General features: G+C 72.3%; 37 protein-coding genes. 15 read left to right on the top strand and 22 right to left on the bottom strand.

From position 1 onward, the window contains the following. Positions 1-84: 84 nt before the first annotated feature. The 3 genes from V1260_RS07535 to V1260_RS07525 are packed head-to-tail and all read right to left on the bottom strand — an operon-like array spanning position 85 to position 3,391. Positions 85-951, bottom strand: a complete 867-nt coding sequence (locus tag V1260_RS07535) for a sugar phosphate isomerase/epimerase family protein (RefSeq protein WP_329746199.1) — start codon at positions 949-951, stop codon at positions 85-87. After that, positions 948-2,222 carry a DUF993 family protein gene (locus tag V1260_RS07530; protein WP_442878139.1) on the bottom strand — a complete coding sequence of 425 codons (1,275 nt, stop codon included), beginning with the start codon at positions 2,220-2,222 and terminating at the stop codon, positions 948-950. The genes V1260_RS07535 and V1260_RS07530 overlap by 4 nt, the downstream gene beginning before the upstream one ends. A gap of 5 nt (positions 2,223-2,227) precedes the next feature. Next, positions 2,228-3,391 carry a Gfo/Idh/MocA family protein gene (locus V1260_RS07525; protein ID WP_329746198.1) on the bottom strand — a complete coding sequence of 388 codons (1,164 nt, stop codon included), beginning with the start codon at positions 3,389-3,391 and terminating at the stop codon, positions 2,228-2,230. Positions 3,392-3,733: 342 nt separating this feature from the next. Between V1260_RS07525 and V1260_RS07520 the strand changes: the two genes are divergently transcribed. Further along, positions 3,734-5,971, top strand: a complete 2,238-nt coding sequence (locus V1260_RS07520; protein WP_329746197.1) for a glycosyl hydrolase family 95 catalytic domain-containing protein — start codon at positions 3,734-3,736, stop codon at positions 5,969-5,971. A 20-nt stretch (positions 5,972-5,991) separates the two neighbouring features. On the opposite strand, the gene V1260_RS07515 is transcribed toward V1260_RS07520, so the two are convergent. Further along, the gene (locus tag V1260_RS07515) at positions 5,992-7,014 is read right to left on the bottom strand and encodes a dienelactone hydrolase family protein (protein WP_329746196.1); all 1,023 of its coding nucleotides are present in this window, start codon (positions 7,012-7,014) and stop codon (positions 5,992-5,994) included. A gap of 240 nt (positions 7,015-7,254) precedes the next feature. Between V1260_RS07515 and V1260_RS07510 the strand changes: the two genes are divergently transcribed. Continuing rightward, the gene (locus tag V1260_RS07510) at positions 7,255-7,560 is read left to right on the top strand and encodes a helix-turn-helix domain-containing protein (protein ID WP_329746195.1); all 306 of its coding nucleotides are present in this window, start codon (positions 7,255-7,257) and stop codon (positions 7,558-7,560) included. Between the two features lie 24 nt (positions 7,561-7,584). Here V1260_RS07510 and V1260_RS07505 read toward each other — a convergent pair whose 3' ends face one another. Both V1260_RS07505 and V1260_RS07500 read right to left on the bottom strand, forming a co-directional pair. Continuing rightward, a complete protein-coding gene (locus tag V1260_RS07505; protein ID WP_329746194.1) occupies positions 7,585-8,442 on the bottom strand; it encodes a sugar phosphate isomerase/epimerase family protein in 858 nt (285 codons plus the stop codon). Between the two features lie 261 nt (positions 8,443-8,703). Beyond that, positions 8,704-10,389 (bottom strand): ribonuclease J, encoded by a 1,686-nt coding sequence (locus tag V1260_RS07500; protein ID WP_329746193.1) that lies wholly within the window; start codon positions 10,387-10,389, stop codon positions 8,704-8,706. Positions 10,390-10,622: 233 nt separating this feature from the next. Between V1260_RS07500 and V1260_RS07495 the strand changes: the two genes are divergently transcribed. After that, positions 10,623-12,287 (top strand): hypothetical protein, encoded by a 1,665-nt coding sequence (locus V1260_RS07495; RefSeq protein WP_329746192.1) that lies wholly within the window; start codon positions 10,623-10,625, stop codon positions 12,285-12,287. 65 nt (positions 12,288-12,352) lie between these two features. Here the strand turns inward: V1260_RS07495 and V1260_RS07490 are convergent, their stop codons facing one another. The 4 genes from V1260_RS07490 to arfA form a co-directional block, all read right to left on the bottom strand. Beyond that, on the bottom strand, positions 12,353-12,856 hold the full coding sequence (locus V1260_RS07490; protein ID WP_329746191.1) for an SRPBCC family protein: 504 nt from the start codon (positions 12,854-12,856) through the stop codon (positions 12,353-12,355). Beyond that, entirely contained in the window at positions 12,853-13,200 is a 348-nt protein-coding gene (locus V1260_RS07485; RefSeq protein WP_329746190.1) for an ArsR/SmtB family transcription factor, read from the bottom strand. The genes V1260_RS07490 and V1260_RS07485 overlap by 4 nt, the downstream gene beginning before the upstream one ends. Positions 13,201-13,436: 236 nt before the next feature. Further along, complete coding sequence (locus V1260_RS07480; RefSeq protein WP_329746189.1) at positions 13,437-15,059, bottom strand: alpha-N-arabinofuranosidase; 1,623 nt, start codon at positions 15,057-15,059, stop codon at positions 13,437-13,439. Between the two features lie 32 nt (positions 15,060-15,091). Further along, positions 15,092-16,606, bottom strand: a complete 1,515-nt coding sequence (gene arfA / locus V1260_RS07475) for an arabinosylfuranosidase ArfA (RefSeq protein WP_329746188.1) — start codon at positions 16,604-16,606, stop codon at positions 15,092-15,094. A gap of 326 nt (positions 16,607-16,932) precedes the next feature. On the opposite strand from arfA, the gene V1260_RS07470 reads away from it, so the two are divergent. Genes V1260_RS07470 through V1260_RS07460 form a run of 3 tightly spaced genes read left to right on the top strand, consistent with a single transcriptional unit; the run spans position 16,933 to position 19,513 of the window. Continuing rightward, the gene (locus tag V1260_RS07470) at positions 16,933-18,114 is read left to right on the top strand and encodes a LacI family DNA-binding transcriptional regulator (protein WP_329746187.1); all 1,182 of its coding nucleotides are present in this window, start codon (positions 16,933-16,935) and stop codon (positions 18,112-18,114) included. Continuing rightward, positions 18,111-18,917 carry a thymidylate synthase gene (locus tag V1260_RS07465; RefSeq protein ID WP_329746186.1) on the top strand — a complete coding sequence of 269 codons (807 nt, stop codon included), beginning with the start codon at positions 18,111-18,113 and terminating at the stop codon, positions 18,915-18,917. Before V1260_RS07470 ends, V1260_RS07465 begins: the two co-directional genes overlap by 4 nt. Further along, a complete protein-coding gene (locus tag V1260_RS07460; RefSeq protein ID WP_442878138.1) occupies positions 18,914-19,513 on the top strand; it encodes a dihydrofolate reductase in 600 nt (199 codons plus the stop codon). The genes V1260_RS07465 and V1260_RS07460 overlap by 4 nt, the downstream gene beginning before the upstream one ends. 172 nt (positions 19,514-19,685) lie before the next feature. Here V1260_RS07460 and V1260_RS07455 read toward each other — a convergent pair whose 3' ends face one another. The 7 genes from V1260_RS07455 to chvE all read right to left on the bottom strand — a co-directional run bounded on the left by V1260_RS07455 (position 19,686) and on the right by chvE (position 28,377). Then, positions 19,686-20,627, bottom strand: coding sequence for a carbohydrate ABC transporter permease (locus V1260_RS07455; RefSeq protein ID WP_329746185.1), 942 nt, complete (start codon positions 20,625-20,627; stop codon positions 19,686-19,688). Beyond that, a complete protein-coding gene (locus V1260_RS07450; RefSeq protein ID WP_329746184.1) occupies positions 20,624-21,616 on the bottom strand; it encodes a carbohydrate ABC transporter permease in 993 nt (330 codons plus the stop codon). The genes V1260_RS07455 and V1260_RS07450 overlap by 4 nt, the downstream gene beginning before the upstream one ends. A 25-nt stretch (positions 21,617-21,641) precedes the next feature. Then, positions 21,642-23,051 carry an extracellular solute-binding protein gene (locus V1260_RS07445; protein ID WP_329746183.1) on the bottom strand — a complete coding sequence of 470 codons (1,410 nt, stop codon included), beginning with the start codon at positions 23,049-23,051 and terminating at the stop codon, positions 21,642-21,644. A gap of 192 nt (positions 23,052-23,243) precedes the next feature. Then, positions 23,244-23,540 carry a hypothetical protein gene (locus V1260_RS07440; RefSeq protein WP_329746182.1) on the bottom strand — a complete coding sequence of 99 codons (297 nt, stop codon included), beginning with the start codon at positions 23,538-23,540 and terminating at the stop codon, positions 23,244-23,246. 836 nt (positions 23,541-24,376) lie between these two features. Next, the gene (mmsB, locus tag V1260_RS07435) at positions 24,377-25,558 is read right to left on the bottom strand and encodes a multiple monosaccharide ABC transporter permease (protein ID WP_329746181.1); all 1,182 of its coding nucleotides are present in this window, start codon (positions 25,556-25,558) and stop codon (positions 24,377-24,379) included. A 9-nt stretch (positions 25,559-25,567) separates the two neighbouring features. Next, positions 25,568-27,109, bottom strand: coding sequence for a multiple monosaccharide ABC transporter ATP-binding protein (mmsA, locus tag V1260_RS07430; RefSeq protein WP_329746180.1), 1,542 nt, complete (start codon positions 27,107-27,109; stop codon positions 25,568-25,570). Positions 27,110-27,207: 98 nt separating this feature from the next. Next, complete coding sequence (gene chvE / locus V1260_RS07425) at positions 27,208-28,377, bottom strand: multiple monosaccharide ABC transporter substrate-binding protein (protein ID WP_329746179.1); 1,170 nt, start codon at positions 28,375-28,377, stop codon at positions 27,208-27,210. A 404-nt stretch (positions 28,378-28,781) separates the two neighbouring features. On the opposite strand from chvE, the gene V1260_RS07420 reads away from it, so the two are divergent. The 6 genes from V1260_RS07420 to V1260_RS07395 all read left to right on the top strand — a co-directional run bounded on the left by V1260_RS07420 (position 28,782) and on the right by V1260_RS07395 (position 36,672). Beyond that, positions 28,782-29,864, top strand: coding sequence for a LacI family DNA-binding transcriptional regulator (locus V1260_RS07420; protein WP_329746178.1), 1,083 nt, complete (start codon positions 28,782-28,784; stop codon positions 29,862-29,864). A gap of 108 nt (positions 29,865-29,972) precedes the next feature. After that, positions 29,973-31,730 (top strand): xylulokinase, encoded by a 1,758-nt coding sequence (locus V1260_RS07415; protein ID WP_329746177.1) that lies wholly within the window; start codon positions 29,973-29,975, stop codon positions 31,728-31,730. A gap of 48 nt (positions 31,731-31,778) precedes the next feature. Next, the gene (locus tag V1260_RS07410; protein WP_329746176.1) at positions 31,779-32,534 is read left to right on the top strand and encodes an L-ribulose-5-phosphate 4-epimerase; all 756 of its coding nucleotides are present in this window, start codon (positions 31,779-31,781) and stop codon (positions 32,532-32,534) included. A 5-nt stretch (positions 32,535-32,539) separates the two neighbouring features. After that, positions 32,540-34,048 carry an L-arabinose isomerase gene (gene araA, locus V1260_RS07405; RefSeq protein WP_329746175.1) on the top strand — a complete coding sequence of 503 codons (1,509 nt, stop codon included), beginning with the start codon at positions 32,540-32,542 and terminating at the stop codon, positions 34,046-34,048. 1 nt (position 34,049) lies between these two features. Next, the gene (locus tag V1260_RS07400; RefSeq protein ID WP_329746174.1) at positions 34,050-35,315 is read left to right on the top strand and encodes a D-arabinono-1,4-lactone oxidase; all 1,266 of its coding nucleotides are present in this window, start codon (positions 34,050-34,052) and stop codon (positions 35,313-35,315) included. Between the two features lies 1 nt (position 35,316). Then, positions 35,317-36,672, top strand: coding sequence for an alpha-galactosidase (locus V1260_RS07395; protein ID WP_329746173.1), 1,356 nt, complete (start codon positions 35,317-35,319; stop codon positions 36,670-36,672). A gap of 142 nt (positions 36,673-36,814) precedes the next feature. Here V1260_RS07395 and V1260_RS07390 read toward each other — a convergent pair whose 3' ends face one another. Continuing rightward, positions 36,815-39,133, bottom strand: a complete 2,319-nt coding sequence (locus V1260_RS07390; protein WP_329746172.1) for a glycoside hydrolase — start codon at positions 39,131-39,133, stop codon at positions 36,815-36,817. Positions 39,134-39,378: 245 nt separating this feature from the next. On the opposite strand from V1260_RS07390, the gene V1260_RS07385 reads away from it, so the two are divergent. Next, on the top strand, positions 39,379-41,319 hold the full coding sequence (locus tag V1260_RS07385) for a family 43 glycosylhydrolase (protein ID WP_329746171.1): 1,941 nt from the start codon (positions 39,379-39,381) through the stop codon (positions 41,317-41,319). A 377-nt stretch (positions 41,320-41,696) separates the two neighbouring features. Here V1260_RS07385 and V1260_RS07380 read toward each other — a convergent pair whose 3' ends face one another. Beyond that, a complete protein-coding gene (locus V1260_RS07380; protein ID WP_329746170.1) occupies positions 41,697-43,019 on the bottom strand; it encodes an ABC transporter substrate-binding protein in 1,323 nt (440 codons plus the stop codon). Between the two features lie 190 nt (positions 43,020-43,209). Here V1260_RS07380 and V1260_RS07375 point away from each other — a divergent pair, with 190 nt between their 5' ends. Together V1260_RS07375 and V1260_RS07370 are read left to right on the top strand one after the other, a co-directional pair. Beyond that, the gene (locus V1260_RS07375; protein ID WP_329746169.1) at positions 43,210-44,361 is read left to right on the top strand and encodes a substrate-binding domain-containing protein; all 1,152 of its coding nucleotides are present in this window, start codon (positions 43,210-43,212) and stop codon (positions 44,359-44,361) included. Positions 44,362-44,526: 165 nt separating this feature from the next. Next, positions 44,527-45,843, top strand: coding sequence for an ABC transporter substrate-binding protein (locus V1260_RS07370; RefSeq protein ID WP_329746168.1), 1,317 nt, complete (start codon positions 44,527-44,529; stop codon positions 45,841-45,843). Between the two features lie 116 nt (positions 45,844-45,959). Here the strand turns inward: V1260_RS07370 and V1260_RS07365 are convergent, their stop codons facing one another. The 3 genes from V1260_RS07365 to V1260_RS07355 form a co-directional block, all read right to left on the bottom strand. Beyond that, positions 45,960-47,222, bottom strand: a complete 1,263-nt coding sequence (locus V1260_RS07365; RefSeq protein WP_329746167.1) for an ROK family transcriptional regulator — start codon at positions 47,220-47,222, stop codon at positions 45,960-45,962. Positions 47,223-47,281: 59 nt separating this feature from the next. After that, the gene (locus tag V1260_RS07360; protein ID WP_329746166.1) at positions 47,282-49,957 is read right to left on the bottom strand and encodes a beta-galactosidase; all 2,676 of its coding nucleotides are present in this window, start codon (positions 49,955-49,957) and stop codon (positions 47,282-47,284) included. Positions 49,958-50,054: 97 nt separating this feature from the next. Beyond that, positions 50,055-50,693: a DUF624 domain-containing protein gene (locus V1260_RS07355; RefSeq protein ID WP_329746165.1), complete on the bottom strand. Its 639-nt coding sequence runs from the start codon at positions 50,691-50,693 to the stop codon at positions 50,055-50,057. Between the last annotated feature and the right edge of the window lie 132 nt (positions 50,694-50,825).

Genomic DNA, 50,825 nt, shown 5'->3' with positions numbered 1-50,825 from the left:
TGTATTGGGTTGGGTGCGGATGGTGGGGGCGGGGCGTAGATATCCCCCCCCCCCCCCCCCCCCCCCCCCCCCCGCTGCCCCGGCTCACGCGTGCGGCAGGACCAGCTGTTCGAAGCGCTCGGCGATGATCCGCAGCGCGTCGTCGACGGGGGTGGCCCAGACGTCCTCGTGGAAGATCTCCACCTCGATGTCGCCCGTGTACCCGGCGCCGCGGATCATCGAGGTGATCGACGGGAAGTCGATATAGCCGTCGCCCATGTAGCCGCGGGAGTTCAGCGGCTCGGCGGCGAGCGGCAGGTTCCAGTCGCACACCTGGTAGCTGAACAGTCGGTCCGCCTCGGCGGCGCGCTGGATCGCCCGCGGCAGATACGGGTCCCACCACACGTGATAGGTGTCCACGACGACCCCGGCGGCGGGGCTGCCGGAGGCCTCGGCCATGTCGAGGGCCTGGTCGATCGTGGAGAGCACGGCTCGGTCGGCGGCGAACATCGGGTGCAGCGGCTCGAGCGACAGCGTCACGCCGCGCTCCTCCGCGTACGGCGCGAGCTCGGCGATCGCCTCGGTGACGCGGGCGCGGGCGCCGACGATGTCCTTGTCGGCCCGGTCCACCCCGCCGACGACGAGCACCAGCGTGGGGGCGCCGAGCCCGGTGGCCTCGTCGATCGCCCGACGGTTGTCCTCGAGCGCCGCGGCGCGGTCCGCGTCCGCGGAGGCGGTGAGGAAGCCGCCGCGGCACAGGGTGCTCACCCGCAGGCCGGCGTCGTCGACCCGTCGGCGGAGCGCGTCGAGACCCACCTCGGCGACGTCCTGTCGCCACAGGCCCACGGCGTCGATCCCGTGGGAGGCGGTGGCCTCGAGGAACTCCTGCACCCCGGTGGTGCGGCAGGTCCAACGGTTGATCGACAGGCGCGGGGTGCCGTGGCCGATCTTCTCGGAGGGCGGGACGTTCATCGGGTGCCTCCCTGCACGTCGTAGCCGTTCAGGCGGAGCATCCCGTGCCAGCGCTCGGCGGCGAGCGCCGGGTCCTCGAGGTCGCCGGTCGCGGCGGCGAGCTCGATGGTGCGGGACAGGTGCGGCAGGCTGCGCGCTGAATGCAGGCCGCCGATCATGGTGAAGGCCCGCTGGTGGCCGTTGAGCCAGGCCATGAACGCGACGCCGGTCTTGTAGTGGTAGGTCGGGGCGGAGAAGACGTGGCGGGCCAGCTCCTCGGAGGCGTCGAGGATGCGGCGGGCCTCGTCGGCATCGCCCGCGTCGAGCGCCTGCACCGCGGCGGACGCCGCCGGAGCGGTGACCGCGAAGGCGCCGAGCAGCGCGTCGGAGTATGCGCCGTGCACCCTCGCCCCGTCGGCCGGTGTGCCGGTGCCGTCGCCGACGATGAGGTGCGAGAAGTGGAAGTCGTCGCCGGTGAACATGGTGACGCCCTCGGGTAGCCGCTCGCGGACCGCGACCTCGGCGGCGTCGTCGAGCAGGCTCATCTTCACGCCGCGGATCCGGGAGGGGTACTCGCCGATGATGCGCAGCAGGGTCTCGGAGGCCTCGGCGGTGTCGACCGAGCCGAAGTAGCCCTCGAGGTTCGGGTCGAAGGCGGTGCCGAGCCAGTGCAGGACCACGGGCTCGCTCGCGGTCTCGAGCACGCGGCGGTAGACGTCCTCGTAGTCCGCGGCGGAGCGGGCCGCGCGGGCGAGGTGGCGGGAGGCCATGAGCACCGCCCCGGCACCGGTCGCCTCGGTCGCGGCGAGCTGCTCGGTGTAGGCGTCGACGATCTGATCGAGGCTCAGCTCCGTCTCGGCCCGCTGATCGGTGGAGACGCCGGCCACGACGAGGTCTCGCACCTGCGCGCCCGCGGGGAAGACGGCCGCGATCTCGGGATCGGCGAGCGCGGCGCGGGCGGCGTCGGCGCTGCGGGCGATCAGCTCGCGGGTCGCGGCGGCATCGAGGCCCATGTTGCGCTGGGCGGTGTCCATGGCGTCGGCGACCCCGAGACCCCGACGCCACATGGTGCGGCGGAAGGCGAGGGTCGTATCCCAGTCGATGTCCGCCGGGGCGCCGGGGGTGTTGTCCCCGTGGACCTGCGGGGTCACGTGCACCGCGGCGAACACGGTGCGGGAGCGCAGCGGCGCCGACGGGGGCGGGAAGGAGGCGGCGCCGCCGAGGTCGACCTCGCGCAGGGAGCCGTCCTCGTCGAGGAGCGTGAGTCGGAGCTGATCCGGCATCGCGGTCATCGGGCTCAGGCCTCGGTGAGCGGGTCGAGGGAGATGCGGCGGCCCTCGGCGGCGGAGCGCAGCCCCGTCTCGGCCAGCCGCACGCCGCGCGCACCGGCGAGCAGGTCGAAGGGGTAGGGGCGGCCCTCGACGTAGTGGCGCAGGAAGTCCTCCCACTGCACCTTGAAGCCGTTGTCGTAGCCGTCGGGGCCCTGGTTGTCGGGGACCTCGATCCAGTCGGCGCGGTAGTCGTGGGGGTCGCGGACGTCCGGGTTCCAGACCGGCTTGGGCGTCGCCTCGCGCGGCTGGATGCGGGCGCCGTGCAGGCCGACGACGGCGGAGCCCTTCGTGCCGTCGACCTGGAACTCGACCAGCTCGTCGCGGTGCACGCGCACGTCCCAGCTGGAGTTCATCTGCACGACCGTGCCGCCCTCGAGGCGGAAGACGCCGTAGGCGGCGTCGTCGGCGGTGGCGGTGTAGGCCTCGCCCTTCTCGTCCCAGCGGGTGCCGATGTGGGTCGCGGTCTGGGCGTAGACGTCCTCGATGCGACCGAAGAGGTCCTCGATGACGTAGTTCCAGTGGGGGAACATGTCGGCGACGATGCCGCCGCCGTCCTCGCTGCGGTAGTTCCAGGAGGGGCGCTGGGCGGTCTGCCAGTCGCCCTCGTAGACCCAGTAGCCGAACTCGCCGCGCACGGAGAGGATCTCGCCGAAGAAGCCGGAGTCGATGAGGCGGCGAAGCTTGAGCAGGCCGGGGAGGTAGAGCTTGTCGTGGACGACGCCGGAGACGGTGCCCGCGGCCTTCGCGAGGCGGGCCAGCTCGAGGGCCTCCTCGAAGGTCTCGGCGGTGGGCTTCTCGGTGTAGATCGCCTTGCCGGCGGCGATCGCCTTCTTGAGGTTCTCCACGCGCAGGTTCGTGACCAGGGCGTCGAAGTAGACCTCGTAGTCCGCGTCGTCGAGCGCCGCGTCGACGTCGGTGGTCCAGTTGTCCAGGCCGTGCTTCTCCGCGACGCCGCGCAGCTTCTCCTCGTTGCGGCCGACGAGCAGCAGCTCGGGCAGGAGACGGTCGCCGTCGGCGAGCAGGACCCCGCCCTGCTCGCGGATCGCGAGGAGCGAGCGGACGAGATGCTGGCGATAGCCCATCCGCCCGGTGGCGCCGTTGACGATGATGCCGATGCTGCGAGTGGCCATGGAGAACTCCTGGGGGTCGGGGTCGCGCGGTCGTGGTCGTGATGCCGGGGCGGGCCCGGGCCGGGGGGCGAAGGGGATCGCGGAGAGGACGGTCCTCGGTGATCGTCCGTCACCCCAAAGGGCAACCGCTTTCCTGGGTATCAGTCAATCACGTCCCGGCCGACGGGGCAAGCACTTTCCCTCGGTCGACCCCTCGACGCCGACGGGCCTCACACATAGGATGAATCTCGTGAGATCGGCGCGACCGCCACTCTCGTCGCACCGCCTGCCGCGCCACCCGGTCTGCCCGTCGGCGCCACAGCACTACCCCTCCTTTCCTCTACCCTCCTCGGGAGATACTCCATGGCATCTTGCACGGACATCCGTCGCCCCCGTCCCGCAGATCGCTGGCTCGAGGCCCTCCCCCTCGGCAATGGTCGGATCGGTGCGATGGTCTGGGGTGATCCGACGGCGCCCCGCTTCAGCCTCAACGAGTCGACGCTGTGGTCGGGATCTCCCACCACCACCGAGCGGTGGCACACCAGCGCCGAGGACGCGGAGGCGGCGCGCCGGCGAGCCTGGGACCTGTTCCGCCGGGGCGAGGTGCGCGCGGCACAGGAGGCCCTCGAGGAGCTCGGGGCCGCCTGGTCGCAGGCGTACCAGCCCGTCGGCGAGCTCGTCGTGCGCCTCGACGGTCCCGAGGCTTCCGCACCGGCCGACTACGAGCGCGTGCTCGACCTCGCGCGCGCCGAGCACCGGGTGCACGCGAGCGGCGAGGAGCACGTCACCCTGGTGGGCCTCGCCGACGAGGTGCTGGTCCACGCCATGCCCTGCCCGACGGGCACCGCGGTGGCGCTCGCGCTCACCTCCCCGCTCGTCGAGGAGCGTCGGATCGCCGACGAGCACGGACTCGCGGTGGTGCTGCGCGCCCCGTCGGACGGCGTCCCCACCCGCCACGCGGACCTGGCGGAGCTCGCCTGGGACGAGGAGGGCGCGAGCCGCGCCGTCGTGGTGGTGCGCACCCGCCGAGAGGGCGGGCGCCTGCTGGTCACCTGCGCGATCGGGACCACCTGGCAGGGGCTCGGGCAGCAGCCCGACCGCGACCTCGAGGAGCTGCTCGCCGCGACGACCGCGCAGGCGGAGCAGGCCCTCGAGCGGGGCGAGGACGAGCTGCGACGCCGCCACCGCGAGACCCCGCTGCCCGGCATCGACGAGGTCGCGCTCGAGCTCGACGGCTCGGAGTCCGCGCAGCTGCTCGCCACCATGGTCGCCTACGGCCGGCACCTGCTCGCCTCGTCCTCGCGGGCCGGGCTGCCGCCCGCGAACCTGCAGGGGATCTGGAACGACAAGGTGCTCGCGCCGTGGAACTCGAACTACACGGTGAACATCAACCTCGAGATGAACCACTGGGCGGCGGGCGTGGCCCACGTGCCCGGAGCGGCCGAGGCGCTCGAGGGCTACACGGCGATGCTGCGCCGGGCGGGACAGGAGACGGCGCGCCGGCTGTACGGAGCGCGCGGCTGGACCGTGCACCACAACTCCGATCCCTGGGGGTACACCGATCCGGTGTCCGGGGACCCGAAGTGGGCGACCTGGCCGATGGGCGGGCTGTGGCTCGAGCGCGAGCTGGACTCGATCGCCTCCTTCAGCGGCGAGGACCCCGCGGCGATCGCCGAGCGCCGCTTCCCCGCCCTGCGGGAGGCGGCGGCGTTCGCGCTCGACCTGCTGCACGAGGCGGAGGACGGCACGCTGGTCACCTTCCCCTCCACCTCCCCCGAGAACGAGTGGCTCACCGCGGGCGGCGAGGCGGTCGCGCTCACCGCGGGCGGCGGGATGGACCGCTGGCTGCTGCACGACGTGCTCGGATCGTTGCTGGCCTCGGCGGAGCTGCTGGGCCGGAGCGAAGACGAGGTGGTGCGGGAGGCAGCCGCGGCGCTCCCGAGGATCCCCGGCCCCCGCCTCGGCGCCGACGGCCGCGTCCTCGAATGGCACCTCGACGGGGTCGGCGAGGTGGAGCCGACCCACCGGCACGTCTCCCACCTGGGCTTCGAGTACCCCGGCGCGACCCCGCAGCCGCCGGAGGTGTCGGCCGCGGTGGTCGCCTCGATGGAGGCGCGCGGCGACGAGGCGACCGGTTGGTCGCTGGCCTGGAAGACGGCTCTGTGGGCTCGGTTGCGCCGGGCGGACAAGGTCCAGGATCTGCTCGAGTTGTTCCTGCGCCCCGCCGAGCTGCCTGACGGCTCCGAGCGCAGCGGGCTATACCCGAACCTGTTCTCCGCACATCCGCCGTTCCAGATCGACGGCAACATCGGCATCGTCGCCGCGATCGCGGAGTGCCTCGTGCAGAGCCACCGCGGCGAGATCGAGCTGCTCCCCGCCGCGGCCCCGATTCTGGCCTCCGGATCCATGCGCGGACTGCGCGCCCGCCCCGGCGTGGCCGTGGACATGACCTGGCAGGACGGCGCCGTCACCGGGCTCTCGTTGCGCGCCGTCGGCCCGGGGGCGCTGGGGCTCCACCGAGTGCGCCACGGGGAGCTGCGGGCCACCGTCGAGCTGCGGGACGAGGCGCCCGTGACGGTGACACTGCAGCCGTCGGTCTGAGCCGGGCCGGCCGCCGCAGGTCAGCCGAGCAGCGCGAGCAGCCGCTCCACGGACTCCTCCCCGCGGAAGGCGTGGCCGCCGGGGGTGACCACGAGCGTCGGGGGCTCGGCGCCCTGCGCACTCCAGGCGGGCGCGAGGCCGGCGTGGGCCGCGCGGGTCGCGGCGATCGGGAAGATCGGGTCCTCCTCCCCCGCCTCGAGGACCAGCGGTCGCGGCGCGATCAGCGCGGCGATGTCGGCCATCTCGAGCTCCGGGAGGAGCCCCGGGATGATGTTGCAGGGGCAGTGGCGGATCGCGGCGATGCTCGCGGCGAAGGACGAGAAGTAGTTCGCGACCAGCGCTCCTGCCAACTCGGGCACCGCGGCGGCGAGAAGCAGCGCGACCGCTCCCCCACCGGAACCGCCCGCGACGGCGACCCGCTCCGCGTCCACGCCGGGCAGGGCGCGCAGCGCGTCGGCCGCGGCGGCGGCATCGGCGACCCGCTGCCCCATCACCGGCCGGCCGTGGAGGAGGAAGCGGGCCGCGTCGATGCCGCACGAGCTGTCGCCCGGGCCGGCCGGCTCGAGGTCCGGGCGGGCGGACTCCGTGCGGCGCCGCCCGAAGGAGAGCATCTCCGGGGCCAGCACCGTCACGCCACGGGCGACGAGCTTGTGCGCAAGCCGGTCGTGGTACTCATCGGCCGGATCCTCCGCGACGAGCCCGTCGATGCCCGGGCCGTGGCCCGCGACGAGCACCACCGCCGCGCCCGTCGCCCGCTCCGGGGCAGGGCGCAGCAGGAAAGCGGGGAGCTCGACGCCCGAACCGGTGCGCACCGTGACCAGCTGCGGGCCGTCGTCCTCGCGCTCGGGCGGGTCGACGAGACGACCCGTGGTGGACGGGTCGGGGAGGGCGGAAGCGGCAGTGCCGGCATCGGGATCGGCGACAGGGCCCGCGGCCGTAGGGGCGGGGCCGTCGAGGCCGAGAAGGGTGCGGAGACGGGCGCGCTGGCCGGAGGCCGCCGGGAGGCCCTCCCCGGTGGACAGAGCGTCATGGATCGGAGTCATGGGCGACATCATCCCTTCACTGCATCGCGTCTGGTCAGGTGGTCCGAAGGCTGCGTGAACACCGCCCCGATCGCCCGTCCCACCCCAGGAGCCCTGGACTCTCGGGCATAACCGGCGCGCGCCACGCGTCTCGCCGTCGGCCGACCGGAGCTGTTCGCCCTGAACGGTCTCGAGGCGGCGCTGCTCTGGTACGACTCGCAGAATCCGCGACGCCACCGGCTCGACGAGCGAGTGCTGTGGGTGCTCGAGCACATCGACGCCCACCTCGACGAGGAGCTCGACGTGCCCCGACTGGCGCGTCTCGCGCACCTCTCCCCCTCGCGGCTCGCGCACCTGTTCGCCGCGCAGGTGGTGACCTCGGTGCGCGGCTACGTCGAGGCGCAGCGCCTCGAGCTGGCGGCCCGCCTGCTGGAGATGACCCCGGATCCGGTCGCCGAGAACGCGCGACGCGTCGGCTACCCGGACCCCCTGTACTTCTCGCGCCGCTTCAGGGCCGCGCACGGGCGGAGCCCCTCCGCGCACCGGGCCCGCCACCGCGTGGGGTGAGGGCACCGGCGCGCCTCCGGGACCTCAGCGCGGGGCGACCGCGCGGTCCAGGCGCTGCGAGATGTCCGCGAGGACCTCGTCGACGGGCTGCTCGGCGAGGCTCTTCATGAACGGCTCGACCTTCACCGGCCCGGTGTACCCGGCGGCGTGCACGGCGCCGAGGAAACCGTCGAGGTCGATGACTCCGGTGTCGAAGGGCAGGCGGCGGTCGAGGTCCATCTGCTCGTCCCGCTCGCGGTCGGCGCGGGCGTCGTTGATGTCGACAGAGACGATGTCCGCGTCGGTGAGGCCCTCGAGGTCCGCCGCCGACTCCCCCGCGGTGTACCAGTGGTAGCTGTCGAGGATGAGGCCGATGTTGCTCGCCCCGGTCTCGGCGATCAGCTCGCGCGCCTCGCGGATGCCGTGGATGAAGGGGAAGCGCTCGGTGGACCAGAAGGTCTTCGGGCCGATGTACTCCAGGCCCAGGCGCAGGCCGTGGTCGGCGAGGATCTCGGAGACGAGGGCGAGACGGCCCGCGTGGAGGCGCCAGTTCTCGCGGTGGTCGAGGGCGTCGTGCATGGGGCGGATCCAGGTGCCGACGGCGGTGACGCCCGCGGCGGTGAGCAGTTCGAGGGCGTCGGGCAGGGCGCCGAGCGACCTCCGGAACTCCTCGGCGGAGGAGTCCAGGCCGATCGGCAGGCCGGAGATGCCCCAGCTCAGCCCCTTGGCCTTCACGGCGTCGCCGTGCTCGACGACGGCCTGCAGGCCCTTCTCCTCGAGGAGGGTGCGGAAGTGGCCGGGGTCGGGGTCGACGCCCCCGAAGCCGTGCGTCACGGCGAGATCGATGGCGGTGGTGTGGTCCAGGGTGAGCCCGAGTGCGCCGGGCGAGAGGCAGGAGAACATCCCTGAAGCCTAGGCCCCGAACGTTCCCACGTGGTGACCTGACACACATCGTCCACGGAGTGGGACGCCGGGGCGAAGCGGGCGCGCTGGGCTATTCGCGAGCGCTCCGCCAGGCAGCATCCCGCCGACGCCCCCGCCCTGGACTCCGCACGTGACGCCCACGCCGACGGCCCCCCCCCCGCGCCGCCGCGAGGCGGGCCGGAGGGGCCGTCGGAGAGCAGGGCGGTGCCGACGGAGCGTCCGTCGGCCCCGAACGCCCGCTCAGGCGTCGATGACCACGGCCATCACCGCGGGCTCGCGGCGGTAGGTGCGGCGCAGGTGGGTGCTGACGGTCTCGACGACGATCTCCTCGATCTTCGCGATGTCGTCGATGCCGTCGGTCCTGGTCTGGACGAGGGCCTTCTCGACCTGCGCGGCAGCTCCCTGGAAGGTCTTCTTGTCGTGGACGAAACCCTTGGTGAGGAACTCGACCGGCTCGACCGGCTTGTGGGTCTTCGGGTCGATCAGCGCGACCACGGTGACCACGCCGCCGCCGGAGAGCAGCCGGCGCTCGGCGAGGGTGTCCTCGGTGGCGGCGCCGATGGTCTGCCCGTCGACGTACACGAGCCCGGCCTCGACCTTGCCGGAGATCTTCGCCTGGCCGGCGATGAGGTCGACGGTCACGCCGTCCTGCGCGATGACCACGTTCTTCTCCGGCACACCCGTCTTGCGGGCCAGCTCGGCGTTGGCGTGGAGGTGCTTGGACTCGCCGTGCACCGGCATGACGTTCTTCGGCTTCACGATGTTGTAGCAGTACACGAGCTCGCCGGCGCTCGCGTGACCGGAGACGTGGACCTTCGCGTTGCCCTTGTGGACGATGTTCGCGCCGAGGTCGGTGAGCTTGTTGATGATCCCGTAGATCGCGTTCTCGTTGCCGGGGATCAGCGAGGAGGCCATAAGCACCGTGTCGCCCTCGCCCACCTGGATCTGGTGGTCGCCGTTGGCCATGCGGGCCAGCGCCGCCATCGGCTCACCCTGGGAGCCGGTGCAGATCAGGGTGACCTTGTGGTCGGGCATCGACTGGATCTTGCGGAAGTCGACGACGAGTCCCTTGGGGATGTCGAGGTAGTCGAGGTCGCTCGCGATCTTCATGTTGCGCACCATGGAGCGGCCGACGAAGGCGACCTTGCGGCCGGCGGCGTGCGCGGCGTCGAGCACCTGCTGGATGCGGTGCACGTGGCTGGCGAAGCTCGAGACGATGATGCGGCGCGGCGAGGTGGCGAACACCCGGTCGATCGCGGGGGTGAGATCCCGCTCGCTCATGGTGAAGCCGGGGACCTCGGCGTTGGTGGAGTCGGTGAGGAAGAGGTCCACACCCTCCTCGCCGAGGCGCGCGAAGGCCCGCAGGTCGGTGATGCGGCCGTCGAGCGGGAACTGGTCCATCTTGAAGTCGCCGGTGCACAGCACGGTCCCGGCCTTGGTGCGGATGGCGACCGCGAGGCTGTCCGGGATGGAGTGGTTCACAGCCACGAACTCGAGGTCGAAGACCCCGGCGCGGTGCTTCTGCCCCGCCTCGACCTGCACGGTCTTGGGGGTGATGCGGTGCTCCTTGAGCTTCGCGGTGAGGAAGGCGAGAGTCAGCTCGGAGCCGATCAGCGGGATGTCCGCGCGCTCCTTAAGCAGGTACGGGACACCGCCGATGTGGTCCTCGTGGCCGTGGGTGAGGACGATGCACTCGATGTCCTGGAGGCGGTCGCGGATCGAGGTGAAGTCCGGGAGGATCACGTCGATGCCGGGCTGGTGCTCCTCGGGGAAGAGCACGCCGCAGTCGACGATCATCAGCTTGCCGGCGTGCTCGAACACCGTCATGTTGCGGCCGACCTCGCCGAGGCCGCCGAGCGGGGTGATGCGCATGCCGTTCTTCGGCAGGCGCGGCGGAGCGGAGAGCTTGGTGCGGGGGGAGGGCATGGAGGAGGTTTCCTTCGACGGAGGGACAGGGACAGAGGTCTGTGGTGGAGCGCGCGGGTTCGGGTCCCGCTGCGGCGTCCGTCCCTTCAACGTACGGGGTCTCGGCGCAGATCCCGCGTTCTGGGCCGGAACCGACACGAGAATCACCTTTCGCGCCGCGGATCTGCCACCATGGCGGCGGCCGCGGGCCGGGGAGACACCCCGCGCCGCCGCGACGGGAAGGGCGTGAGGCAGTGGGAGCACGACGCACCGGAGGGTCCGTTCCGGGGGCGGGGAACGGCGGACCGGCCGACGGGGGCGCCGGGCCGGTCGCGCCCGGTTCCGGCGGCGCTGGCTCCGGCTCCGCCGCGGCCGACGGGGGCGCCCGCCCGCTCCTGACCCGCGCACTCCTATCCCGCCGGGCGCTCGCCCGCACGGCCGTCGCGATCGCGGCCGTCCCCGTCCTGCCCGCCCTCGCGGCCTGCACGGACGCCGACGAGGCGGGCATCGTCTTCGTCGCCGACCCGACCCCGTCGGCCGTCCTCCCCGCCGCCTCCCCCGCCGCGACCGCGCTCTCGCTGAGCGCCCTGCTGGTCGAGTCCGCGGAGGTGGTGGCCCTGGCCCCCACCGAGGCGGCCGACGCCCTCGCTGCGCTCATCGGCCCCGCGCAGGTGCCGCTGCTCGTCGGCCCCGACGGGGAGATCACGGAGGAGCAGGTGGGCGAGGAGCTGGACCGGCTCGGCGCGCGCACCCTGCTGATCCCCGCGGGCCAGGATGCCGGCGCACTCGGTGAGGGCCGGGACATCCTCGAGGTAAACCTCGCCGCGGAGGATCCCTCCGCCGACTTGCCGACGGTCACCGTCGGCGCCGCCCCCGAACGACTCACCCTGCTGCTGGACCCGGAGCAGGCCCTGCCCGCCGCGCCGGTCGCGTCGGCCCTGGTCACCGCCGCCGGCGGGACCGTCGCCCAGGTGCCCGGCGGCCAGCTGGGCCGGAGCGCCGACTCCGTCGCCGTGGCGCGAACCGCCGCCGGCGAGGATCCGACGACGGGCGTGCTCGCCCTCGGCGAGAGCTTCGGCGCGACCGACTCCCTCGCCGCCGCACTCGAGCACGCCGCGACGACCCCGGAGCTGCCGGGCGGAGGGCAGATCGCCTTCCCCGGTCGGCGGATGATCGCGGCCTACGGCTCCCCCGGCGTGCCCTCGCTGGGGATCCTCGGCGAGCAGGGGCTCGAGGAGACGATCGCCCGCACGCAGCAGCTCGCCGCCGACTACCAGGGACTCACCGACGAGCTGGTGATCCCCGCCTTCGAGATCATCGCGACGATCGCCGCGGACACCCCCGGCGGCGACGGCGACTACTCGCGGGAGCTCTCCGTGGACTCGCTGCGGGAATGGGTCGACGCGGCGGGCGAGGCCGGGGTGTACGTGGTGCTGGATCTCCAGCCCGGCACCACCGACTTCCTCACCCAGGCGAAGCGCTACGAGGAGCTGCTGCTCGAGCCGCACGTGGGCCTCGCGCTGGACTCCGAGTGGCGGCTGAAGCCCGGCCAGAAGCACCTCGAGCAGATCGGCTCGGTCGGCGGCGCGGAGGTGAACTCGGTGGTCACGTGGCTGGCGGACCTCACCGCCGAGCACGGCCTGCCGCAGAAGCTGCTGATCCTGCACCAGTTCACGCTGCGGATGATCACCGAGCGGGAGACGATCGACACCTCCCGCGCCGAGCTCGCGATCACCCTCCACGCCGACGGTCACGGCGCGCCCGGCGACAAGCTCGCCACCTGGAACGCCCTCCAGCAGGGCCTGCCGGAGGGGATCTTCATGGCGTGGAAGAACTTCTACGACGAGGACTCCCCCACCTTCACGCCCGAGGAGACCTACGCCGTCGAACCGCGGCCCTGGTTCGTGTCGTACCAGTGAGGTGACACGGCGGCGCCGGCCGCCCGCAACGGGGCGACCGGCGGCGCCTGCTGCGCGAGCAGGTGTCAGCCCCCGACGGACCCGCCCTCGAGCAGGGCGTCGAGCTTCTCGTAGCCCTCGTTCACGCCGACCTCCATGCCGCTCTCGAGCATCGCGGCGCGCCCCTCAAAGGAGTCGAGCAGCGACGTGCTGTGCATGCGAGTCCAGCCGTCGCCGAGATCCTCGAAGGTCATCGTGTCCAGGGAGACGCCGTCGGGCCAGCCGTCGAAGGTGAAGGTCTGCACGAGGCGGTCCTCGCGGACCTCGTGGAAGCAGCCGTGGAAGGAGTACTCCTCCTCGGTCGCGCGGTCGATGGTGGTGAAGGCCCAGGAACCGCCGGTGCGAGCATCCCAGTGGTCGATGCGGGTGTCGAGGCTCTTGGGTCCGCACCATCGCGAGTAGATCTCGGGGTTGGTGTGGGCGCGGAAGAGCTGCGCGGCACTCGCCCGGAAGTCCCGGGTGATGCGGATGAGGGGCAGCTCGGGGTCGGCCTCGATGGCGGCGGTGGTGAGGCGGTCGGTGGTGGTCATGACGGGGTCTCCTCGGTGTCGGTGCTGCTGAGCTCCGCCAGCGCCTCGTCGAGCCGGGACATCCGGGCCTCGGCAGCGATGCGATGGCGGTCGATCCAGGCGGTCAGCTCCCCGAGCACCTCGGCGTGAAGGTGGACGGGGCGCCGTTGGGCGTCGCGCCGGCGGGTGACCAGGCCGGCGGATTCGAGGACCGCGAGGTGCTTGCTCACGGCCTGCAGCGAGATGTCATAGGGAGCGGCGAGCTCGCCCACGGTGGCGTCACCGAGGGTCAGGCGGGAGACGAGATCCCGCCGCGTGGGGTCGGCGAGGGCGGCGAAGGCCTTCGAGAGATCGTCGGCGTCCATCACCCTCCGCTCCTCAACCAGCTGGTTGATAACCGGGACGCTACGCCCCGTAAACAGGGTCGTCAACCCCTCGGTTGACAAAGATTCTGCGGTCTCGGACGCCCGCGCGGCGGGTCGAAGGCGCGGCGCGCCCCGTCGGCCCCTCCCCCGCGCACGACGACGGGCCGGCACCCCGGGGATCCCTCCCCGAGGTGCCGGCCCGTCGGCCGTTCGGCCCGTCGGCCGCAGCCTGCGCCTCAGCCGAGCTGCAGCTGCACCGTCGCCACGGAATGCGGCGGCAGGGTCACCTCGAGCCCGGCCGGGTGCTCGCGCACGTCTGTGAGCGGCGCGGGCGCGACGGCCTCGGGCTGCTCGGGGGTGTTGTGCGCGGCGGTCGTGGCGCCGGTGAGCACGGTCGCCGTGTGGCCCACGACCTCGCGGCCGCGCAGGTCCAGGACGAGGGTGCGGGGCTCGGCGGCGTCGAGGTTCGACAGCGAGATCAGCGCGGTGCCCTCCTCGGCGCGCAGCGAGGCGGAGGCGGAGATGCGGGGCAGCACCCGGCCGTCGACCACCTCGGACTCCTCGGGCAGGAGCACGTGGGCGTCGAGCGCGGCGGCGTCCTGGTGCCCGGCGTTCATGGCGAACACATGGTAGGTCGGGGTGAGGACGAGCGCGCCGGTCTCCGGGTCGGTGAGGATCATCGCCTGCAGCACGTTCACGGTCTGCGCGATGTTCGCCATGATCAGACGGTCCGCGTGACGGTGGAAGCCGTCGAAGTGGATCGCCGCGACCAGGGCGTCCCGCACGGTGTTCTGCTGGTACAGGAAGCCCGGGTTGGTGCCCGGCTCGACGTTCCACCAGGTGCCCCACTCGTCCAGGACCAGACCCACCTTGCGATGCGGGTCGTAGCGGTCCATGACGGTCGCATGGCGGGCCACATGCTCCTCCGCGCGGGCGGCGCGGGCGAGGGTCAGGTACCACTCGTCCTCGGTGAACTCGGTGGCCGAGCCCTTGTCCGACCACGGCCCCGACATCGTGTAGTAGTGCAGGGAGATGGCCTGGTAGGGGCCGGCCTTCCCGTCGGCGTGCTCGACGTTCGTGACCGCGCGCATGAGCGACTCGGTCCAGGCGAGGTCGCCGTCGGAGGCGCCGGCCGCGATCCGGGTGACCTCGTTCCCGGCGTGGTCGCGGACGAAGGTCGAGTACTGCCTGGCCAGTGCCGCGTAGTCCTCGGCGCGCATGTTCCCACCGCAGCCCCAGGACTCGTTGCCGATCCCGAAGAACGGCACCTTCCACGGCTCGTCCCGACCGTTCGCCCGGCGCAGCGCCGCCATCGGCGAGTCATCCGCCCGGGTCAGGTACTCGATCCACTCGCTCATCTCCTGCACCGTGCCCGAGCCGACGTTCCCGTTCACGTACGCCTCGGTGCCCAGCAGCTCGACGAGATCCAGGAACTCGTGGGTGCCGAAGGAGTTGTCCTCCACGACGTCGCCCCAGTGGGAGTTCACCATCCGCGGCCGCTGATCGCGCGGGCCGATGCCGTCCTTCCAGTGGTACTCATCGGCGAAGCAGCCGCCCGGCCAGCGCAGGTTCGGGATGTGCAGCGCCCGCAGCGCCGCCACCACGTCGTCCCGGATCCCCCGGGTGTTGGGAATCTCCGAGTCCTCGCCGACGAAGAACCCGCCGTAGATGCACCGACCCAGATGCTCGGCGAAATGGCCGTACAGATGCCGGGAGATCGTGGCGCCGGGCAGGTCCAGATCGACGACGACCCGTGCGGGTCCGGTGGTGCGGCGGGCGCTGGGTCCGGTGGACCCACCGGCGGGGGTGGTCAGCGCGGAGACGAGGTCGCTCGCGAGGGTGGGCGCGTTCTCGGTCATGAGGCGGATGCTCCAGTTCGGGGGTCGACGGGTCAGCGGCGGGCGAGGCGGACGAGGGACCAGGAGATCGCGGGGAGGGAGCCGACGAGCCGGCCGTCCTCGAGCGCGATCGAGTCGTTCGCCGCGGGGACCACGGTCTCCGGGGCGTCCCGGGTGTTGGCGGCGTAGGGGTCCTCGTGGTGCAGGGTGACGGCCTCGACCAGCTCGAGGTCGCCGAAGGAGGAGAGGTCGGCGTCGAGGGCGAGCTCCTCGTCGGCCCCGCGGTTCACGACGAACACGCTGAGCGCACCGGACTCCTCGTCCCAGGTGGCGACGGCGTCGCCCGAGGCGCTGCTGCCGAAGCGCGGGTTCTCGAAGCGCGGCGAGCTGAGGCGCACATCGAGCACCTCGCCGCGGGCGTGCGCGGAAGTGAGGGCGAAGGGATGGAAGGTGGTCTGCTTCCAGGCGTCCCCGCCGGGGGCGGTCATGATCGGGGCGATCACGTTGACCAGCTGGGCGAGGGAGGCGGAGGCGACGCGGTCGCTGTGGCGCAGCAGGGAGATCAGCAGGTTGCCGAAGACCACCGCGTCCATCGCGTTGTAGGTGTCCTCGAGCAGCACCGGAGCGACGGGCCAGTCATCGCCGCTCGGCGGGCGGGACTCGGCACGGTGCTGGTACCAGATGTTCCACTCGTCGAAGCTGATCATGATCCGCTTCTCGCGCTTGAGCTTCGCGCGCACGTGATCGGCGGTCGCGACGACGGAGTCGATGAAGTGGTCCATGTCGTCGGCCGATGCGAGGAAGGAGGCCTGGTCGCCGTCCTTCTCCGAGTAGTAGGCGTGGGCGGAGATCATGTCGACGAGGTCGTAGGACTCCGTCAGGACGGTGTTCTCCCAGGCCGCGAAGGTCTCCATGGAGGAGCTGGAGGAGCCGCAGGCGATGAGCTCGAGCTCCGGATCCTCCTGCTTCATCAGCCGGGCCGCCTCGGTGGCGATGCGGGCGTACTCCTCGGCGGTCTTGTGACCGGCCTGCCACGGGCCGTCCATCTCGTTGCCGAGGCACCACATGCGGATGCCGTAGGGCTCCTCGTGACCGTTCTCGGCGCGCTGGTCGGACAGGGCGATGCCGGTGGGGGCGTTCGCGTACTGCAGGACGTCGAGGGCCTCCTCGATGCCGCGGGTGCCGAGGTTCACGGCGTACATCGGCTCGACCTCAGCCTTCTTCGCCCAGGCCATGAACTCGTCGAGGCCCACGGTGTTCGGCTCGGTGGAGTGCCAGGCGAGGTCGTGGCGGGCGGGGCGCTCCTCGACGGGGCCGACGCCGTCCTCCCAGCGGTAGCCGGAGACGAAGTTGCCGCCCGGGTAGCGCACCGAGCTCACGCCGAGCTCACGGGTGAGGGCGAGGACGTCCGCACGGAAGCCGTCGGCGTCGGCGCTCGGGTGCTCGGGCTCGTAGATGCCGGTGTAGACGCACCGGCCCAGGTGCTCGACGAAGGCGCCGAAGGTGCGGCGGCGCACCGGGGCGACGCGGAAGGCGGGGTTCAGGGTGAGGGCGAGGGTCGAGGCCACAGTGAGGATCCTTCGGGGGCGGGGCCGGGTCGCGACGATGCGACGGACCGGGCCGGGCGGGGCTGAGCGGTGTGGGCGCTGCTGAGTAGACGCTGCAATCCAAGTTCTACAACGTTGCAAACAAGCCTGTCACAGGGCGGGCGGCGAGTCAACGGACATTCTCCCCTCGTCCACCGACCCCCGCGGCGAGAACCCCCACAGACTTGGGCTAATTCGGGCCGAATTCCCCCAAGTCTGCCGGGGTTTCGGGCGCCGCACCCCGCCGAGCGACGTGACCTCGGCCCGGCGCCCGCCACCGCTCCCCCGTCGGTGCGAGAATCATCGCCATGACTCCCCCCGCCCCGCCGACCGGTCGGCACCGCCCGCCGCGGCTGCGCGACGTCGCCGAGCTGGCCGGGGTGTCGATCAAGACGGTCTCCAACGTCGTCAACGACTACCCCCACGTGAAGCCCGAGACCCGCGAGCGGGTGCAGGCCGCCATCGCGCAGGTGGGCTACCGCCCGCAGGTCGCCGCGCAGCAGCTGCGCACCGGGTCGTCGGGGATGATCACGCTCGCGCTGCCGTCGCTGACCTTCACCTACTTCTCCGACATCGCGCAGGCCTTCATCGAGGCGGCCCAGCGGCGGCGGCTGACGATCATCGTGCACACCACGGAGGGCGGCCCCGAGGCGGAGCGCACCGTGCTGCAGGGCTTCGAGCGCGTGCTCGGCGACGGCGTCATCTTCAACCCGCTGCACCTGTGGGAGGAGGAGCTGGCGCGCATGGATCACACCAGCCAGCCCACCGTGTTCATCGGCGAGCACCTGCCGGAGGCGCTGCCGCGTGGGTCGGACTACGTCCGCATCGACAACGAGGCGGCCTCCTTCGACGCGACCTCGCACCTGATCGCGCAGGGCCGCACGCAGCTCGGCTTCCTCGGCGCGATCACCTCGCCCCACGGCGAGCAGCCGCACAGCTCCGGCACGCTGCGTCGGGCGGGATTCAAGCGGGCGCTGCGCGAGCACGGCATGGACCCCGCCTCCGCCGTGCTGCAGGAGGTGCGGGACTGGCATCGCCAGGACGGCTTCGACGGGATGGCGGCGCTCCTCGAGCGCATGCCCGACGTCGACGGGGTGGTGTGCGCGAACGACGACCTCGCGATCGGCGTGCTCGCGAGGCTGCGTCGGGTGGGGCGGCGCGTGCCCGAGGACGTCGCCGTGATCGGCTACGACGACACCCCCGACGCCCCCTTCACCTCCCCGTCGCTGTCCACCATCTCCCCCGACAAGCAGCAGCTCGCCGCCACCGTGCTCGACCTGATCACCGAGCGGATCGCGGGCTACGACGGCCCGCCCCGGACCGTGGACGTGCCCTACACGCTGGTCACGCGCGACTCGACCGCCGTCGGCCGCCGCGCGCAGACCACCTCCGAGCCGACCTCCGTCGACCCGATCGTCTCCGACCGGCCCGACTCCGAGACAACCGCCCCCGACCCGTCCGCCGTCGACCTCGAGGAGCTCCCCCGGTGACCACCATCCCCACCCCCTACGAGGACCTGTTGCGCGAGGTGCTCGAGACCGGCGCCGCGAAGGGCGACCGAACCGGCACCGGCACCCGCAGCCTCTTCGGTCGGCAGATCCGCTATGACCTCTCTCAGGGTTTCCCGCTGCTGACCACCAAGCGGGTGCACACCCGGTCGGTGTTCCTCGAGCTGCTGTGGTTCCTGCGCGGCGACACCAACGTGCGCTGGCTCCAGGAGCGCGGGGTGACGATCTGGGACGAGTGGGCCGACGAGAACGGCGACCTCGGCCCGGTCTACGGGGCGCAGTGGCGCTCGTGGCCCACGCCCGACGGCGGCGTGATCGACCAGATCACCGACGTCGTCGAGCAGATCCGCACGAACCCCGACTCGCGGCGCCTGATCGTCTCCGCCTGGAACCCGGCCGACATCCCCCGCATGGCGCTCGCCCCCTGCCACGCCCTGTTCCAGTTCGAGGTGCACGACGGGAAGCTGTCCTGCCAGCTGTACCAGCGCAGCGCCGACCTGCTCCTCGGCGTCCCGTTCAACATCGCGAGCTACGCGCTGCTGACCCACATGGTCGCCCAGCAGACGGATCTCGAGGTCGGTGACTTCGTGTGGACCGGCGGGGACTGCCACATCTACGACAACCACGTCGAGCAGGTCGAGCGGCAGCTCGCGCGGGAGCCGTTCCCGTACCCGACGCTGCGGCTGAACCGCCGGCCCGCCTCGATCCTCGAGTACGAGCTCGAGGACATCGAGATCGTGGGCTACCAGCACCATCCGGGCATCAAGGCGCCGGTGGCGGTGTGAGCACGGCCGACGGGGTGGGCGCGGTGGACGGCGGCGCGGATGTCCGTGCGGCAGGCGGTGCGGCATCTGGCGATGTCGCGGGGGAGGCGCCGGGGATCGGGATGATCTGGGCGCAGGCCCGCGGCGGCGTGATCGGCGCCGGCGGCACGATGCCCTGGCACCTGCCGGAGGACCTGAAGCACTTCCGCCGCACCACCTCCGGCAGCCCCGTCGTCATGGGGCGCCGCACCTGGGACTCCTTCCCCCCGCGCTTCCGCCCCCTGCCCGGACGCACCAACATCGTCATCACCCGCGACGACGACCTCGAGCTGCCCGGCGCCGTGCGCGCCCGCTCGCTGCCCGAGGCGCTCGAGCTCGCGGCGAGCGAGGCCGGCCCCGGGGTGACCACCTGGGTGATCGGCGGCGGCACGATCTACGCCGCGGCGATGGAGGTCGCGGAGGTCCTGGTGGTCACCGAGATCGACCTCGAGGTCGCCGGCGACACCCTCGCCCCCGCGATCCCCGCCGACTTCCGCCTGGCGGGGACGGATCCCGCGGAGGGCTGGCACGAATCGGCCGACGGGCTGCGCTTCCGAGTCCTCACCTACCTGCGCTGAGCGCGCCCGGCCCGGCCACACCCCACGCCGGCGATCACCGCGGCCCCGGTCGTACCGCCTGCGCCTGCCCGCGGCCCCTCACCGTGCTCCTCGGCGCATGAGGGAGCATGTTCACCGGAACATGCTCCCTCAGGAGCCGCTACTCACTAGTAACCGCGTGTGGGGGGAATGGTCAGGCCCCGGCGATGCCCGTCGTCGAGATGCCCTTGATGATCTGGCGCTGGAAGAACAGGAACACCACGATCAGCGGCAGCGCCGCGAGCATCGCCTGAGCCATGTTCTGCGCGTACTGGATGCCGTAGGCGCTGATCACGGTCTGCAGACCAGTGGGCAGGGTCATCAGGCTCGCGTCGTTGACCACGATGAACGGCCACAGGAAGTTGTTCCAGGCCCCGATGAACACGAAGATCGAGACCGCGCCGAGGATCGGCCGCGAGAGCGGCAGCACGATGCTGAGCAGGATCTTCAGCCGGCTCGCGCCGTCCATCAGCGCGGCCTCCTCCAGCTCCCGCGGGATCTGGTCGAAGAACTTCATCAGGATGAACACCATCGGTGCCGCGACCACCTGCGGCAGGATGATCCCCCAGTAGGTGTCGACGAGGTTCAGCCCCAGCATCAGGTGGAACAGCGGGACGATGAGGATCTGCCCCGGGATCATGATCGATCCGACGATCAGGGCGATGATCGCCTTCCGCCCCGCGAACTCCATGCGGCTGAGCGCATAGCCGGCCAGCGCCGAGATCACGACGGTGATGATCGTGACCGCGGTCGAGGTGATGAGGCTGTTCCACGCCCATCGCGGCACCTGGCCCGAGGTCAGCACGGTGAGGTAGGCGTCGAGGGTGAAGCCGTTCTCGGGGATGATCGTCACCGGCATCGCGGCGGCCTCGGCCTCGGTCTTGAACGAGGTCAGCGCCGCCCACAGCACGGGCACGAGCCAGAGCAGGGCGAGGACCGCGAGGATCACGAAGGCGACCACGCGCGCGGGGTCGGTCCGGCGTCGGCGTCGGCCCCCATCGGCCGCACCCGGGCGGGCGCTCGCGCCCCCGGTCGAGCCCGAGCGGGAGCCGACAGTGGCGTCGGCCGTGGGACTGGTGGGGTTCGCGGCGCTCATGCCTTCACGCTCCGTCGGCTCGAGATGACCATGTACGCGATGGAGATCGCGATGATCAGGAAGAAGAAGATGTAGGAGATCGCCGAGGCGTAGCCCAGCCGGTAGCCGGTGAAGCCGACCTCGTAGATGTACAGCAGCACCGGGCGGGTCGAGCCGCCGGGACCGCCGCCGGTCATCTGGTAGATCTGGTCGAAGACCTTCAGCGAGGCGAGCAGCTGCAGCACGAGCACCAGCACGGTCGTGGGCGCGAGCTGCGGCAGGGTGATGGAGAGGAACTTCCGCCAGCGACCGGCGCCGTCGAGCGACGCCGCCTCGTAGAGCTGGTCGGGGATGTTCTGCAGCGCGGCGAGGTACAGCAGGAAGTTGAAGCCGATCGTCCACCACACGGTGGTCATCACGACGGCGATCATCGCGGTGTTCGGATCCTGCAGCCATGCGGGCCCCGCGATCCCGAACCAGCCCAGCACCGTGTTCACAAGTCCCAGCTGCGGGTTGTACATCCAGTTCCAGAACTTCGACACGACGGTCGAGGCCAGCAGGAACGGCAGGAAGAACGCGAGCCGCCAGAACCACTGGCCCGGCAGGCCGATGTTCACCAGGATCGCGAGGCCCATGGCGATGAGCACGAGCGGGATGGTGGACAGGACCGTGAACCAGGCGGTGTTGCCGAGCGAGGTCCACACGTTCGGGTCGCTGAGCGCCTCGGTCCAGTTCGCGAGGCCGACGAAGCCGGTGTTGGTGCCGGCGAGGCTGGTGCCGGTGAAGCTCATCCACAGGCCGTAGATCGTGGGCCAGATGAGGAACAGGCCGAACGCGGCGAGGAAGGGCAGGCAGTAGATCCAGCCGCGCAGGTTCTCGGCGCGGCGGCGTCGGCGGCGGCTCTCGGAACGGTCTGCTCCGCCGGCGGCGGCCGACGGGGGCTGGGCGATGGGGGCGGGCTGGGCGGCGCGGGGACCGCTGGGAGCGGTCAGGCCGTCGGCGGTGGTCATCTCTCGTCTCCTTCGACGGGGCCGGTCACATCGGGCTCGGCTTGGCGAGCAGGTCGTTGATGCGGGCGACGAAGGCGTTCCAGCCCTCGAGGGGGTCGGTGCGCCGCGCCCACACGTTCTGCATGTCGTTGCCGAAGTAGGTGTGGAAGTCGCTGCCCGATCCGGTGAACCAGGCGGGCGGGTCGTAGACCAGGTGGTCGATCGCGTCGGCGTAGTGGGACTGCGGCACGAGGTCCGCATAGCCGGGGTCCTCGAGCACCGGTGCGTAGGCGGGGATGTGGCCCGCCCCGGCCCAGGCGAGGGAGTTCTGGAGCAGGTGGGCGACGAGGCCGTGGACGGCGCGACGACGCTCGGGATCGGGATCGCTCTGGTGCGGGAGCACGAAGGAGTGGGAGTCGGCGTAGGCGGTCGGATCGCCGAACACGCCGGGGATCACCGTCATGTCGAAGGGCAGCCCCTCGTTCTTGTAGCTGCCGGTCTCCCAGACGCCGCCGTAGAACGCGCCGCTGCCGCCGGTGGCGAACTCGGAGATGGCGGTGCCGCCGTCGTGGCCGGGGTTGCCGACCTCGCCGTCGATCAGGGAGAGGATCCACTCGATCGCCTCGACGACCAGCTCCTCCTGGTAGCCCATGGTGCCGCCGACGGGCAGGTCGATCGTGCCGCCGAGCTGCGTGTAGTAGGTCGAGAACATGCGCCACTGGTTGGAGCCGTCGCCGAGATAACCCCAGCTGAGCCCGTAGCCGCTGGGGGCCTTCGCCCCGAGCTCGAGGGCGAGGGCGCGGAAGTCCTCGGGGGTGTTGGTGGGCAGCAGCAGGCCGTCGCTGCCGAGCACCCCCGCCGCCTCGGCGATCTCGGTGTTGTAGTAGAGGACGAAGGGGTGCGAGTCGAGCGCGATGCAGGTCAGCGTGCCGTCCACGACCATCTTCTCCCAGATCAGCTCCGGGAAGTCCTCCTGGTGGACGCCGAACTCGCCGAGCAGGTCGAGGTCCCACTCGTCGAGCAGGCCGCCCGGGGCGTAGCCGGGGACGCGCGCGGCGTGCATGACGGCAAGGTCGGGGGCGCGGCCGCCCGCCGAGGCCATCGCGAGCTTCGTGTAGTACGGGGCGCCCCAGCCGAGCACAGTCTGCTGCACGCGGGCGGCGCCGTCGGTGGCCATGTAGCCGTCGATCAGCTCGCTCATGGTGACGCCGTCCGGGCCGGAGAGCAGGTGCCAGTAGGCGATGTCCTCGGTGCCGCGGGCGCTCGCGCCGGAGCAGGCCGCGAGGCTGCCGGCCGCGCCCAGGGCACCGATCCCGCCGAGGCCCTTGAGGAGGGTGCGGCGGGTGGGGCTGGGGGCGGGATTGGTCCTGGCGGGTGTGGTCCCGGCGGGGGTTCCGCCCGGGATGGGGATCGAGCCCGGGGCTGGGGTCCCGGGGCGTGGGGATGTCGGCGTCATGCGGTCCACCTCTTCGTGGTCGGGGCCGGCTCGCACCCTGTGTGGCGCGGGGGCGTCCGATCGTCGTCCGTCTGCTGACCCAGAAATTACATCGTTGCAAAGTGGCGGTCAACACACCGAGGTCCCAGGCGGGCAACCCCGCGCCGCGCCGCAAACACCCGCGGTGCCGCTACCGCCCGGTAGGCACCCGCCTCACCCCAGCCCCTCCCCCGACTGCCCGGGGGCGCCGAGGCGGGCGCGGTCCGTCGGATACATGGCGGTGAGCAGCGCATGGGCGCGTCGACCCTCGACGGATCTAGGCAGCTGGGAGTACTCGGCGAACAGCGCCATCACGCGATCCCAGAATTCGGCGGCCTGCGCGTCGTCGATCCAGGCGTAGCGGACCAGGCCGCGCAGGTCGTCGTCCCGCACCGCATCCTCGGCCTCGCGCGCGGCGGCCTCGAAGAGCCCCGGCGCCTCCGGGCGCGGAGGGACGCGGACGTTCCCCACGGAGAAGAGCCCGGCGCTGCGGCCGTCTTACAACTCCTCGCGCCCGCGGACCCGCCGGGTGCGCACGACCTTCAACGCTCCGACGTCGTGCAGGACGCCCACGTGGTAGGCGATGCTGCTCTGCGGTCGGCCGACCCTACCCCGGGTCCCGGGCAGGACAGCGAGGACGCGAGATGACACCCCGGAACAGCCACGGCCGCACGGCGCACCGATGACCACCCCCGAGACCCCGAGCACCTGGACGGTGCGCCCCCTCGACGGCGACACCTGGGACGACTTCGCCGAGCTGGTCGAGCGCAACGGCGGCGTGTTCGGCGGATGCTGGTGCACGGGGCACCACGCGACGGCCGACGGCACGTCATTCCAGGAGATCCGCGGCCTCGACAAGCGCGCCGCGACGGAGGAGCTGGTGCGCGCGGGCCGAGCCCATGCCGCCCTGGTCCACGACGACCAGGGCGTCGCCCAGGGCTGGACCAGGTTCGGGCGGCGCGACGGGGTCGCGCGGGCGGGCCTCGCCGGGGCGCTCGAGATGATCGCGGCTGACCAGGGCGGCACCGTCGAGTCGATCCCCGAGATTGTCAGATCGTCACCGGCCGCACCGCGCACAGCCGCTCCTGTTCCAGGCCTCGGTCGAACTGTTCGGGGAGCACGGATTCCACCCCGTGAGGCAGCTCGGCAAATGGGCCTGGCTGGTCCGCCGCACCGTGCCCGCGGCGGGCTCGAACTAGGTAGCGGCGTCTGGGGGAGCGTGTTCCCGCGAATATGCTTCCCCAGACGCCGCTACTCACCGGCAATCCGGCCGGGCGGGCCGGGGCGGGGCACCCCGGCGTCGGCCCTCACGCCCCGACGGCCGAGCGCTTCTTGTTGTAGACGTCGAAGGCGACGGCGAGCACGAGGACCACGCCGCGGACCACCGACTGGGTCGACTGGTCGATGCCCATGATCTGCATGCCGTTCGACATGACCGCCATGATCAGGCCGCCGATGATGGCGCCCTGCACCTTGCCGATGCCGCCCGTGACCGCGGCGCCGCCGATGAAGGCCGCGGCGATCGCGTCGAGCTCGAACATGTTGCCGGCGCCCGGCTGCGCGCTGTTGGAGCGGGCCGAGTAGACGATGCCGGCGACCGCGGAGAGCAGGCCCATGTTCACGAACAGGAGCATGTTCACGCGCTTGGTGTTCACGCCGGAGAGCTTCGCGGCCTGCAGGTTGCCGCCCATCGCGTAGATGTGCCGGCCGAAGATCGTGCGCTGGCTGATGAACCCGTAGATCAGGATCAGGGCCGCGAGCAGGATCAGCACCACGGGGAGTCCGCGGCTGTGGGCCAGCTGCCAGGCGAACGCCATGACCACGAGCGCGACCGCGGCGTTCTTCAGCCAGAACAGCCACTGCGCCTCGACCTGCTGCTTGTACTTGAGCTTCGCGAGCCGGCCGCGGAATTGCTGCACCGCGAACACGACCACCAGGGCGGCGGCCAGGATCAGGGTGAACGCGTCGTAGCCGTAGCCGCCGAGGAGCCCGTTGAGGAAGCCGCCCGCGATGTACTTGTACTGCTCCGGGAACGGGGACAGCGACACGTTGCCGAGCACCTGCATCGTCAGGCCGCGGAAGATGAGCATGCCCGCGAGCGTCACGATGAAGGCGGGGATGCCGACGTACGCGACCCAGAAGCCCTGCCACAGCCCGACCAGGATGCCGGTGCCGAGCGCCGCGAAGACGCCCAGCCACCAGGGCATGCCGTTCTGGATCACGACCACGGCAGCGACCGCGCCGGTAAGCGCGACCACCGAGCCGATGGACAGGTCGATGTGCCCGGCGACGATGATCAGCAGCATGCCGATCGCGAGGATCAGGATGTACGAGTACTGCAGCACCAGGTTCGTGAGGTTGCCGGGGCTGAGCAGCTTGCCCCCGGTGAGGATGGTGAACAGCAGGATGATCGCGACGAACGCGATGTAGATGCCGCTCGAGCGCATGTTGCGCGTGAGCAGCTCCTTGATGTCAGACGTTCCGGCCATGAGGCGACCTCACTCCTTCTCCATGGTCATGAGCTCCATGAGGTGCTCCTGCGTGGCGTCCTGGGCGGCGACCTCTCCGGTGATGCGGCCCGCGGACAGCGTGTAGATGCGATCGGACAGCCCCATCACCTCGGGCAGCTCCGAGGAGATGACGATGATCGCCTTGCCCGCGGCGGCGAGCTCGTTGATGATCGTGTAGATCTCGAACTTGGCGCCGACGTCGACGCCGCGCGTCGGCTCGTCGAGGATCAGCACGTCGGGCTCCGTGAACAGCCACTTGCTGAGCACGACCTTCTGCTGGTTGCCGCCCGAGAGCTTGCCGACCAGCGACATCACCGTCGGCGTCTTGATGTTGAGCGAGGAGCGGTAGCGCTCGGCGACCGCGATCTCCTCGTTGCCGTTGATCCAGCCGCCGGTCGTGACCTTCGGCAGGGCGGCCGCGGTGATGTTGGTGCGGATGTCCTGGATCAGGTTCAGCCCGTACTGCTTGCGGTCCTCGGACACGTACGCGATGCCGTGGCGGATCGCCTCGCGCACGGAGGTCATCCGCACCGCCCGGCCGCGGACGTAGGCCGTGCCGGTGATGTCGCGACCGTAGGAGTGGCCGAAGACGCTCATGGCGAGCTCGGTGCGACCGGCGCCCATGAGCCCGGCGATGCCGACGACCTCACCCGCGCGCACGTTGAGCGACGCGCCGTCGACGACGACACGGCCCGACTGGGTCGGGTGGTCGACGTGCCAGTCCTCGATCCGCAGCACCTCCTCGCCGATCTCGACGTCACGCTCCGGGTAGAGGTTGTCGATGTCGCGGCCGACCATGCCCTTGATGAGGCTCGGGATGAGGGTGCGCCGCTGGTCGTCGGGCACGTGCATGTCGATCGACTCGATCGTCGAGCCGTCGCGGATGATCGTCGTGGAGTCGGCGACGGCGGTGATCTCGCCGAGCTTGTGGCTGATGATGATGCTGGTGACGCCCTGGTCGCGGAGCCCGCGGATGAGCCCGAGCAGGTGCTCGGAGTCGTCGTCGTTCAACGCGGCGGTGGGCTCGTCGAGGATCAGCAGGCTCACGTTCTTCGAGAGCGCCTTCGCGATCTCGACGAGCTGCTGCTTGCCGACGCCGAGCTGGCCGACGGGGGTCACCGGCTTCTCGGAGAGGCCGACGCGCTCGAGCAGCTCGGCCGCGCGCGCATTGGTCTCGTGCCAGCTGATCACGCCGCCGCGGGCCTGCTCGTTGCCGAGGAAGATGTTCTCGGCGATCGACAGGTGCGGCACCAGGGCGAGCTCCTGGTGGATGATCACGATGCCCTCGGCCTCGGAGTCGTTGATGCCGGAGAACGCGACCTCCCGGCCGCGGTAGACGATCTGCCCCTCGTAGCTGCCGGCCGGCTCGACGCCGGAGAGCACCTTCATCAGAGTCGACTTGCCGGCGCCGTTCTCGCCGCAGATCGCGTGGATCTCGCCCTCGCGCACGGTGAGGGTGACGTCCTTGAGCGCGGTGACGCCCGGGTACTTCTTGGTGATGCTCCTCATCTCGAGGATGGTGTCGTGCACGGGTCCCTCCTTCGGTCCCTCGCGGGCGGGCAGGCCACGGCCCGAGGGCCCCGGGGTGCTGGGCACCGCCGGGGCCCCGCGGGCCGGGTCCGCACCGCTCAGAGCTGGCCGGAGTCGACCTGCTCCTGCGTGTAGTACCCGGAGTCGACCATGATCTCCTCGTAGTTCGAGGCCAGGACCATCTGGACCTCGAGCAGGTACGACGGCACGACCTTCACGCCGTTGTCGTAGGTCTCGGTGTCGTTGGCCTCGGGCTCGCTGCCGTTCAGGAACGCCTCGGTCGCGACGATCGCCTGCTCGGCGAGGTTGCGGGTGTCCTTGAAGATGGTCGAGTGCTGGACGTCGTCGGCGATCAGCTTGATCGACGCGATCTCGGCGTCCTGGCCGGTCACGACGGGCAGCCCCTCGGAGAGGGTCGGGCCGAGGCCCGCGTTCTGCAGAGCGTTGATGATGCCGCGGGACAGCGGGTCCGCCGGGGCGAGGACGCCGTGCAGCTCCTCGCCGCCGTTGTAGTGGGTGGTCAGCAGGTTCTCCATGCGCTTCTGGGCGGTCTCCTGCTCCCAGCGCTGGGTGGCGGCCTGCTCGATGTCCATCTGCCCGGAGGGGACGGCGATCGTGCCCGCGTCGATGTAGGGCGTAAGGGTGTCGATCGCGCCCTGCCAGAACAGGTGGGCGTTGTTGTCGTCGAGCGAGCCGGCGAACAGCTCGATGTTCAGGGGGCCGGCGGGGGCGTCGGCCGCCTCCTCGAAGTTCTCGTCCAGCAGGCCGAGCCCGAAGAGCAGGGCGTTGGCCTGGTTCACGCCGACCTTGTAGTTGTCGAAGGTGACGTAGAAGCTGACGTTCTCGTTGTCGGTGAGCAGACGGTCGTAGGCGATGACCGGAATGTTCGCGGCGGCGGCCGCGTCCAGCTGGGCGGAGAGGGAGGCGCCGTCGATCGAGGCGATGAGCAGGGCGGCCACGCCGTTGCTGACCATCTGGTCGATCTGCTGCTGCTGGGTCGGGATGTCGTCGTCGGCGTACTGCATGTCGACGGTGAAGCCCTTGTCCTCCAGGCCCTTCTTGATGTTGTTGCCATCGGCGACCCAGCGCTCGTAGGTCTGGGTCGGCATGGCGACGCCGACGGTGAGGTCAGCGGGGTCGACCTCGCCGCCGCCTCCGCCGGCGCCCCCGCCGGTCGAGCCGGCACCCTCGCCGCCGCACGCGGCCAGAAGAAGCGCTGCGGCAGCGGCCGAGCTGCCGCCGAGAAGGAAGTTCCTGCGAGTGGCCATGGGTGATACCTCCGTGTGTACGACGTCGTAACGGTGTTCCTCGCGGTGCTCCGGGGTGACGTGCGGCCGGGCGGCGTCCGTGCCGTCGCGGCCGACGGGTCGTCGGTGGAGCGGTGGGCCCGTCGGGCCCGGGTCATGCACCTCGTGTCCGACGACTGCTGTCTGAGACGGGCGAGATGCACGATGCTAACGTTCACATGTAAGCACGGCCGGGACCTTCGGCGGTCCACGAGGGGGTCACGAATCGACAACGAAGCCCGGCGGGATCGCCTCCCCGGGCTCCGCGATCTCGGCCCCTACGATCCGGCGAGGCTGTTCCTCACGCAGGCCACGACCTTCCGCCCCCGACCCCGCCTCCCCCGTCCCACCAGCGCCTTCTCCCCTACGACGACCAAGGACCGCTCATGGCACCGACGACGCGACGCCCCTCGATGGCGGATGTCGCCGCGCGCTCGGGCGTCTCGTATCAGACGGTCTCGCGCGTGCTCAACGAGCCGGGGATCGTGCGCCCGGAGACCCGCGACCGGGTGCAGCGGGCGATCGACGACCTCGGCTACACCCCGAACCGTGCGGCGCGCGCCCTGAAGACGACCCGTTCCTCGCTGATCGGCCTGCTCACGGACGGGTCCTCGCTGTTCGGCCCCGCGGAGACGGCGACCGCGATCGAGACCGCCGCGCGCGAGGCCGGCTACTCGGTGCTGCTCACGACGGTCGGCACCGCCGCCGACGCGGCGGCAGGGTCGGCCGACGGCGCGCGTCGCGGGACGGCCGACGGGGCAACCCGCGCGACCGACGCCGCGGCGGGCGCGAGCCTCATCGGCTCCGGGGTCGACGGGATCCTCGTCGTCGCCGCGCACGAGGGGATGCTGCCGGTGGTCGCCGCGGCGGCCGCGTCAATCCCGGTGGTCGCAGTCTCGGCGCAGCCGACGTCGGCCCCGGGCGTCGACGTCGTGGGCGTCGACCAGCACCGGGGCGCGCGCGAGGTCGTCCACCACCTCGCGCGGACCGGCGTACGGACGGTCGCTCACCTGCCCGGACCGGCGGACTGGTTCGACGCCCGCGCCCGCCTCCACGGCTTCGAGCAGGCCCTCGAGGAGCTCGGGATCGACGGGACGACCACCGCCCCCGGCGACTGGACTCCCCGCTCGGGCTACGAGCTGACCTGCGGACTCCTCGCCTCCGGCCTGCCAGACGCGATCTTCGCCGCGAACGACATGATGGCGATCGGTGCCCTCCACGCGCTCGACGAGCACGGGGTGCGGGTGCCGCAGGACGTGGCCGTCGTCGGCTACGACGACACGGTCGGGGCGGAGTACCTGATCCCGTCGCTGACCACGGTCTCTCAGCCCTTCGCCGAGCTCGGCCGCCTCGCGCTGCACCGGCTGCTCGAGGTGCTCGACGGCGCCGATCCCACGTCGCACGGGACGACGACCCTGCCGCCGCGCCTCGTGGTCCGCCGCTCGACGCGGCCCGAGCGCACGCACTGAGTCCACGTGCCGAGCACACGACTCGCGCCACGTCGCGACCCGCGCACGGTCCGTCCACTCGGAATGTGAACGTTGACATTCCCCAGCCGGACCTGATGGGATGGGCGCATGACGCACGCAGACGTGTCCCCGACCGACCCCACCCCCGCCGCAAGCCCGTCGCCCGCCGCGGGCGCCGCCCCCGCCGCGCCGGGCACCCCCGCCGAGACCATCTCCGCCGGTCACGCCCTGCTGGGTCTCGAGCTCGGCTCCACCCGCATCAAGGCGGCGCTGATCGACGAGAGCGGCGCGGTGCTGGCCACCGGCTCGCACGCGTGGGAGAACGAGCTGGTCGGCGAGACCTGGACCTACTCGCTGGACTCCGTGTGGGCGGGGATCGCCGACTGCTTCGCCGATCTCGCCCGCGAGGTGCGCGAGCGGCACGCCGTGGAGCTGACCTCCCTGCGGGGCCTCGGGATCTCCGCGATGATGCACGGCTACCTGGCCTTCGACGCCGAGGGCGAGCAGCTCGCCGAGTTCCGCACGTGGCGCAACACCTTCACCACCGAGGCGTCGGCGCTGCTCAGCGAGACCCTCGGCCAGAACATCCCGCTGCGCTGGAGCGTCTCCCATCTGCTCCACGCGGTGATGCAGGGCGAGGAGCACGTCCAGCGCCTCGCGCACCTCACCACCCTCGCGGGCTACGTGCACTGGCGACTCACCGGACGCCGGGTGCTCGGCGTCGGCGATGCGAGCGGCATGTTCCCGATCGCCGCCGCGGGCGACGCCTTCGACCCCGAGCTCCTCGAGCGCTTCGCCGCTCTCGACGCGGTCGCCGAGGTGCCCTGGTCGCTGCCGGATCTGCTCCCCGAGGTGCTCGTCGCGGGACAGGACGCGGGCCGGCTCACCGCCGAGGGCGCGGCCCTGCTCGACCCGAGCGGCACCCTGCAGCCCGGGGCGATCACCGCGCCCCCGGAGGGCGATGCAGGCACGGGCATGGTCGCGACGCAGGCCGTCGAGCCGCGCACCGGCAACGTCTCGGCGGGCACGAGCGCCTTCGCGATGGTCGTCCTCGAGCGCCCGCTGTCCGGGCCGCGCGAGGAGATCGACCTGGTCACGACCCCGGCCGGCGACCCCGTCGCGATGATCCACACGAACAACTGCACCACCGATCTCGACGCCTGGCTGGGGCTGTTCTCCCGGTTCGCGGAGCTGATCGGTGCCCCGCAGTCCGCGGAGGACCTGTATGCGACGCTCTTCGCCGCAGGCGCCGCGGGGGATGCCGATGCGGGCGGGATCCTCACCTACAACTACGTCTCGGGCGAGCACCAGACGGGCGTCGCCTCCGGTCGTCCGCTGCTGGTCCGCGAGCAGTCCGCGCGCTTCACCCTGGAGAACTTCCTGCGCGCACAGCTGTACGGGGCGTTCGGCGCCCTGGCCGTCGGCATGGAGGCGCTGCTCCAGGACGAGGGCGTGCAGCTCGACGTGATGTACGCCCACGGCGGCATCTTCCGCACCCGCGGCGTCGCCCAGCAGGTGCTCGCCGACGCGCTCGGCACTCCGGTCGCCCTCGGCGAGTCCGCCGGGGAGGGCGGCGCGTGGGGCATGGCGCTGCTCGCCGCGCACACCGCCCGCACGGCCGACGGGGGCTCCGGTTCCGATGCCAGGTCCAGCTCCGACGCCGGGTCCGACACCGGCTCCGGCGCTGGCTCCGAGTCCAGCGCCGGCCGGTCGCTCAGCGACTACCTCTCCGAGGTCGTCTTCGCCGATCAGGAGCTCAGCACCCTCGACCCCGACCCTGCGGGCTCCGCCGGGCACGCCACCTGGCTGTCCGGCTACCGCGCCGCCCTCCCCGTCGAGCGCCTCGCCGGCGAGCTCCTCGACTGACCCGTCCGCCCGCCCCGTCGGCCGCATCACCCCTTCGGAAGGAACCCCATGACCCTCGTCCTCGCCGACCTGCCCCGCGCCACGCAGCGCGCGGTGGCCGAGACCCGTGAGCGCGTCGCCGCGCTGCACGCCGAGCTGCCCCGCAACGGGCTCGTCGTGTGGACCGCCGGCAACGTCTCCGAGCGGGTGCCCGCGGTCGACCGCGGCGTGCCCGGCCTCCTGGTCATCAAGCCGTCCGGCGTCTCCTACGACGAGCTCTCGGCGGACGCGATGGTGGTCTGCACCCTCGACGGGAAGAAGATCGAGGACGGCACCCCGGCCGCCCTGGTCCCCTCCTCGGACACCGACGCCCACGCCTACGTGTACGCGCACCTGGACCACGTCGGCGGGGTCGTGCACACCCACTCGACCTACGCGACCGCCTGGGCGGCGCGCGGCGAGGAGATCCCCTGCGTGCTGACGATGATGGCGGACGAGTTCGGCGGCCCCATCCCCGTGGGCCCCTTCGCGATCATCGGCGACGACTCGATCGGGCGCGGCATCGTGGAGACCCTCCGCGACTCGCGCTCCCGGGCCGTGCTGATGCAGAACCACGGCCCGTTCACCATCGGCAAGGACGCCCGCGACGCGGTGAAGGCGGCCGTGATGTGCGAGGAGGTGGCGCGCACCGTGCACGTCTCCCGCCAGCTCGGCGAGCCGCTGCCGATCGCACAGGGCCACATCGACTCCCTCTTCGACCGCTACCAGAACGTCTACGGCCAGCCGGCCGCGGGCGCCGCCGACCAGCCCAGCCAGGAGGCCTGAGCCCCATGCAGAACCCCTTCGAGACCCGCGAGATCTGGTTCCTCACCGGCAGCCAGGGGCTGTACGGCCCCGAGACCCTCGAGCAGGTCGCCGAGCAGTCCCGCGGGATCGCCGAGACCCTCGACGCCGCCTCCGACATCCCCGTGCGGATCGTCTGGAAGCCGGTGCTGACCGACCGCGACGCGATCCGCGAGATCGCCCTGGCCGCGAATGCGGACCCGGCCTGCGTCGGCGTGATCACCTGGATGCACACCTTCTCCCCCGCGAAGATGTGGATCCAGGGCCTCGACGCCCTGCAGACCCCGCTGCTGCACCTGCACACCCAGGCGAACGTCGCCCTGCCCTGGTCCACGATCGACATGGACTTCATGAACCTCAACCAGGCCGCGCACGGCGACCGCGAGTTCGGGTACATCGCCACCCGCCTCGGCGTGGACCGCAAGACCGTGGTCGGCCACGCCTCGGACCAGGCGGTGCAGGGCAGGATCGGCCGCTGGGCCCGCGCCGCGACCGGCTGGGCCGAGATGCACTCCCTGAAGCTCGCCCGCTTCGGCGACAACATGCGCAACGTCGCCGTCACCGAGGGGGACAAGACCGAGGCCGAGCTGCGGCTCGGCGTCTCCGTGAACACCTGGGGCGTCAACGAGCTGGTCACGGTGGTGGATGCGATCGAGGACAGCGCGATCGACGAGCTGGTCGCCGAGTACGAGCTGCTCTACGACGTGGTGCCCGAGCTGCGCCGTGGCGGCGAGCGCCACGAGTCGCTGCGCTACGGCGCCCGCCAGGAGCTTGGCCTGCGCCGCTTCCTCGAGGAGGGCGGCTTCGGCGCGTTCACCACGAACTTCGAGGACCTCGGCGGGCTGCGCCAGCTGCCCGGACTCGCCGTGCAGCGCCTCATGGCCGACGGCTACGGCTTCGGCGCCGAGGGCGACTGGAAGACCGCGATCCTGGTACGGGTCGCCGCGGTGATGGGCCACGGCCTGCCCGGCGGCGCCTCGCTCATGGAGGACTACACCTACGAGATGACGCCGGGGAGGGAGAAGATCCTCGGCGCGCACATGCTCGAGGTCTCCCCCAGCCTCACCACCCGCAAGCCCTCCCTCGAGATCCACCCGCTGGGGATCGGGGACCGCGAGGACCCGGTGCGGCTGAAGTTCTCGGCCGACGCCGGCCCCGCCGTCGTCGTCGCCCTCTCCGACATGCGCGAGCGCTTCCGCCTGGTCGCGAACGTGGTCGAGGTGGTCGAGCCCGACGAGGCGCTGCCGCAGCTGCCGGTCGCATGCGCCGTGTGGGAGCCGGCCCCGGACTTCGCCACCTCGGCCGAGTGCTGGCTGACCGCCGGCGCCGCGCACCACACGGTGATGAGCACCGCGCTGGGCCTCGAGGTGTGGGAGGACCTCGCCACGATCGGCGGGATCGAGCTCGCGATCATCGACGAGACCACCACGGTGCGCTCCTTCACCCAGGACCTGCGCACCAACCAGGTCTTCCACCGCCTCGCCCAGGGTTTCTGAGATGACCGGCCGAGCGCCCGGGCGCAGCTGGTCGGGGACCGTCGACTACGGACCGGGGCCGCTGCACGCTCCGCGCACCCTCGACGAGCTGCGATCCCTCGTGGCCCGCTCCCCGCGGCTCCGGGCGCTCGGCACCCGTCACTCCTTCTCCGAGGTCGCCGCCTCGGACGGTCCGCTGGTCACGCTCGCGCAGATGCCCGCCGAGATCGAGATCGACACGGCAGCCCGCACCGCGCGGGTCGCCGCCGGGGTCCGCTACGGGGAGCTCGCCCTCGCCGCGCACGAGGCCGGTCTGGCGCTCACGAACATGGGCTCCCTGCCGCACATCTCGGTGGGCGGCGCGAGCGCGACCGGAACCCACGGCTCCGGGGACCGCCTGCGCTCCCTCGCCGCCGGGGTGCGGGCGATCGAGCTGGTCACGGCCGATGGCGACCTGCTCACCCTGTCCCGGGAGCGGGATCCGGAGATCTTCGACGGGGCGGTGCTCTCGCTCGGCGCGCTCGGGGTCCTCACGCACCTGACCCTCGACCTGGTCCCCGCCGTGCCCATGCGGCAGACCGTCCATCTCGACTTCCCCGACGTCGCGACCGAGCAGGAGACGCTCTCCGCGCTGCTCGCGGGCGGCACCAGCGTGAGCCTGTTCCACCACTGGGACGGGACGATCGCACAGGCCTGGGTCAAGCAGCGCGCCGACGAGGAGACGGCGCCGCCGGAGTCCTGGCACGGCGGCCGACGGGCGCTGCGCGCCGTCCACCCGCTGCCGAGCATGCCCGCCGACTTCTGCACCGACCAGTCCGGGGAGCCGGGCCCCGCGCACGAGCGGCTGCCGCACTTCCGGCTCGAGTTCACGCCGAGCAGCGGCGAGGAGATCCAGTCCGAGTACTTCGTGGCCCGGGAGGACGCGGCCGCGGCGCTCGCAGCGGTTATGCCGCTCGGGGAGCGGATCCGTCCGCTGCTGCACGCCTCGGAGATCCGCACGATTGCGGCCGATGGGATGTGGCTCTCCCCCGCCCAGCACCGCGACAGCGCCTGCCTGCACTTCACGTGGCAGCAGCACCCGGCCGAGGTCGCGGCGCTGCTGCCCGAGATCGAGGCGGCCCTCGCCCCGTTCGCCCCGCGCCCGCACTGGGGCAAGGTCTTCACCCTCGCCCCGCAGGCCGTGCGGGAGCAGTACCCGGATCTCGCGCGCTTCCAGGCGCTGCGCGACCGGCTCGACCCCCAGCGGGTCTTCGCCAACGCCTACGTCGACCGCCTGCTCGGAGAGTGACATGACCGCCCAGACCCCCGAGGCCCTCTCGGCCGGATCCCCGCGCCTGTCCGCGCCGTCCCCGATCCCGCCCCGCGGCTGGAACTCCTGGGACTCCTACGGCACCACCGTCACCGAGGCGGAGGTGCTCGGCAACGCCCGCTTCCTCGCCGAGCACCTGCTGCCCCACGGCTGGGACACGGTGGTGGTCGACATCGACTGGTCCGACCCGTCGGCCCGCTCCCACGGCTACAACGAGGGCGCCCCGCTCGCCATGGACGAGCACGGCCGGCTGCTGCCCGATCCCGGACGCTTCCCCAGCTCCGCGGGAGGGAAGGGCTTCGGCCCGCTCGCCGCGCAGGTCCACGCGCTCGGGCTGAAGCTCGGGATCCACGTGATGCGCGGCATCCCCCGGCGGGCGGTCGCCGCGAACACGCCCGTGCTCGGCACGGCAGTGCGCGCGGCCGACGTCGCCGATCCCGAGAACTCCTGCGAGTGGAACCCGGACATGGTCGGGCTCGACCACACGGTCGACGGCGCCGGCGCCTACTACGACTCGGTGCTCGCCCTGTACGCGGAATGGGGCGTGGACTTCCTCAAGGTCGACGACATGCTCTGGCCGTACCAGGCCGCCGAGATCGAGGCCTTCGCCGGCGCGATCGCGCGCTGCGGCCGGCCGATGCAGCTGAGCCTCTCCCCCGGCCGCGATCTGTCCCTGACCCGGCTCGAGCACCTGCAGGAGCACGCCACCATGTGGCGGATCTGCGACGACCTCTGGGACCGGTGGGAGGACGTCGAGGCGAACTTCGCCCGCTTCGCCCGCTGGGCCCCGCACGCCGGGCCGGAGGGCTGGCCCGACGGCGACATGCTGCCGCTGGGACGGATCGGTCTCCGCGCCGAGCGCGGTGAGCCGCGGGACTCGCTGCTGACCCCGGACGAGCAGGTCACGCTCATGACCCTGTGGGCGATCGCCCGCTCGCCGCTCATGGTGGGCGGGGATCTCCCGAGCTCCGACCCGGCCACGATCGCGCTGCTGCAGAACGCCGACGTGCTCGCCCTCCACGCCGGCGCGACCGCGAGCCGCGAGGTGTTCCGCGAGGACCCGCTGATCCTGTGGACCGCCGAGGACGCCGACGGGCGACGCTACGTCGCCGCGTTCAACGTCGGCGAGACCGAGCTGGACGTGGCGCTGGACAGCCAGGACGTGGGCCTGCCCGCCGCGCTGACCGGCGAGGTGCGGGAGCTGTGGAGCGGGGCGCTCGTGGAGGGTCGCCCGGTGACGGTGCAGTCCGACGCCGCCCGCGGCGTCGCCCCCGGCTCGACGGCGATCGACGTGCGGATCCCGCCGCACGGGGCGGTGCTGCTGCGGGTCGGATGAGCCGGGCGAGCTGCGCCGCTGTCCACCGACGGGATCCCAGCGGCACGAGACCTGCATAGTGCAGGCCGCGTGCCGCTGACGTCCCGTTCGTGGACAGCGGTCTGGGGTCAGCTCGTCACAGCAGCCACCGTCGGCCTCCCGCTCACGACCACCGCGCCGTGAAGGTGGTGATGGACCGGGGCGCCAGCCGCGTCGTCCCCCGGGCGATGCCGTCGCTGTCGCGCTGCAGCCGCCACTGGGCTCCCCGCGCGAGCGACTCGGTCTCCGACGTCCGGTGCGGGGTCAGGACGAGGGTCTTCGAGGAGGTCGGCACGGCGAGCTCGATCTCCTGCTCGGTCTCGGCCTCGTTGAGGGCGACGACGACCAGGTTCCCGGTCTCCTCATCGAGGTATGCGGAGGCCAGCACCTCGATCCGGGTCGCCTGGGTCCAGGAGAGCGCCTCCGCCTGCGTCATCCCCACGGGGACGAGCAGGTCGAGGATGTTGGGGTCCTCGTGCCCGTCGGAACCCCCGCCGAGGTTCCAGTCGGTGCCCTCCCGCAGCACCTCCCGCACACGCAGGGAGTCCGACTCCATGTTCCCCTCCGAGCCGGTGACGAGCACCTGGATCGCCCAGCCGGGCTGGAGGTCCCCGAGGAAGCTCTTGGGGACGCGGACCGTGAGGGTGTCGCCCGCGACCGACTGGTCCTCCGTCAGCGCGACGAACAGAGCCTCGCGCATCTCCGCGGACACCTTCGCGGCGACGTCCGAGGCGATGACGTCGGTCCGGCCGGAGGCGAGGATCGCGCGGTCCCAGGCGAACTCGTCGGCCACCAGGGCGCGCCTGCCCGGGAGCAGCTCGCGGAATCCGCCCTCCGCACGGGTGTCGACGTAGATGTCGATGTTCTGGAGGTCGTAGCCGACGGGCGAGCCGTTCCAGGGGTCCTGGAGGTCGGCGCCGAGGCGGATCGCGAACTCGACGTGCTCGCCGGCGTCGGTCGCCTCGACCGAGAGGAGGTCGAAGCAGCCTGGGACGAAGACGGGGTTCGAGGGATAGGTGTAGGTCCCGGGCCCCACGTCGTCCCCGGCGGGATCCTCGAGGCGGAAGATCCGGTCGCCGGCTGCCGTGCCCGTCGCGACCTCGGGGATCACGAAGGGGATCCGCGCCATCTCGCCCTCGGTCCGGGACTCGGTCGCGACGGTCAGCTCGATCCGGCGCGCGCCGGGGCGCAGGAAGCGGCTGTAGTTCCCGAGCGCCCACAGCCGTCGGGTCTCCTCGAAGGTCTCGGGATCGCCCCGCTCCACGTAGTCCGTGTAGATCAGGCCGTCGCGGTAGTCGTACCTGCTCACGGCGATCCAGTACTGCCAGGTAGTCGTCTGCGCGAGGGTGAGATCGGCGTGGACGGTCCGCGCGAGGGTCAGGGCGGAGTCCATCCCGTAGTCCCGCCCGTTGACCATCTCGCACCACTCGGTCGTGCCCAGCCGGACGTCCGGGTACCTGCTCATGGCCTCCGCGGCGAGTGTCCGCTGCTCGTCGGTGGACCAGTAGGAGTGGGTGGCGAGCTCGCCGATCCCCTCGCGGATCATCGGGTCCTCGAGCAGCAGCTCCGCGTATTTCTCCCCCGAGTACAGCGCCTTGTACTCCCCCGACTCCGGCGCGGAGACGGTCGTCTCCATCCCGCTCGCCGCGAAGGCCTCGATCACGGCGGCGGTGAGCTCCCGCACCTGCTCCGGCTCGTAGTGGCACCCCTCCTGCCCGGGGCCGTCCCAGCCCCACTGGGGCTCGTTGATCGGGCTGATGGTGCGGAACTCGATCCCCTCCTCGTCGCGGAAGTGCCGGACCACGTCGAGGAGGTACGCGATGAACGGCTCGTGGTCGACCGGGGCGAGGTTCGAGGTCCCCGGGTCGCCGTAGGTGTGGCCGTTCCGGGTCAGATGCCGCGGCGGGGAGTTGACGAAGGCGATGACGTCCTCGACGCCACGCTGCTTCGCCGCCTGGAGGAACCAGCGCGCCGCCTCGTCGCGGCTCCAGTCGTACTCCCCGTCGCCGAGCGCGAAGGTCTCGGCCGTGCGCCACGGATCGGTGATGGTGTCGTCGATCCCGCCGCCGATGTTGTAGCGGAACTGGGACAGACCGATGCCCTGGGTCCGCGAGAAGAGGAGCTGTGCGATCGCGGTGCGGCGCGAGGCGCTCCAGCTCCCGAGCTTCTGCGACCACCAGGAGCCGGAGGCGCCGAAGCCCTCGAGGGTCTGGTGCACCGTCGCGGGATCGACGGTGAGCCGGTATCGGGGCGCCTCCGCAGGGGGCTGGTCCGCACGGGGCTGCTCCGCACGGGCCGCGCTCGGCGCGGCGGTCGCGAGGGCGACGCCGCCGGCGGCACCGGCGGCGACGCTCGCCGCGAGGACGGTGCGCCTCGACGGCGTCGCGGGCGCGTACAGGGTCTCACTGGACGGAGCGGGAGAGGGCAGGGGAATCGTGGGCATGACGTCCTCGTCTCTTCGGGGCGTCCGCGTCGACGCCCTTTCTTCACCCCTTACCGTAAGCGCAACCGTTTGCGGATGACCAGAGGTTCCGGGAACCTGCTCCACCCCCTTCCATAGCGGTCGAGGCTCCGCTACGGTCGACGCACCCCCTTCTTTCGAGGGGTGTGAGAAGGGCGGTTCGAGACCGCCCGACGATCCGGCACCGACGCCGATCGATCCCCGCACGACTCGACGAGGAGTACCCCGTGCCCACGAATCCCCCCACCGCGCCCCGCCGACGGAGCATCCTCGCGGCCGCTCTCGCCGCACCACCCCTCGCGATGCTCGCCCCGTCGCTCGCCCACGCCGAAGGCACCTCCGCCCGGCAGTCCTTCACGCCCGGGGAGCCGTGGCTCGACACCGACGGGAAGGTCATCCAGGCCCACGGCGGCCAGGTCGTCCTCTCCGCAGACGCCGAGGGCACGCTCTACTACTGGTTCGGCGAGGACCGCAGCAACGGCTACGCCGCCACACCCGGCGTGCACGTCTACTCCTCCCGCGACCTCTACACCTGGACCGACGAGGGCCTCGCACTGCGCACCCTCACCACCGCCGACCAGATCGACACCGACCCGTACTTCACGGCTCTCTACGGCGACTACTCGGAGGCGCAGAAGTCCGCCGTCGTCCGCGATCTGCTCACCGTTCCCGAGGCGGGGAGCAGCATCCCGGCCGCGATCCTGGAGCGCCCCAAGGTCCTCCACAACGCCGCGAAGGGAACGTGGGTCATGTGGGTCCACGCCGACGGTCCGTCGGAGACCTCGACCGCGCAGTATGCGAAGGCGAACGCCGGCGTCGCCGTCTCGGACTCCCCCACCGGCCCCTACCGCTGGATCGACAGCTACCGCCTGCACCACGCCCCCGAGGGCGAGCCGAACTGGCAGCCCGACAACCCCGGCATGGCCCGCGACATGACCGTCTTCCTCGACGACGACGGCACGGCGTACATCATCTACTCGAGCGAGGAGAACTACTCCCTCTTCATCTCCCGGCTCGACGAGGACTTCACCGATCTGGCGACTCCCCCGGACCGGGCGGTCAAGGGCGTCGACTTCATCCGTCCCTACATCGGCGCACATCGCGAGGCCCCGGCACTGTTCAAGCGGGAGGGGACCTACTACCTGATCACCTCCGGGGCGACCGGCTGGGATCCGAATCCCGCCCAGTACGCCACGGCGACGGAGATCCTCGGCGACTGGACCGACCATGGCAATCCCGTGACCGGCGACGGCGCCTCGGACACCTTCCGCTCGCAGTCCACGAACGTCATCCCCGTCGACCCCGAGCGCGGCACCTTCGTGTACATGGGCGACCGCTGGACCCCGTCGGACCTGAAGAACGCCCCCTATGTGTGGCTGCCGCTGCGGTTCGGCGAGGGCACGCAGATGTCCCTCGTCTGGGCGGACTCGTGGCGCTGGGAGGACCAGCCCCTGCAGCCCGCCTACACCGTCGACGTGGCGCTCCCGAGCGCGGTCGGCCTCGGGGAGGTCAACAAGCTCCCCCGCAGCGGGACCCTGCGACTGTCCGACGGCACGACCGAGAAGCGGAAGATCACCTGGGAGGCGCAGCTCGATCGGCCCGGGATGGTCGAGGCCGTCGGGACGCTCAGCGGTCCGGAGGGCCTCACCGTCCGACGCGAGGTCCTCGTGGTCCCCCGCCACATGGTCTACCTGGTCAACGCCGGCGGGGCCGAGACGAGCGACTACCTCGCCCTCCGCAAGCACGCGCAGGGGCCCGCCCTGAAGAACTCCGTCGCCGATCAGCCGTATGGCGCAGACCCGGCGACCGGGGCGGTGTGGGGCTACCAGGGGCGCTCCAAGCCCGCCGGCTCCGAGACGGACTCCCTGGACCGCTCGCTCCGGTACGCGACCAACCACGACGACCTCACCTACCGCTTCGCGAACCTCCCTTCGGGCTCCTTCACCGTGCACGTCGGCTACTACGACCCCTGGCCCTGGGCCAACCGAGCCGCCCGCGTCACCCTCAACGGGACGGTGGTCGAGGAGGAGCAGCTCTTCACCGGGGTCCCCGAGGCCGTCGCGTACAGCGGCATCATCCCGGGGTCGTCCGGCGAGATCATCCTGACCCTGCACCCGACGAGGTCACCGGACATCCAGGTCAGCTGGGTCGCCGTCGTCGCGGAGTGAGCGCCCCCTGACGGCGGGTCCGGTTGGGTCCTGTCGGGGCTGGGCTGCCCGCTGGCCGGCTGGGCTGCTGTCACACCGGCCTGCCGGCCCACGGTCCTGCCGTCCTGGGGGCCTGCGGTCCTGCCGCCCTGCCGCCCTGCCATCCTGCGGGTTGCTGTCCACCGAAGGGATCCCAGCGGCACGTGCCCTGCATATGACAGGGCACGTGCCGCTGACATCCCGTTGGTGGACAGCGGGGCGGACAGCGGCGGGCGGGGCCGGGCCGGGGCAGGACGGGCCAGGCCCGGTCGCGGCAGGTCGGGTCGGGCCGGGGCCGGTTTCCGGGCCGGGCCGGGGCAGGTGGACGACCCCGGCCGAGGCCGGGCCGCGTCCCGCCCTCAGCCGATCGCGGCCCCGAGCTCGTCGACCATCTGCTGCCCGGCCGCGGCGGCGTCGATCTCGCCGAACATGAACGACTCGCCGACCCGGTTCAGGAGCGACTCGAACTGGGAGCCGCCCTGCGGCGCGATCTCCGGATCGGCGCCGACCTCGGGCGTGATCTCGTCGACGAACTCGAGGGTCTCGAGCTCGATGCCCTCGAGGCGGCCCTTCACCAGCTCGCGGATCTCGGTGTTCGGCGGCAGCCCGCGCTCGACGCCGAGGATCTCGGCCGCCTCCGGCGCGTTCAGGAAGTGGTTGATGAAGGCGACGGCGGCCTCGGGGTGCGCACTCGTCGCGGCGACGGACCAGAACATGCCGGGCTTGAGCCACATCTGGTGGTTCCCGGGATCGCCCGGCGCCGCCGGCAGGCGCATCAGGACCAGCTCGTCGTCGAGCACGCTGGTGAAGGCGACGGTCTGGTTCGACCAGGCGACGGTCATGCCCTGGCGCCCCGTCGCGAACAGCGACTGCTCGATGCCCGCGGCGTAGTCCTCCTGGGTCTGCGAGGCGTCGGGGCCGGCGCCCGAGGACAGCATGCGCTCGGCGTGCTCGAAGAAGGCGGTCGCGTCGGCGGTGTCGAAGCCCAGGGCGCCGTCGGTCCACAGCGCCTTCCCGTGCTGGCGCAGCCAGGCACGGAACACCACCGGGTTCACCACGAACTGGCCGGTGCCGAAGGTGCCGTCCTCGGTCGCGGCGCCGAGCGCCTCGGCGATCGCGAGCTGGTCGTCCCAGGTCCAGGTGGTGTCGTCGGGCAGCTCGACCCCGGCGCGCTCGAACAGGGAGGCGTTGACCAGCATGATCGGAGCGTTCGACCCGCCCCGCACGCCGACCTTGCCGGCCTCGCCGACGGTGCCGGCCTCGGCCAGCCCCTCGGTGAAGCCGGAGGTGTCGAGCCCGGCGGTCGACAGGTCCAGGAGGGCGCCGCGCTGGGCGTACTCGGCGAGATAGGCCTCCTCCATCTGGATGATGTCCGGGGCGCTGCCCGCCGCGGTCTGCGTCGCGAGCTTGTCCCAGTAGGAGGAGAAGTCCGAGGGCTCGGCCTCGATGGTGACCCCGTCGTGCGCCCCGACGTACTGGTCGATGACCTCCTGGGTCAGGGCGGCACGCTTGTCGCCGCCCCACCAGGTCATCCGCAGGGCGGCGTCGCCGCCCCCGTCGGACCCGCCGGATCCGGAGCCGGAGCGCTGGGCATTGGGGCCGCAGGCGGCGAGCGCGAGGCCGACGGCGGCGGTGCCCCCGAGGGCGAGGGCGCGGCGGCGTGGAAGGGCGGGTGCGGGCATGGTGTCTCCTTCGTGACCACGGCGTCATGACGGTCGCGTCCAGGGGCGTCGATGCCCGGGCGGCCGGTGCCGACATCGTGCTCCCTCCGGACACGTTCACCCCGAGAACGGACACTTTCGATCAGGTCCGCGCACCCCGGCCGTCCGCGGCCTACGGTGGCCCGAGCATCCCGGCGACCCGAGGACGACCATGCCGCCCGCCGCACCCCTGCCCGCGCACCTGCCGCGGTCCCGCCACGAGCACCTCCTGCGCGAGCTGTCGCTGCGCGGCAGCGTGCGCGCCTCTGAGATCGCCGCCGAGCTCGGCGTCTCCGAGGTGACGATCCGTCGCGACATCATCCGGCTCGAGCGGGACGGTCAGCTCGCTCGCGTCCACGGCGGGGCGATCTCCGCGGCGGAGACGACCCGGCCCCGCCCGGCGCGCACCCCGGTGGGGCTGGTCCTCCCCGGGCCCGGATCCCATTTCCCGGCCGTCACCCGGGGTGCCGGCGAGGCGGCGTCCGCGCTCCACGCGCGGCTCATGATGGCCTCCACCGACTACCGGGTCGCGACCGAGCGGCGGCAGGTCCGCCAGCTCCTCGACCTGGGCATCGAGGGCCTGCTCATCGCCCCCACGCTGCGCGACCGCACCCCTGCCGAGCTGCTCGAGGAGCTGGGCGCCGTGCCCGTGCCCGTCGTGCTCCTCGAGCGCAGCCTCGAGGGGACCGTCGTGCTCGCCGATCACGACGGGGTGCGGACCGATCACGCACGCGGCACGCTGATGGCGCTCGAGCATCTGCGCACACAGGGGCACGAGCGCATCGGCCTCGCGGTGCTGGATCGCACGCCGACGGCGGCCCCGGTGCGCGAGGGCTTCCTGCGCGCCTGCGGACAGCTGGATCTGGACCCTCCGCCGATCCGCTCGCTGCCGAAGGACGACGGCGGCCGGGTGGACCCCGTGGACGCCGCGCTCGCGGAGCTGCTGGCCGACAGCCTCGCGCGCGGGGTGCGAGCGCTCGTGGTGCACACCGACCACTACGCCGCGCGACTGGTCGAGATCGCCCTCGACCAGGGGATCCGGGTGCCGGAGGACCTGGCCGTGATCGCCTACGACGACGAGTTCGCCGAGCACTGCATCGTTCCGCTCACCGCCGTCTCCCCGCCGGGCCGCGAGATCGGGCGCCTCGCGCTGCACACGGTCTTCGACCGGATCCGCACGGGCCCCGGCGAGGCTGCCGGACCGCCCCGTCACGTGCAGGTCTCCCCGCAGCTGATCGTGCGGTCGTCGACGCTGAGCGTCGGGGCGGAGGCGGGAGCCGCCGTCGCAGAGCCTCCGTCCGCAGGGGCGACATCGACGCGATGACCCGCTAGCCTACGCTGACCCGCGCGGATACGTGCCGACCCCGCCGATCTCGATCCGGCCACGCCCCTCGCCCGCGCACGTCGCGTGGGTTAGCGTCGGCCCCAGGCTCGGCGATCCTCGCCCGATCCGGTGCACGGCAACGACGCTCACCCACTGGAGGTCTCCATGTTCACCCGCCGTCAGACCCTCGCCCTGCTCGCCGCCGCGGGCTCGATCCCCGTCTTGGCCTCCTGCGGCCCCAACTCCGGCGGCTCCGGAGGCGGGGGCGGCGGCGGTGAGGGCGGCGGGGACGTCCGCATCTACTGGTGGGGCGGCGACCTGCGCCTCGGTCTCACCCAGGACGCCCTCGCGATCTTCGCGGAGAAGAACACCGACTTCGCGGTCTCCCCCGAGTACAGCGAGTGGACCGGCTACTGGGACAAGCTCGCCACCCAGACCTCGGGAGGCGACGCCCCCGACCTGATGCAGATGGACGAGGCGTACATCGACTCGTACGGCACGCGCGGGGCGTTGCTGGATCTCGAGACGATCACCGATGTCCTGGACCTCTCCGCGATGGACTCCAAGGTGCTGGACACCGGGCGTCTCGCGGACGGCACGCTCGTCGGTGCCCCGCTGGGCGTCGGCATCTTCTCCGTCGGCGTCAACGAGGACCTGCTGGCGAAGTCCGGGGTCGACCTGCCCGCGGACACCGAGTGGACGTGGACCCAGTTCGGCGAGGCCGCCGCCGCGATCAGCGAGTGGGGCAAGGACCAGGACATCGTCGGCATCGACATGTTCGGTCAAGGCGCCGCGGAGCTGCACGCCTGGGCCCGCCAGTCGGGGCAGCAGGTCTTCCCCAAGGACGGCGAGACCCTGGTGACCGCGGACACCATCCAGGGCTGGCTCGAGTTCTCGAAGTCGCTCATCGACTCGGGTGCCGCGCCGGGGGCCGACGCGCAGATCGAGGACTTCGGCGCCGGCGTCGAGGGCGGCCGCTTCGGCACCGGCAAGGCCGTGTTCCATTTCCAGTTCCACACCCAGGTGCAGACGTTCGCGAGCGCCTCGGGGGCGACGATGAACCTGCTGCGTCTGCCAGCGATCACCGCCGGGGACCACCAGATGGTGAACAAGGCGTCGATGTACTGGTCGATCGCGGCGGCCAGCAAGGCCGCCGAGAACGCGGGCACCCTGATGAGCTTCCTGCTCACCGATCTCGACGCGGCGAAGGTGCTGAAGATCGAGCGCGGCGTGACCGCGTTCCCCGAGGTGCAGACCGCGATCGAGGGCGAGCTGAACGACATCGAGCGCATCTGCCTCGACTTCGCCCGCGACATGCAGGCCGAGGTCGCGCCAGCACCGCGCGTCACGCCCGCGGAGGGCGTCGGCTTCGGCACCGAGGTGACCCGCATCAGCCAGGAGTTCTACTTCGGCAACACCGACGCGGCGGAGGCGGCGCAGCAGATCCTCACCGCCGCCGAGGGGATGCAGCCGGCGAGCTGAGCGTGACGCCGGGCGGGCACCCCGCGCCGCCCCATCCGGTCGACGCTGTCATTCGTGTCGGAATGGGCGGCCATACCGACGCAAACGACAGCGTCGACCGTAGGGACCGACACGGATCACCGCATCGACCGCACACCGGCGACGCCGCCCACCGTCTGCACCCCCGGCTGGCTCGAGGCGCTCGGCAGCCCGACCTGTTCGAGGAAGCCCTCGAGCGCGAGGACGGCCATGCCCAGGCTGACGCCCTCGCCGTCGGCGGCGGTGAACTCGAGGCTGAGCGTCGCGGCAGGGCCGGGCAGGCACTCCTGCGGGATCCGCTCGCGCACGCGGTCGCGCAGCTCGGATCCGGCGTAGTTGGTGATCCAGCCGAGCACCGAGACGTGCTCGGGGTTGACGAGGTTGACGAGGTTGCCGATGCCAGCGGCGAGGTAGTCGCCGGTGCGCAGCAGCGCGGCCTGCGCGGAGGCGTCCCCGGCGGCCTCGGCGCGGGTGAGCCGCTGGATGAAGTCGCGGTGGTGCTGGACCTGCACCAGCTCGTGACCGGGATCGATCTCGGCGAGGGTCGCCCGGATCCCCTCGACGCCCACGTACGCCTCGACGCAGCCGGTGCGGCCGCAGCGGCAGGCCCGCCCGTCCCAGACGAGCGTGGTGTGCCCCCATTCGCCGGCGGAGTTGCCGGGGCCGCGCAGCAGCTTGCCGTCGGTGATGATCCCGGCACCCACCCCGGTGCCGAGGTTCACGGCGACGAAGTGCTCGAACCGCTGCCCGGCCCCGAACCACAGCTCGCCGGTCGCGAGCGCCATGAGCGGGTTGTCGATCCGCACGGGGACGGGCAGCGCCGCCTCGAGGGCCTCCATGAGCGGCACCTCGTGCCAGCCCCAGTTGGGGGCGAACACGTCGACGCCGCGCGCGGGATCGACCTGCCCCGGCAGGGACACTCCCGCGCCGAGCACCTGTCCCTCGAGCTCGGGGTGGCGCTCCAGGAGCTGCTCTGCGCAGCGGCGGATCCGCTCGGCGACCGTCTCGATGGTCTGCGCGCCGGGGGCGAGCTCGATGCGCTCCTGGTCGATCCGGGAGAGGGCGGTGTCGAAGAGGTCGACCCGCACGTAGGTCTCGGCGACGTCGACGGCGAGCAGCGCGCCGCGGCCGGGATTGGCCTGGAAGGTCGCGGTGGGGCGGCCGCCGCGGGAGGAGATCTGGCCCGCCTCGCGCACCACGCCCTCCTCGAGCAGCTCACCGACGAGGGTGGTGACCGTCGCGGCGCTCAGCCCCGTGTGCGCGCTGATCTCGGCCCGCGAGATGGTGGTGCGGGCGTAGATCGTGCGCAGCACGAGGAACCGGCTCTCGTGCCGGATGCTCTGCGAGGTCTTCGTCGGCATGGTGCTCCTCCCGCCCGGACGGCGCGGCGCCTCGGCCGACCGCGACGGGCCCGTGTGTCCTAGCGGGGGGACTCCGCCCGTCGGATGGGTCCGAACCTACCGCCCGCAGCCGTGAGCGGCTCGACGAGCAGCAGCAGGTCGGCGCCCTCAGATCCTGCGGAGCCCCCGACCCAGCCGGCGGGGATCCAGGAGCGCGCCGGATCGCCGCCGGAGACGGCCGGCGCGCCGAGCACGTGCCGGGACACGCGTCGGCCGCCGCAGACGACCGTGACCTGCACGTCCTCGCCCGCGAGGTCGAGCAGGGCGCCGCGCTCGCCGCCCGCCGGCTCCGCCAGCCGCACGAGCGCGGGCGCGGTCACAGCCAGGCCGCCGACGGGCAGATCCCGCCACGCGAGCGGGCTCTCCGCGACACGCGCAGCGAGGGCCGACGCGAGCGCCGCCTCCCGCTGGGTGTGCAGCTCCCGCACCACCGGGCGGCGCGCGCGGAGCAGCTCGGCGCCGTCGCCCAGGCCGCCGGGCACGTGCGGGGCGAGGATCTCGACGTCGACGCTCTCTCCCGCGCCGTCGAGCACGAGCACGGGCGACTCGGGGACGAGCAGCTGCTCGGCCCCGCCGTCGACGCGGACGCGCAGCGGGTGGGCGAGCCCGTGCAGGCGCAGCACGGCGATCTCGTCCCCGCCGGGCAGCGGCAGGCTCCGTCCGTACACCGTGGTCTCGCCGGGTCGGGCGCTGGACCAGCCGCCGAGCGCGCGCAGCGGCGGCTCGGTGAGGGGCCCGTCCGCGCGGCGGTCCGGGATCTCCCGCACCTCCCACAGGTCAGCGGCGTCCTCGCTCCCGAGCACCTCGAGCACGGTGCCGAGGCCGCGGCCGGCGCCGAGGCGGAGGGCCGGCCGACGGGCGTCGTCGAAGTTGGCGCGGCCCCAGATCTCGGCGGTGAGCCGGGCATGCTGGGCGAGGCCGGGGGTCAGCGGATGGCTGATCGGGGCGCCGTGCGCGACGCTCACCCCGAGGTCGCGGCCGTCGATCTCGCAGCGCACGAGGTCCGCCGCGCCGAGCAGCAGCAGCTCCTGCGCCGCGGCGGAGAGCTCGACCTCGGCCTGCAGCCGGCCGTCGGCGAGTCCCAGCGCCTCGGCGCCGGGGAGCGGTCGACGGGCCCCCGCCTCGTCGTGCGGGACGACCTCCCCCGTCGGCAGCCCGTCCGCGCCCAGCACGGTGATCTGCGCCGACGCCCGTCGCCGCACCGGCTCGGGATCGGCGACCGGAGCGGACGGCACCCGGATCTCCACCCGCACCCCGGCGCCCTCGCGTCCGGCACGGGCCGCGCCCGGGCCGACGAGGTGCAAGGTCTCGGTCGAGCCGCCGCCCTCCCCGCCCCCGAGGCGCACCCGCACCTGCGCCGTCGGGCCGCCCGCGAAGACCAGCACGAGGTCGGCGCCGTCCGTCGCGGGCCGCACCTCGACCAGCTCGCCGGTCGCGACCTCGAGCGTGCCCTCCGCGCCCCAGGGCTGCAGCGGCACGTCGACGGCGAGGAAGGGGCAGGCGCCCGGTGCGATCACGGCGTCGACCGGCGCACCCGCGGACGGCTCGAGCCGCACCGCGAGCGCGACGTCGTCGAGGGCCGCCGCACCCACCAGGTGACCTCCGCCGGCCAGCGCGAGCGCGCCGCCCGCGAGCGTCCCGCCGTCGGCCGCCTCGACCGGGGCCTCGCCGAGCGGGATCGGGGTCGCCGCCGCGAGCCGCTCGCCCCAGGCGGCGAGGGTGGTGGTGAGCGCGATCGCCTCGTCGTACTCGGCGCGGCGCAGGCCCTCGGGGCTGAGATAGCCCGCGAAGTCGTAGTCGTGGGTCATGAGGTTCCCGGGATCGCCCCAGTTGCCCGCGGAGGGCAGGACCAGGTGGTCGAAGCCGGAGGTCTGCAGGTAGGGGGCGACCAGGCGCGCCCCGGCGAGGATCTCGCGGCGCAGCGTCCGGTGGAGGCGGTTGGTCTCCGTGACCATCAACGGCAGACCACGCTGCGCGAGGCGCTCCGCGTAGACGCGCGCCTCGGTGTCGAAGCTGGTGGAGGCGTCCGAGGGGTAGAGGTTCACGGTGGGGACCACGCCGTCGGCGTCCCCCGAGGCGCCGGCGAGATCGCCCTGCCCCGCGCACGCGATGATCGGCACCTCGATACCGGCGGCGCGTGCCGACCGGGCCAGGTGGTCCATGTACTCGGCCGGATCGGGGCAGTCGAAGAAGTCCAGCTCGTTCTCGATCTGGACCAGCGCGACCGGGCCGCCGCGGGTGATCTGCGCGGCGGCGAGCACCGGCATGACCGCGGCGAACCAGCGGTCGACGGCCGCGAGATAGTCCGGGTCCGAGGTGCGCAGCGCCGCCGGGGCGTGCGGGGAGTCGCCGTGGAGCCACCAGGGCAGTCCGCCGCCGTCGGTCTCGGAGCAGATGTAGGGCCCGGGCCGGGCCATGACCAGCAGGTCCTGTGCCGCAGCGAGCTCGAGGAAGCGGGCCAGGTCCCGCTCCGGGGAGCTGAGGTCGATCCGCCCCGGCTCCTCCTCGTGGAAGCCCCAGTGCACGTAGAGGTCGATCATCCGGTATCCGGACTCGCGCACCAGGCGCAGGCGGTCCTCCCACTGCGTGGCCGGCAGGCGGAACGGGAAGACCGAGGAGCACAGCAGCACCGCGGGCACGCCGTCGAGACGGAGCTCGCCGGGGCCGAGCTCGAGGGTGATCAGCGGATCGGACATCAGGCGGAACCTTCCAGGGGCGGGGAGGAGGGCAGGGTGGAGCGGGGCAGGCGGGCAGGGCAGGGCGGGGCGAGGCGGGCCGGTCAGGAAGGGCCGGTCAGGACTGTTTGGAGCCCGTGTAGCGGGCGAGCACCCGCCGCAGCAGGAGGGCGTTGACGCAGGCAATGCCCGAGAACCCGGCGAGCAGCCAGAACAGGCCGTAGCCGGCGAGCGCCGGGTCGGTGACCGTGACGGCGAGCGGCAGCACCAGCACCCCGGTCATTCCCAATGCGGCCAGCGGGTGGCGGGCGGACATCTTCCGGGCGTTGGAGATCACCTCGCGGGTGGAGCCCTCGAAGGTCGCGAAGTAGGGGAACAGGAACAGCAGCACCGCGATCAGCCGCAGTGCGAGCAGCACCAGCGCGGCCCACAGCAGCACGCCGGCAAGCGGGCCGGCGTCGACCTGGGTGAGCACCACGGCCCAGGCGACGAGCACGGCGACCGCGACGGCGGCCACCGCGAGCACCCCGAAGGACTGACGCAGGTTCTGGCGGAAGGAGCGCAGGTAGGCGTCGGTCGCGGATTCCGGGCTGTCCTCCACGAGGCGCAGCGCCGCGAAGTTCAGCGCGGTCAGCGACGCGCCGAGGGTCACGAGCGGCAGCGAGGTCACGAGGAACAGCAGGTTCAGGATCATCACGTCGCCGAGGCGGCCGAGGACCCGCTGCAGCGGCGAGTCCGCCGCGAACAGCTCCTTCATCGTGCTCTCCTTCCCGGCCCGGGGGCCGACGGGGGTGGCCGCGGCGGGGGGGGGGGGGGGGGGGGGGGGGGGGGGGGGGGGGGAAGCGTGTCGACAGGCCACTCGAGACTGTCTCCTTGGTACAAAGGACAT

Origin of the sequence: Brachybacterium sp. J144 (assembly GCF_036321705.1) — a bacterium.
Lineage (GTDB): Bacteria > Actinomycetota > Actinomycetes > Actinomycetales > Dermabacteraceae > Brachybacterium.
This window is presented reverse-complemented; position numbering and strand designations above follow the sequence as displayed.

Bases quoted from the DNA above. Each gene is read 5' to 3' on its own strand.
- V1260_RS07515 (WP_329746196.1), bottom strand. From the start codon at position 7,014: ATGACTCCGATCCATGACGCTCTGTCCACCGGGGAGGGCCTCCCGGCG.
- mmsB (WP_329746181.1), bottom strand. From the start codon at position 25,558: ATGGCCGGAACGTCTGACATCAAGGAGCTGCTCACGCGCAACATGCGC.
- V1260_RS07380 (WP_329746170.1), bottom strand. From the start codon at position 43,019: ATGCCCGCACCCGCCCTTCCACGCCGCCGCGCCCTCGCCCTCGGGGGC.
- V1260_RS07355 (WP_329746165.1), bottom strand. From the start codon at position 50,693: ATGAAGGAGCTGTTCGCGGCGGACTCGCCGCTGCAGCGGGTCCTCGGC.
- V1260_RS07395 (WP_329746173.1), top strand. From the start codon at position 35,317: ATGACCGCCCAGACCCCCGAGGCCCTCTCGGCCGGATCCCCGCGCCTG.
- V1260_RS07470 (WP_329746187.1), top strand. From the start codon at position 16,933: ATGACTCCCCCCGCCCCGCCGACCGGTCGGCACCGCCCGCCGCGGCTG.
- V1260_RS07390 (WP_329746172.1), bottom strand. From the start codon at position 39,133: ATGCCCACGATTCCCCTGCCCTCTCCCGCTCCGTCCAGTGAGACCCTG.
- V1260_RS07480 (WP_329746189.1), bottom strand. From the start codon at position 15,059: ATGACCGAGAACGCGCCCACCCTCGCGAGCGACCTCGTCTCCGCGCTG.
- V1260_RS07360 (WP_329746166.1), bottom strand. From the start codon at position 49,957: ATGTCCGATCCGCTGATCACCCTCGAGCTCGGCCCCGGCGAGCTCCGT.
- V1260_RS07420 (WP_329746178.1), top strand. From the start codon at position 28,782: ATGGCACCGACGACGCGACGCCCCTCGATGGCGGATGTCGCCGCGCGC.
- V1260_RS07370 (WP_329746168.1), top strand. From the start codon at position 44,527: ATGTTCACCCGCCGTCAGACCCTCGCCCTGCTCGCCGCCGCGGGCTCG.
- V1260_RS07530 (WP_442878139.1), bottom strand. From the start codon at position 2,222: ATGACCGCGATGCCGGATCAGCTCCGACTCACGCTCCTCGACGAGGAC.
- V1260_RS07505 (WP_329746194.1), bottom strand. From the start codon at position 8,442: ATGTTCTCCTGCCTCTCGCCCGGCGCACTCGGGCTCACCCTGGACCAC.
- V1260_RS07500 (WP_329746193.1), bottom strand. From the start codon at position 10,389: ATGCCCTCCCCCCGCACCAAGCTCTCCGCTCCGCCGCGCCTGCCGAAG.
- V1260_RS07520 (WP_329746197.1), top strand. From the start codon at position 3,734: ATGGCATCTTGCACGGACATCCGTCGCCCCCGTCCCGCAGATCGCTGG.
- chvE (WP_329746179.1), bottom strand. From the start codon at position 28,377: ATGGCCACTCGCAGGAACTTCCTTCTCGGCGGCAGCTCGGCCGCTGCC.
- V1260_RS07375 (WP_329746169.1), top strand. From the start codon at position 43,210: ATGCCGCCCGCCGCACCCCTGCCCGCGCACCTGCCGCGGTCCCGCCAC.
- V1260_RS07490 (WP_329746191.1), bottom strand. From the start codon at position 12,856: ATGACCACCACCGACCGCCTCACCACCGCCGCCATCGAGGCCGACCCC.
- V1260_RS07450 (WP_329746184.1), bottom strand. From the start codon at position 21,616: ATGACCACCGCCGACGGCCTGACCGCTCCCAGCGGTCCCCGCGCCGCC.
- V1260_RS07485 (WP_329746190.1), bottom strand. From the start codon at position 13,200: ATGGACGCCGACGATCTCTCGAAGGCCTTCGCCGCCCTCGCCGACCCC.
- araA (WP_329746175.1), top strand. From the start codon at position 32,540: ATGCAGAACCCCTTCGAGACCCGCGAGATCTGGTTCCTCACCGGCAGC.
- V1260_RS07525 (WP_329746198.1), bottom strand. From the start codon at position 3,391: ATGGCCACTCGCAGCATCGGCATCATCGTCAACGGCGCCACCGGGCGG.
- V1260_RS07445 (WP_329746183.1), bottom strand. From the start codon at position 23,051: ATGACGCCGACATCCCCACGCCCCGGGACCCCAGCCCCGGGCTCGATC.
- V1260_RS07535 (WP_329746199.1), bottom strand. From the start codon at position 951: ATGAACGTCCCGCCCTCCGAGAAGATCGGCCACGGCACCCCGCGCCTG.
- V1260_RS07455 (WP_329746185.1), bottom strand. From the start codon at position 20,627: ATGAGCGCCGCGAACCCCACCAGTCCCACGGCCGACGCCACTGTCGGC.
- V1260_RS07415 (WP_329746177.1), top strand. From the start codon at position 29,973: ATGACGCACGCAGACGTGTCCCCGACCGACCCCACCCCCGCCGCAAGC.
- V1260_RS07365 (WP_329746167.1), bottom strand. From the start codon at position 47,222: ATGCCGACGAAGACCTCGCAGAGCATCCGGCACGAGAGCCGGTTCCTC.
- V1260_RS07400 (WP_329746174.1), top strand. From the start codon at position 34,050: ATGACCGGCCGAGCGCCCGGGCGCAGCTGGTCGGGGACCGTCGACTAC.
- V1260_RS07410 (WP_329746176.1), top strand. From the start codon at position 31,779: ATGACCCTCGTCCTCGCCGACCTGCCCCGCGCCACGCAGCGCGCGGTG.